The following is a 45127-nucleotide window of genomic DNA, read 5'->3' on the forward strand; positions in this document are numbered from 1 at the left end:
AGGAGCGGGCCAACAGCGCCCGCCTGACCTCCGACCGGGTGTGGATCATCGACCCGCTCGATGGCACCCGCGAGTTCTCCGAGCTGGACCGTGACGACTGGGCCGTGCACGTGGCGCTGTGGGAATCCGGCGAGCTGGTCGCCGGCGCCGTGGCGCTGCCCGCGCAGAACACCACGCTGCACACGCCCGAGGTGGCCGCGCCCCGCGCGGTCGACGGGCCGCCGCGCATCGTGGTGTCCCGCACCCGCCCGCCGGCCATCGCGCTGGCGGTGCGTGACGCCCTCGACGGTGTCCTGGTCGAAATGGGCTCGGCCGGAGCCAAAGTCGCGGCCGTGATCCAGGGCCGGGCCGACGTCTACGTCCACGCCGGTGGTCAGTTCGAGTGGGACTCTGCTGCGCCGGTCGCGGTGGCCCGCGCTGCCGGGCTGCACACCTCGCGGATCGACGGTTCCCCGCTGGTCTACAACCGCGAGGACCCGAAGCTGCCCGACCTGGTGGTGTGCCGGCCGGAATTGGCCGAGCGGGTACTGGCGATCACCGCGACGCAGTAGCTTTCGCGACATCGACGAAAATGGCTGTGGGGACGCATGTTCCCACAGCCATTTTGCGTATCTCGGACGACTGCGTCTACCAGCCATGCAGACTCCGGAGTGGTGAAAAAGTCCCTGAGTGCAGCCGAAGTGCCGATCTGCCGAGGTTATTGAAGCCAGGGACTGTTGACGGCCCGAAAGCGTCCCTGGCTTCAAAACGACAGTCGAAGTGTCTCGTGATTGAAGCTGCGGATTTCTCTTGAGAGGGCCTATCGAGCTACGCCGACGCGGTAACCGGCAACGGCGTCTGGGCTTTTGCCGGTGCGACGGTGCGAACCGCGACGAGGCAACCGATCGCGATGGCAAAGCACAGCACCGTGTACCACAGGCTGCCGATCGGATCCCCGTGCGCGGTAACGCCGTTGACCGCGCCGAAGTACGCGGGCAGCGCGCTGAGCCAGAGCACCGCCATGACCACCAGGTAGGCGACGGCGTAGCCGATCAGCCACGGCGGGCTCACGTAGCGCGGTTCGGTCGGGCTGGCGACGGTGCCGCGCAGCCGGCGCCATTGCGTGACCAGCGCCCAGACCGCCACGGCGCACACCGCCACCAGTTCCGCCGCGTAGGCAATACCGCCCGCGGTGCTGCTGCCGGTCACACCGCCGATCACGGTCGCGGGCAGCGGCAGGATCGCGGTACCCAGTGACGCCAACACCCCGGCAACCACAGTGCGCCAGACGATTTCGAAACCGGTGAAGCGGCGGCCCCGATCAGCGTGCCGGCCCACGAAGAACTGCACACAGAGCGCCAGCGACATCGGCCACAGCGCGGCGAAGACCACCACGCTGGGCAGCGGTACCGAGTCGAACATCGGCTGGTTCATCGGGTTGTGCACCGACCATTCCCACCACCGCAGCTGCGGGCCCAGGTGGTCGAAGATCTCGTAGAACGCATGGTGGACGAACCCCACGCACACGGCGCCGACCAGGGTGCCGTACCGCCGGAAAACCCCGAGACTGCGGACGATTTCGAAGGCGACGGTCGCCATCATCGGGTAGATCGCGACGATGTACAGCGGCAGCCGGCCCCACAGGAAGTCCACCGTGAACACGTTGTGCGCGAACATGGTGTCGACGCGGTCGGCGATGCCGAAGGCCGCCGGGAAGTACAGCGGCGGCTCGATGATCAGCAGGTAGGCGACGGCGCCGAACCACAGTGCGATGTTGGTGGCGTCACCGTGCCGGCGCAGCCGGATGATCGCGTAGACCAGGGTCAGCACCGCGCCGGTGATCACCGTCAACTCGAGGACCGGCAAGGTCCAGTTCTCCAGCTGCAGGGGATTGCGGACCTCGAGCAGCCCGCCGGCCGTGTCGCAGGAAAAGCCGAGGCGCCCGGCGAGATCGGCGAACGTCGGCGAACACAGGTCAGACATGGGCGCTCTGCTTTCCGGCGGTGTACCAGTGGGTGACGTCGTAGCCGGCGTCGTAGCGGTCGAACCATTCGGCCGCGAGCGCCGGCAGCTTCTCGTGTTCCGGGTTGTGGCCCGGGATCTGGCTGCGGACGATGCCCGACAGCGCCACCAGTTGCTCGCGGACCGGTAGGTCGTGGAAGGCGCTCGTGAACGGCCCGAAGTCCGGGATGCGGCCCAGTTTCTTCAGGATCGTGTTCTTGCGGCGCTCGAGCGCGAACGCCGACAGCGCGTCGACCTTGCGGACCTCCAACGGCAGATGCTTGTTGAACCCGTTACACGCCATCCGCACGCAATCCATCACGTGCTTGAAGATCGACGGCGCCACCCGCATGCGGTACCACGGATCGTCGACCAGGCCGTTGTAGATGATGAGTGCCGAGCTCCGGTGCTCGACCTCTTCGACGAAGTGCCACAAGAACAGTGACGCGACGCGGTCGTCGCCCGGCGCGAACAACGTGTCGTCATGGTCGAGCATCAACTTGAAGACCGGCGTGAACGTCGCCTCCAGGTCGGCGGTGTAGGCCAGCCGATATTTGAGCGGCTTGTTGGCGACGAGGTCGTCGAACGCGGCGATCACCTCGTCGAGGGTCTCTTTGAGCTCCGGGTGGGCCTTGATGAGGCCGCGGGCATGGGCGCGGTGGGCCATCGAATGCTGCCCCTCCTGCCGGACGAAGGCGTCGGCCTCCTCGGCGATCACCGGGTCGGTCAGCAGCGGCTTGGCCTCGGCCATGGTGCTGACGATCATCTTCTCGAACGCAATTGCCAAGAAGGACACGGCATTTGCCATTGCGGAGAACGCGGGGTTGGTCTCGTTCCAGAGGAACGGCACGGGGTGGTCCGCGAAAGCGAACCGCATCTTGCGGACCTGGAGATCGGTCACTGGGCACCTCGATCAGTAATCATACAAACTATGTCGCTTGTGTATGGTTACAGTGTTGACGAACATCCGTCAATGCCCGGGGCAGTGCCGGCCGTGTACCGTCCGGCGGATGGCACGCAAACGTCGCGGTTGGGGAGGGGAGCCGCCGGCCGATGACGACGAGGCGACCCGCCGCATCGTCGCCGCGGCAGTCGAGCTGCTCGCGACCACGGGCACCGCGATCACGATCGCCGACGTCGCCGAATCGCTCGGTGTCATCCGGCAGACGGTGTACCGGTATTTCCCGACGGCCGACGAGTTGATGCGCGCGGCCGCCATCGCCTCGGTCGCAGGCTTTTTGGATCAGCTCAGCGAGCACGTGCGGGGGATTCACGATCCCGCCGACGCGATGACCGAAGGCGTGCTCTACACACTCGACGCCGTGGCCCGGACACCGCACCTCGGCATCCTGATGTCGGCGCCGTACGTCAGCGCGCACAGCAGTGACATGGCGTCTGCCGAGGCGCAGGACTTCGGCATGCAGATGATCACCCGGTTCGACGTCGACTGGGCGAGCTATGGATACGACGACGCGGCGCTGCGCGAGCTGGTCGAATTCACGCTGCGCATCATGCTGTCCTACTTCCTCGCGCCGGCAGGGGACGGGCGCACTCCCGACGAGTTGCGGGCGTTCATCCGGCGGTGGCTGGGCGCGGCGATCCTGGGGCAAGAATCTGCCCGCTGACCGATCGGTGGCGATAACAGCCGGTCAGGGCTAGTTTGTGTTCGTATGCGTACTCATCTGTCTACTCGTCGTCTGATGGCCGCGGCCGGCGGCGCCGCACTCCTTGCGATAGGCGTGCTTACCGCGGGTTGTAGCAACAACGGCGGGCAGTCACCGTCGACCACCACCACCACGACGACGACCTCGTCGCAGTCTCCATCGGCGACGCCGACGGAGAAGAGCATCAGCCCCACCGGAGGCAACCTGTTCAGTCCGGCTGTCACTGCGCCGGGCGCGCCGAGCGTCGCACCCGGTCTGCATCCGGGTCTCAACGGCAACAACTAGCCTCGGGCGGGGGACGTCGAAAGCGATTCCCGCCGAAGCTAATTCGTCGGCAGGGCGGGCGGCCCGGCCGACGCCGGATCGTTGCCGACGTTCGGGCACGCGACTTTGAGCTGGTGCACGAGCGTCATCATCGGGTGGTATCCATCCATGAAGGTCTGGTCGGGACGCCAGTCCGGTGGGGCACTCGGCCTGCCCCGGCTGACCATGTCGAGTTTGTCCGCCAGTGCGGTTACCTTGTTGCGCAAGGACATATCGGCGATCGCGGCCGCGTCACTGCGGACCGCGGCCGCCGCGGTGGCGGAGTCACGGACAATGGCGGCGGCATCGGCCGAGCGGGTCAGTCCGAACTGAATGGCGGGCAAAGCCTCCGACCAATGCCGCACTGCTTGGTCGACCTGCCGGCAGTCGGCGCTGGCCTCTTGCTGCGGCGGTGCACTCGAACTGTCCGCTTTGTTGATGGCGATGAGAACCAAGATCGGCACGGTGACAGCCAGCAGCGCCAGCAGGATCTTCGGCCTCGACCAGTCCGGTAGCCCCACCAATTCAGCCTAACCGCCGCCGCACGCCACTAGGCTCACAACATGACTCGCCCGACCCTGCGTGAATTGTCCAGCCTGCCTGTCGAACCGGTCCGCCTCGCGGACTCGGCCCTGGTTCTGATCGACTGCCAGAACACCTACACGCAAGGGGTGATGGAGCTCGAGGGTGTGCAGGACGCGCTCGACGAGACCGCCGCACTGCTCGACCGTGCCCGCACAGCCGGCATTGCCGTCATCCACATCCAGCACGACGACGGGCCGGGCTCGCTGTACGACATCAGTGGCGAGTCCGGTGCGATCGTCGACCGGGTGGCGCCGCGCGGCGACGAGCCGGTGATCGTCAAGCAGTTCCCGAACTCGTTCGTACAGACCGATCTCGATGAGCGGCTCAAGGCGTTGGGCGCGTCGAACCTGGTGCTCGCCGGATTCATGACGCACATGTGCGTGAACTCCACGGCTCGCGGCGCGTTCAGCCTCGGGTATGCGCCGACGGTCGTGGCCGCCGCGACGGCGACGCGCACCCTGGCCGGCCCCGACGGTCAGGCGGTGCCGGCTGCGGCGCTGCAGGCGGCGAGCCTCGCCGGCCTGGCCGATCTGGTGGCGGTGGTGGCGCCCAACGTCGCAGCTATTCCGGACTAATCCGACCCGGAATGGCATGATTGGCTGATGCGGATGTCAGCCAAGGCGGAGTACGCCGTCCGCGCCATGGTCGAACTGGCTGCCGCCGACGCCGGTGCGCTGGTGAAGACCGAGGACCTGGCCAAGGCGCAGGGCATCCCCGCGCAGTTCCTGGTCGACATCCTGACCAACTTGCGCACCGACCGTCTGGTGCGCAGCCACCGCGGCCGCGACGGCGGCTACGAGCTGGCCCGGCCGGCCGCGGACATCAGCATCGCCGACGTCCTGCGTTGCATCGACGGCCCGCTGGCGAGCGTCCGCGACATCGGACTCGGCGATCTGCCGTACTCCGGGCCGACGGCCGCCCTCACCGATGTGTGGCGCGCCCTGCGCGCCAGCATGCGCTCAGTGCTGGAACAGACCAGCCTCGCCGACGTGGCCACGGGCAAGCTCCCGGACCACGTCAGCACGCTGGCAGGCGACTACCGCACCCAGGAAGCCCGCCGCGGCCACAGCTAGCCCCCCGGTTCACAGCTAGCCCTTCATTGCCGCGAGCGGCCGTGTTTTTACGCCGACACACCGTAATTCGCGTGCAATTTCGTCGCGCTCGCGGCGGATGAGCGGCCGCTAACTGCCCGCCGCCGCGATGCCCGCGATCAGCATCCGCAGCCCGCCGTCGAAATCGTCCTCGACCGACACGGTCGCGGCCACCTCGGACAGTGCGGCGATGTGCGGGTACCGGACTCCGGCGGCCGATCCGATCCGGGCCGCGGTCTCGGCGGCGTCGCCCGAGAACGGCCCGGCCAGCTGGGCCTGCGCCGAGCCGGTCACCAATCCCAGCACCGCGTGAAACGCGGACAGCCTGGCAGCGTCGGACAGGCCGGCCCGCTCGAGCGCGGCGACGAGCGCGTCGGCGGCAGCGAACCCGGTGGCCGACGCCATTCGCCGGGTCAGCACGAGGGGGATGGCGGCCGGGTGGGCCCGCACGCCGCGCCACACCGCGGATGCCGTCGCATGGACATCGGCAGCCCAGTCGTCGGTGGGTTCGGGCACCTCGATCCCGGCGGACACCGCGGCGACGACGAGTTCCTCCAGGCCCTCTTTGTCGGCGACGTAGTTGTACATCGTCATCGGCCCCGTGCCGAGTGCCGCGGCCAGGGACCGCATGCTGAGCGCCGCCAAACCGGATTCGTCGACGATTCGCAGTGCAGCGGAAGCGATTTCGTCCGTGGTGAACCGTGCGCGCATGAGCAACCCCTTGACAAGTACGTCGTACGTGTTGAAGTGTAGACGATACGTACAGCGTACTTATGTGAGGAGTTCAGATGACATCAGCGATCCCGGTCGAGCAGTTGCACTTCGTCAGCGGTGGCGACCGCTGCGCCGCGTGGCTCACGTTGCCGTCGACCCCCGCGCCGCATCCCGCCGTCGTCCTGGTGCACGGTCTCGGCGCCACCCGCGACATGATGCTGCCGCAGTACGAACAGCATTTCGCCGCCGCGGGCATTGCCACACTGTCCTTCGACTACCGGTTCACCGGGGCATCCGGAGGTGAACCGCGGCAACATATTTCGATTCCCGAACAATGCCGGGACGTCGACGCCGCGATCGATTTCCTGCGCCGGCACCCGCAAGTCGACGCCGACCGCATCGGCTTGTGGGGCACGAGCCTCGGTGGCATGAACGTGGTGCGGGTGGCCGGCAGCCGCACCGACATCGCCGCCGCGGTGGTGCAATGTCCCATCACCCACGGGCCGGCATCGGCCCGCAGCGTCGGAATCCGGGGTGCGCTGCGGCTGACACCGGCGATCGTCGACGACGCGGTGCGTGCGCTTCTGCGCCGCGGACGTCGCTACGTGCCCATCGTGGGACAGCCCGGGACCGACGCGCTCGTGACGGTGCCCGGAGCCGAGGACGGGTGGCGGTCGACGGTGCCGGCCGGCACCGCCTTCGACAATCGGATCACCGCGGTCGACGCCGCGATGTTGATCACGAGATCGGCGCTGCGCCACGCGGCGACGGTCCAGGCGCCTCTCCTGGTGTGCGTCTGCGATGACGAGACGCTGATGGATCCGCGCTACGCCGAGGCGGTGGCCGAGCGAGCGCCGCGCGGGATCGCGCGGCACTACGCATCCGACCATTTCGCGATCTACCACCCGCCGGTGGTGCGGCGAGTACTCGACGATCAGCTCGCCTTCCTGAAGGAGCACCTCTGATGTCCGCGCGTGATGCGTTGCGCGCCAACGACGAACGATTCGCCGACGTCGTTGCCGGCCTGACGCCGCAGGAATGGGCGGCACCGAGCCTGTGTGCGGAGTGGAGCAACCGCGACGTGCTGGGACATCTGGTGGTCGGATGCAGTCATCCCGTCGGCGCGTTCGTGGGGGAGATGATCCGGCACCGCGATTTCGACCGCGCCAACACCGCCACTGCCACCGAACGCGCACGGGGCCGCAGCGCCGAGCGCCTGCTGGACGATTTCCGAGCCGTCAGCGCCCGTCCCGCCGGCGTCGGCCGATACTTTCCGGCCCGGCTACTGCTGGGTGACCACATCACCCACGAGCTGGACATCCTGTTCGCCGTCGGCCGGGAACCGGACATCCCGGCCCACCTGCTCAACGCGGTCCTGGACACCCAAGTCGCCTTCCCCAACCCGTTCGTCCCCGCATACCGCAACAGCGAGGGTCTTCAGCTCAGCGCCGTCGACACCGGCTGGCGTCACGGCACCACCGGGCCGGCGGTGGAGGGCACGGCCGCCGAGCTGATCTCGGTGCTCGGCAACCGGCCGAAGGTGTTGCCCCGGTTACGCGGCCCGGGCGCCGTGACACTGGCGGACCGGGTGCTCAGCCGCCTGAGCCGTACGGCCGGGTGATGATCTCCAGGTAATGCCCGCTGGGATCCTGGAAGTAGACGCCCCGGCCACCGTCATTGCGATTGATCTCGCCGGGATGCTGGCCGCGCGGATCGGCCCAATGTTGCAGTCCGCGTTCACGAATCCGGCCGTAGATCGCGGTGAACTCATCCTCGGACACCAGGAACGCGTAATGCTGCGGGACGACGTTTGTCCCCTCCGGGACCTGGGCGAAATCCAAGCTGACGCCGTGGTTCAGTTCGACGGCGAGGAATGGCCCGCCTTCTTGGGCGGGAGGCAAACCGAAGAGCTCGGTGAAGAAGGTGGCCGCGGCCGAGCGGTCGGTCGAGTGGACGATGGTGTGGTTGAAGGTGATGGCCATATTCCTCCGTTCTACCCGTTCAGGAGCGTCGCGTCACTGCCGCGGTGTGCGGCCCCTGCCTGTCATGATCTAGGTATGGCGTTCGACCTGCGTGAGCTGGCAGTTCCGGTGATTGTCGCGCCGATGGCCGGCGGGCCATCGACGCCCGAGCTGGCCGCGGCGGGGTCGTCGGCCGGTGGCCTGGGATTCGTGGCAGCCGGTTACCTGACGGCGCAGACGCTGGCCGACCGCATCACCGCCGCACGCGCGCTGACCACCGGCCCGCTGGGCGTGAATCTCTTTGCCTCGCAGCCCAGTACCGCACAGCCCCGCGAGATCGAGCGGTACGCGACCGAACTCGCCGTCGAGGCCACCCGCTACGGGGCGGCTCTCGGCGATCCGACATTCAACGATGACGACTGGGCGGCCAAGCTCGACGTCGTCGCCGACCTGCGGCCCGACGTGGTGTCCTTCACCTTCGGCGGGCCCACCGCCGACGAGTGCGCGCGGTTGCGGCAGGCCGGTATCACCACCGTCGCAACCGTCACCACCGCGAACGAAGCCGCGCGGGCCGCAACCACTGGGGTCGACGCGCTCGCCGTGCAGGGCCCCGGCGCCGGCGGCCACCGCGGCACCTACGATCCGCTGGCCGCGCCCGCCACGCAGCCACTCACCGAACTGCTGGCCGACGTACTGGCCACCACCGAACTGCCCGTCGTCGCCGCGGGCGGCCTGATGACCGCCGACGACGTCGCCGCCGTGATCGCCGCAGGTGCCGTGGCCGCACAACTCGGCACGGCATTTCTGCTCGCCGACGAGTCTGGCTCCAGCCCTGTGCACCGCGCCGCACTCGTCGATCCGCGGTTCACCGAAACCGTTGTCACCAAAGCTTTCTCGGGACGGTACGCCCGCGGGCTGCGCAACCGGTTCATCGACGAACACGACGAGCAGGCGCCGCTGGGCTATCCCGAGGTGCATTACCTCACCAGCCCGCTGCGCAAGGCGGCGGTGGCAGCCGGCGACCCGGACGGGACAAACGTCTGGGCGGGCACCGGATTCCGGGAAATCCGGTCGGGTTCGGTCGCCGACATCATGGCCGGGCTCGCGTGAGCATCGGGAAAGGAGCAGGCATGCGAACCGTCGTCGCGATCCCGTTGGCGGTGGCCTGCGCCTGGCCGATCACGGTCGCTCATGCCGACCCTGTCCAGGTCCCGCGTTGTGCCACTGCGCAACTGACTCCGAGCCTCGGCCCGCCCGACGGTGCCGCCGGGACGACGTTCTATCCGGTGATCCTGAAGAACTCCGGTGACGCCCCGTGCAGCATGTCGGGTTATCCGGCGGTGTCGTTCATCGCGGGCTCCGACAACCATGTGGTCGGCGTGGCCGCCAGTCAGGATGCGGAGACCGTCATCGGTGTCGTGGTGATCGAACCCGGCCAGTCCACCGCGGCGAACCTCGGCATCGTCAACGCGGGCAACTTCCCGGCCGACTGTAATGCCGTGCCGGTCAGCGGATTGCAGGTCAACCTGCCGGGTGACACCGAGCCCATCATCATCGGCCATGCTGATACCGCTTGCGCCAGTACGGCTTACCCGACCTTGCGGGTGGGGCCGTTCACCGGCGCGTAGTGACGGAGATGCTGCCCTCGGGAGCGCGCGCGGTGATCTGGGCCGCGGCGCGAGCCGGATCCTCGGTCTGGGGAACCCGCACCTGCGCGTGATCGCCGGCCTGCGCGCGCACCAGGTACGGACCACCCGTCGGCAGCGCGATGTCGACGTCGGAGCTCTGGCTCGTGACATCGACCGTGCGCGGCGCGGTGTCACGGAAGTCCACCGCGATGTGGCCATCGGTGGAGTCGGCGATGAACGCGTCGGTGACGACGATCGGCTCGCGCGTCTGCACATCGCCGCTCTGGGTGTGGATCTCGATCCGGCGGGCGTTGCCACCGAGGATCACCGCGCCGTCGGTGTTGTGGACGGTCAGCTGATCCAGATCGGTCAGACTCAGCATCACGCCGACCTGCTGCTTGGTGGTGACCGAAAGCCGGTGCGCGACATCGGGAGGCAGCGTCACCATGATCTCCCCGGGCGGCCCGAAGTCGAACAGCGGCGACGGTGTGCCGGTCACCGTCAGGCTCACAGCGCCACCGTTGCGGGTGACCTTCAGGGCCTGGTGATCGTCTTTTGCGGTGTTGAGCAGCCGCATCCGGACCCGTGGCTCATGGGCATTGCGGTCGCTGGCGATCCTGATGGCGGTCGGCAGATCGCCGGTGTCGATCGTCAGGGAGCTGAAATCGGCCGGCAGGGTCTCGGTTTCGGCCGCGACGCGCACCGAGCTGATGCCCCAGGCCAATCCGCCGATCCCGGCGGCCGCCGACAGCGTCACGACGAGTGCGGTCACCACCAGCAGCGAGCGCATCGCCGACCGGCCACCCGGGGTCAGTGCGGGCGGCGTGGCGGTGTCGGCCGGCGGTGCGGTATCCAGATTCGAAGTCATGGGAAAGTCCTTTTCTCTCTTCAGGATTCGAGATAGCGCAAGACGGCGAGGACCCGCCGGTTCTCGCTGTCGTCGGGTGCCAGGTCCAGCTTGGTGAAGATCGATGCGATGTGTTTCTCGGCGGAGCCGATCGAGATGTGCAGCAGCCCTGCGATGGCCGAGTTGGTCTTGCCTTCCGCCATCAGCTGCATGACTTCCTGCTCGCGCGGGGTGAGCACGGCCAGGGTGGAGCGGCGGTGCGTGCGCACCAGGATTTGGGACACCACCTCCGGGTCCAGGACGGTGCCACCCGTCCCCACCGTGGTGACGGCGTCCAGGAATGCCGGGACGTCGGCGACGCGGTCCTTGAGCAGGTAGCCGAAACCCCTGGTATCCGAGGCGATCAGGTCAGCTGCGTACCGTTCTTCGACATAGTGCGACAGCACCAGCACCGGTGACTCGGGATTCTGGCTGCGCAGCAACGCGGCGGCGCGGATGCCTTCGTCGGTGAAGGTCGGCGGCATCCGGACATCGACGATGACGAGGTCGGGGTTGTGCTCGTTGACGGCACGCAGCAGCTCGGTGGCATCGGGCACCCCGGCGAGCACGTCGTGGCCGGCGTCGATCAGGATGCGCTCGATACCCGCGCGCAGCAGGGCCGAGTCCTCGGCGATCACAATGCGCATGGCAGTACCGCCGTCACGGTCGTCGTTCCGGTTTCGGGGCTCGAGACGGCGAAGGTGCCCCGCGCCGCGCGCACCCGCTCACCGAGTCCGCGCAGGCCCGTCGTGTCGTCGCCGGTGGTCTGGGCCCCGCCGATACCGTCGTCGAACACCGAGATGTGCAGCTGGTCGGTGGGCTCGTGGTAGCGCACCGTGACTACGGCGTGGGTGGCCTGGGCGTGTTTGGCGATGTTGGTCAACGACTCGGCGACGACGAAGTATGCGCACGACTCGACCTCGTCGGAAAAACGTTTCGGCAGTTGCAGTTCCAGCGTCACCGGCACACCGGCGGTTTCGGTGCGCTGCACCACTGCCGACAGCGCGGCGTCCAGGCCACGGTCGGCCAGGATGGTCGGCGCGATGCCGCGCACCACATTTCGTAGTTCGAGGAGCGCGGCCTTGGCGTCGTCGTGGGCCTCGGCGATCAGCTTGCGGGCCTCGGGGAGGTCCGAGTCGAGCTTGGTCTGGGCGAGCCCGATCGTCATGGCCAGCGACACCAGCCGGGGCTGCACACTGTCGTGCAGGTCGCGTTCGATGCGGTGCCGTTCGGTGGACGCCGACGACACGGCGCCGCGACGGGCCTGGTGCAGGGCGCTGACCTCATGCTGCAGCGCCGCCGTGGGCGATGCCGGCAGGAGCCACCGGTCGACGGCGGCGTCCACCCGGGGACCGAACACCAGGATGGCTGCGGCGGCGGCCAGCGCGATGATGGCTAGCAGCCAGGACAGCGGCGGGGAGATGAAGCTCAGTCCGGCAGCGGGATCGCTGTTGTGGATCGCGGTCGCCGCGGCAGGACCGAGCAGCGCGAAAGTGAGCAGGGAGAAGGCCAGCCCGACCGCGAAGATGTCGAAGACCATGCGCAGGTAGCTGTGCGCCAACACCTTCCAGAACCGGCCGCTGCTCACGTCCAGCCACAGTTGGTGGGCCCATCCTTGAAAGCCGCTGTAGGGCGTCAGCTTTCGGTAGGGGACGGCGATGCCGAAGCCGAACACCGCCTCGCTGCGCAGCCGCTCGAACCGGTCGGTGGCGCGGACGGCGTAGACGAACACCACTCCGCCGAACACCGTCCCGATCACCGAGGGGATTGAGGTGACGGCGAGGATGAGCAGGGACAGCGGTATCCAGAACCAGATCATGCCGGCGAACGCGCCGACGATCATCGACGACGTCGGGACGACACCGAGGTCTGATGCGCGCGGCACCGGCGGCGTCGTTGTCGGATGTGTCGGCTCGGCCGACGCGGGGTCTGTAGCTGTTGCGACCATGCCTCCAACTTAGGCAGCGGCAGAGCCCGAGGACACGGCGTTTTCCCGCGACATCTCTGGGGGTAAACCCCCACCGGTTCGCCCTGTACCGGGCCTTGCCGGTCCGCTCATGGCCGGGGTCCGGCCGGCCGACCCGAACCCTCGCGCTGGACGCGCATGCCAGAATCGGCTGTGTGCAGATCGGGATGACGATGCCAGTGATGGAGCCCAACCTCGATGCGGCAACGCTGACGGCGTGGGCAAGAGTGATCGACGGCGGGCCCTTCTCGTCCCTGTGCTGGGGTGAGCGCATCGCGTTCGACAATCCCGATTCCCTGACACTGCTCGGCGCCCTGGCGGCCTGGACCGACCGCGTGCGGCTCGTCACCACGGTGATCGTCCCGCAACTGCATGATCCGGTGATGCTGGCGAAAGCGCTTGCCACGGGCGACATGCTCAGCGGTGGACGGCTGACGGTCGGCCTCGGCGTCGGGGGACGGCACGAGGACTACAACGCCGTGGGTGCCGACCCGAAGACTCAGACCATGCGCGGCATGGCCGAGCGGGTCGCGCTGATGAAGCGCGTCTGGGCGGGGGAGAAGCTCACCGAATCCGTGCTGCCCGTCGGACCCGAGGCCGTCCAACCGGGTGGCCCGCGATTGCTGGTCGGCACCATCGGTCCGAAAACCATACGCAGCGCGGCCAATTGGGCGGACGGCGTGGCCGGTACCACGCTGGACCTCAACGTGGACCGAGAGAGCGAACTGTTCGATGTCGCCCGGGAGGCGTGGGCCGAGGCGGGAAAACCCAAGCCGCACTTGGCCACGTCGTTCTGGTTCGCCCTCGGGGAGAAGGACGAAGCGCGCAACCAGGTGCACCGGCACCTGCGCAGGTACATGAACTGGATTCCCGAGGAGTATGTCGACGCGATGGCGCCCACCACGGGCTGGGCCGGCACGGAGGATGAATTGCTCGACGTGCTGCAGAAATTCAATGACATCGGCACCGACGAGGTGCATCTCATCCCCACCAGTTCGGACATCGACCAGCTGCGCCGGGTGGCCGACGTGGTCAAGGACTTCACCGGAGAGGCGGCGCTGTGAGTCGTGCGACGGACGTGCTGGCCGGCTTGCCCGAGGTGCGGGTGTGGCAGGAGAACCTGTACCGGGACCTGCACGAGCACCCGGAGCTGTCACATCAGGAACATCGCACCGCAAAGCTGGTGTCGGACAAGCTGAACGAGCTCGGCTATGAAGTGACAGACGGAATAGGCGGCACCGGCGTGGTGGGCATTCTGCGCAACGGTGACGGTGCGGCGGTCCTCATGCGCGCCGACATGGACGCGCTCCCCGTCGCCGAGGCCACCGGGCTGCCCTACGCCAGCACGGTGCGCAGCACCGACGCCGCCGGCAAGGACGTGCCCGTCATGCACGCGTGCGGCCACGACACCCACGTCACCTGTCTGCTCGGCGCGGCCGCGCTGCTGGCCGACGGGCGAGATCACTGGCAGGGCACCGCGATTGCGTTGTTTCAGCCGGCCGAAGAGGTCGGCGGCGGTGCCGCCGGCATGGTCGCCGACGGGCTGGCAGACGTCGTCGGCACGGTCGACGTGGCGCTGGGTCAGCACGTCGCTCCGGCTCCGGCCGGATACGTCGGCACCCGCAGCGGGCCGGTGATGGCCGCGGCCGACAGCATCCGCGTGACGGTCTACGGCCGCGGCGGCCACGGGTCCATGCCCAACGCCACCATCGATCCCGTTGTGCTGGCCGCGATGATCGTCGTCCGGCTCCAGACCATCGTGTCGCGCGAGGTCGCGCCGATCGAGACCGTCGTGCTCACCGTCGGCAGCATCAATTCGGGCACCAAGAGCAACATCATCGGTGACCACGCCGTGCTGGAACTGAATCTGCGCACCTACGACGAGGCGGTGCGCACCGCCGTCATCGCGGCCGTCAAGCGTATCGTCATCGCCGAGTGCCAGGCGTCGGATTCCCCGAAGGAGCCGGAATTCGAGTTCTACGACCAGTTTCCGGTCACCGACAATGACGAGGCCGCCACCGCCCGAGTTCATGAGGCGTTCGTCGAGCAATTCGGCGACCGTGTGCTGGCCATCCCGCAGGCCTCCGCGAGTGAGGATTTCAGCGACATCCCGCGGGCGCTCGGCGTGCCGTACACCTATTGGATGTTCGGCGGCATCGATGCCGCCGAATTCAGCCGTGCTGCCGAAGCCGGCCGGATCAGTCAGGACATCCCGGTGAACCACTCGCCGACGTTCGGCCCGGTGATTCAGCCGACGCTCGACACCGGCACCGAGGCGCTCGTGGTGGCCGCGCTGTCCTGGTTGTAGTCCTTTGGGCGGTAGGCGATTTCGAAGAGGCATGCCGCCAGGACGCACAGTGCGATGGCTTCGATCATCTGGATGACGAGCATCGTCCATGTGGTGTGGGCGACGGCGACGAAGAACTGCATGTTGGGAATGACGACGAACAGGCCGCCCCAGCTGCCCCACCAGGCGGCCTTGCCCAGCCCGAGGCCCGGGTACAGCCGCAGGAACAGGAAGCACAGCATCGTCAGCTGCAGGACGTACGTGAACCCGAGAAACGGGAACAGGTCCATGATTTCGGCGAGCGGGCGCTGCGGGTAGTCGGCCGCCGGGTAGCTGTTGCCGAAGAGTGCCGGTCCTGCTGTCTTGTGGAAGACGACGTCGAGGATGAACGTCAGAATCGATACCGGCAGCGCGACCACCAAGAAGCGTCCCCACCCGAATTGCTTGCCCATGACATCCTTCCGATCTCGAGATTCGGCTCGTTCCTATCCCGCTCGGGCATGCAGCGGATGCCGGTGTCCCGGCAGCCGGGCACTGAACGTCCGAACGATCTGCGCGAAGTTGCGTTTGACCAGCGGTTCGGCGGGTAACCTCCGCGTTGGACACTGCCTCGGTGTGGGACGGGAGTAACGGTGAAAATCAAACTTGTGGCGCCCGTGGGGATCGCCGCGATCGTGTTCGGTATGGCCGGCATGACGGCGGGTTCTGCTTCGGCGGCCAACAACATCAAGCCGTTCGGACAGCAGGAGACGCTGAACGAGATCGGCTACACGGTCAAGGGTCTGAAGCCGAGTTCGGACCCCGTGCCGCACAATGGCCAGCTCTACTCGGCGACCGTGACCGTCGAAGGGGTGGGCGGCTGGGCCAACCCGATCACCGCGTTCTTCAACGCCCGGGCCGAGAGCGGTGCGAACTACCGCGTGATCGGTGGCGGTCTGCCGTCGGCACCGCCCGGCGGGACGACGACCGGCAAGCTCTACTTCGACGTCGTCGGCGACGTGCCCAACAGCGTCGTCTACAACGACGGTATGCAGGACCTGCTGGTCTGGGTGCCGCGCGGTCCCGTGGGCGACGCATCTGAGGATGTTTCCGACACCCCCGTCGGCACCAGCGAGATCATCAGCACCCCACCCGCGGAGAGCACACCGCCTGCGGAGGGCACCCCGACAGGGGGCAACCTGTTCACCCCTGAAGTCATGGCGCCGCCGCCGTTCGAGCTCTCCGAGTCGGACGTGGCGTCCCCGGGGTACAACTCGGGTAGCGGCCGTCGCTGAGCACTCTGATAGCGGTCGGGGGTGCTTGGGCCGGCAAGACGTGCGGAACCGCACGTGAAAGTTTGATTGGGTGCCCCCGGCAGGATTCGAACCTGCGGCCTTCTGCTCCGGAGGCAGACGCTCTATCCCCTGAGCTACGGGGGCGCTTGATGCTGGCGAGCCAGCGGCGCCGTTGGGCGATCACAGACTAGCGCATCGGTGGCCCGCCTCCCGAATCGGTGCGGACTGCCTACCGACCAGCAGGTGACCGATGACAAGCCTGAGCAGCTCAGCCCATAGGATGGACCCCCGTGACCCCCGCCGATCTGGCTGAACTGCTCAAGAACACCGCCGCCGTGGTCCTGGTCGAACACGACCTGGACATCGCCGCGCTGCCCGAAACAGTGGCCATCGAGCGTCCGCGCAACCCCGAGCACGGTGATTACGCGACCAACCTGGCGCTGCAGCTGGGCAAGAAGGTCGGCGTCAACCCGCGTGACCTGGCCGAATGGCTCGCAGAGCGGCTGAACGACGCCGACGGTATCGCTGACGCCACCGTTGCCGGTCCGGGCTTCGTGAACCTGCGCATCGAGGCGTCCGCGCAGAGCGTCGTCATTCTCAACGTGTTGGGCGCCGGCGACCGCTACGGCACCTCCGAGGAGCTCAAGGGCCGCCACATCAACCTGGAGTTCGTCTCGGCGAACCCGACCGGACCCATCCACATCGGCGGCACCCGCTGGGCCGCCGTCGGTGATGCGTTGGGCCGCCTGCTGGCCACGCAGGACGCCACCGTCGTCCGCGAGTACTACTTCAACGACCACGGCGGGCAGATCGACCGCTTCGCCCGCTCGCTGGTCGCGGCGGCCAAGGGCGAGCCGGCCCCGGAGGACGGCTACGGCGGCGACTACATCAAGGACATCGCCGCTGACGTCGTGGCCAAGCGGCCGGACGCCCTGAGCCTGCCGGCCGACGAGTGTCAGGAAGTCTTCCGCGAACTCGGCGTGGACCTGATGTTCGGCCAGATCAAGCAGTCGCTGCACGACTTCGGCACCGACTTCGACGTCTACACCCACGAAGACTCGATGCACACTTCGGGCCGAGTGCAACAGGCCATCGACAAGCTGCGTGACAACGGCTCGATCTACGAGCAGGACGGCGCAATCTGGTTGCGCACCACCGACTTCGGTGACGACAAGGACCGTGTCGTCATCAAGAGCGACGGCAACCCGGCGTACGTCGCCGGTGACATCGCGTACTACCTGGACAAGCGTCAGCGCGGTTTCGACCTGTGCATCTACATGCTCGGCGCCGACCACCACGGCTACATCGGCCGTCTCAAGGCCGTCGCCGCCGCGCTCGGCGAGGACCCCGCCACCGTCGAGGTGCTGATCGGCCAGATGGTCAACCTGCTCAAGGACGGTCAGCCGATGCGCATGAGCAAGCGCGCCGGCACCGTGATCACCCTCGAGGACCTGGTCGACGCCATCGGCGTGGACGCGGCGCGCTACGTGCTGATCCGGTCGTCGGTGAACAGCCCGATCGACATCGATCTGGGGCTGTGGGCCAGCGCGTCCAACGAAAACCCGGTCTACTACGTGCAATACGCGCACGCGCGGCTCTCGGCCCTGGCGCGCAACGCGGCCGACCTCGGCCTGCAGTCCGACCTCGGTCACCTCGACCTGCTCAGCCACGATCGCGAAGCCACGCTGATGCGCACCATCGGCGAGTTCCCGCGGGTCCTCAAAACCGCTGCGGCCCTCCGGGAACCGCACCGGGTTTGCCGGTACCTGGAGGACCTGGCCGGTGACTATCACCGGTTCTACGACTCCTGCCGCGTGCTCCCGATGGGCGACGAAGAGCACAGCGACCTGCACCGGGCGCGCCTGGCGCTGTGCGCGGCCACCCGCCAGGTCATCGCCAACGGTCTGCAGATCCTCGGCGTGAGCGCCCCGGAGCGGATGTGAGCGGGCAGCCGACCGGCAACGTGGTGCCGGAGAAGCCGCAGACCCCCGACGAGGTCAACCTGTTGGCCCCGAATGTCTGGCCGCGCAACCTGGTTCGGGGTACCGACGGTCAGGTCAGCATCGCCGGTGTGACGGTCGGTGTACTGGCCGAGCAGTTCGGCACGCCGCTGTTCGTCATCGACGAGGACGACTTCCGCTCGCGGTGCCGCGAGATCGCCGAGGCCTTCGGTGGCGGCGAGCACGTGCACTACGCCGGAAAGGCGTTCCTGTGCGCCGAGATTGCGCGCTGGGTCGCGCAGGAGGGCCTGTGCCTCGACGTCGCCACCGGCGGCGAACTGGCCGTGGCCCTGCACGCCGACTTCCCGGCCGAGCGAATCACGGTGCACGGCAACAACAAATCGGTCTCTGAACTGACCGCCGCGGTCGCGGCCGGCGTCGGGCACATCGTGCTGGACTCCGAGATCGAGATCGAACGACTGGAGGCCATCGCCGGCGCGGCCGGTGTGGTGCAGGACGTCCTGGTCCGTGTAACCCCGGGCGTCGAGGCGCACACCCACGAGTTCATCTCCACCGCCCACGAGGACCAGAAGTTCGGCCTCTCGCTGGCGAGTGGCGCGGCCATGGACGCGGTGCGCAAGGTCTTCGCCACCGACAACCTGCGGCTGGTCGGCCTGCACTGCCACGTCGGCTCGCAGATCTTCGACGTCGCCGGGTTCGAGATCGCCGCCCACCGCGTCATCGGCCTGCTGCGCGACGTCGTCGCCGAATTCGGTGTCGAGAAGACGGCGCAGATGTCTGTCATGGATCTCGGTGGGGGACTGGGCATCTCGTACCTGCCCAGCGACGACCCGCCACCGATGAAGGAACTGGCCGACAAGCTCAAGGCCATCGTCAAGGCGGAATCCGAGGCCGTCGGCCTGCCCACGCCCAAGCTCGTCGTGGAACCCGGCCGCGCGATCGCGGGCCCCGGCACCATCACGCTCTACGAGGTCGGCACCGTGAAAGACGTTGCCGTGTCGGCCGACAAGTACCGGCGCTACGTCAGCGTCGACGGCGGCATGAGCGACAACATCCGGCCGTCGCTGTACGACGCCCAGTACGACGCCCGGCTGGTGTCGCGCGCCAGCGACGCCCCCGCGACGCTGGCCCGGATCGTCGGAAAGCACTGCGAGACCGGCGACATCATCGTCCGGGACACCTGGGTGGCCAGTGACGTGGGTCCTGGCGACCTGATCGCGGTCGCCGCCACCGGCGCCTACTGCTATTCGATGTCGAGCCGGTACAACCTGCTGACCCGTCCCGCCGTCGTCGCGGTGAAGGACGGCAACGCGCGCCTGATCTTGCGTCGGGAGACCGTCGAAGACCTGTTGAGCCTGGAGGTGAGTGGTCAATGAGTGAAAAGCCAATCGGCGTAGCAGTTCTCGGACTCGGGAACGTCGGGACCGAGGTGGTCCGGATCATCGAGAACAGCGCTGACGACTTGGCCGCTCGCATCGGTGCGCCACTGGAGCTGCGCGGCGTCGGTGTCCGCAAGGTTGCCAAGGGCCGCGGCGTGCCCGTAGACATGCTCACCGACGACATCGAGGCCCTGGTCTCGCGCGACGACGTCGACATCGTCATCGAGCTCATGGGCCCCGTCGAGCCGGCCCGCAAGGCCATCATGGCCGCGCTGGAGCAGGGCAAGTCGGTGGTCACCGCCAACAAGGCGCTGATGGCGCAGTCCACCGGCGAACTCGCCCAGGCCGCCGAAAAGGCGCGCGTGGACCTGTATTTCGAGGCTGCCGTGGCCGGTGCGATCCCGGTGATCCGTCCGCTGACCCAGTCACTGGCGGGTGACGTCGTGCTGCGGGTCGCGGGCATCGTCAACGGCACCACCAACTACATCCTGTCGGCGATGAGCGAGACCGGCGCCGGCTACGCCGACGCGCTCGCCGAAGCCGGCGTGCTGGGCTATGCCGAGGCCGACCCCACCGCCGACGTCGAGGGCTACGACGCCGCCGCCAAGGCCGCCATCCTGGCGTCCATCGCGTTCCACACCCGGGTCACCGCCGACGACGTCTACCGCGAGGGCATGACGAAGGTCAGTGCCGCCGACTTCGAGTCCGCCAAGGCGCTGGGCTGCACCATCAAGTTGCTCGCCATCTGCGAGCGGCTGACCACCGGTAAAGGCAAGCAACGGGTTTCGGCCCGTGTCTACCCGGCACTGGTGCCGCTGGATCACCCGCTGGCCTCGGTCAACGGCGCGTTCAACGCGGTCTTCGTGGAGGCCGAGGCCGCCGGCGAGCTGATGTTCTACGGCCGCGGCGCCGGTGGGGCGCCGACCGCGTCGGCCGTCATGGGTGACGTCGTCATGGCCGCGCGCAACCGCGTGCAGGGTGGCCGTGGTCCGCGGGAGTCGAAGTACGCCAAGCTGCCGATCGCCTCGATCGGCGCCATCGAGACCCGCTACTACGTCAGCATGAACGTGGCAGACAAGCCCGGTGTATTGTCTTCTGTCGCAGCCGAATTCGGCAAGCGCGAGGTCAGCATCGCCGAGGTCCGACAGGAGGGCATGGAGGACGAGTCCGGCCAGCGCAGCGGCGCCCGCATCGTCGTCGTCACCCACCGGGCCACCGATGAAGCGCTTTCGGAAACCGTTGCGGCCCTTGCCGATCACGAAGCAGTGCAGAGCATCAACAGCGTGCTGCGCATGGAAGGAACCAGTAAGTAATGAGCGTGCACAAGCCGTGGCCCGGCCTGATCGAGGCCTACCGGGACCGTCTGCCCGGCACCGAGAACTGGACGCCCGTCACCCTGCTCGAGGGTGGCACCCCGCTCATCCACGCCAAGCGGCTGAGCGAACAGACCGGCTGCACAGTGCATTTGAAGGTCGAGGGACTGAACCCGACCGGTTCGTTCAAGGACCGTGGCATGACCATGGCCGTGAGTGACGCCGTCGCCCGCGGCCAGAAGGCCGTGCTGTGCGCGTCCACCGGTAACACCTCGGCGTCGGCGGCCGCCTACGCGGCGCGTGCCGGTATCACCTGCGCGGTGCTGATCCCGCAGGGCAAGATCGCGATGGGCAAGCTGGCGCAGGCAGTCATGCACGGCGCCAAGATCATTCAGGTCGACGGCAACTTCGACGACTGTCTGGAGCTGGCCCGCAAGCTGACCGCCGACTACCCGACCATCGCCCTGGTCAACTCCGTCAACCCGGTCCGCATCGAGGGCCAGAAGACCGCCGCGTTCGAGATCGTCGACGCCCTCGGCACCGCCCCTGACGTGCACTCGCTGCCCGTCGGCAACGCCGGCAACATCACCGCCTACTGGCGCGGCTACAGCGAATACCACCGCGACGGCGTGTCCGACCGGCTGCCCCGCATGCTCGGCACACAGGCCGCCGGTGCGGCGCCGCTGGTGCTCGGCGAGCCCGTCAAGAACCCCGAGACCATCGCCACCGCGATCCGGATCGGTTCGCCGGCTTCGTGGGACGGCGCCGTCGCGGCACGGGAGCAGTCGGACGGTCGCTTCCTCGCTGCCACCGACGAAGAGATCCTGGCCGCGTACCACCTCGTCGCCAAGGCCGAAGGCGTGTTCGTCGAGCCGGCCTCGGCCGCCAGCATCGCCGGTCTGCTCAAGTCCATCGAGGACGGCTGGGTCAAGGCCGGCTCGACCGTGGTCTGCACCGTCACCGGCAACGGCCTCAAGGACCCCGACAACGCCCTCAAGGGTATGCCCGAGGTCAAGGCCATCCCGGTCGATCCGACCGCCGTGGTCGAACAGCTCGGACTGGTCTGACGCAGTGACCGAAAACCTGCCCGCCGGCCTGCTCGCCACCGCCGTCGTCCCCGCCTCGAGCGCCAATCTCGGCCCCGGCTTCGACAGCCTGGGACTGGCGTTGAGCCTGTACGACGAAATTCAGGCTGAGACAACCGAATCCGGCCTCGTCATCGAGGTGACGGGGGAGGGGGCCGGGCAGGTTCCGGACGACGAGTCCCATTTGGTCGTGCGGGCGATCCGGCGTGGCCTGGCCGCCGGCGGCGTTTCGGTTTCCGGTCTGAACATCAAGTGCCGCAACGTCATTCCGCATTCACGCGGCCTCGGCTCATCGGCCGCCGCAGTAGTGGGCGGTTTGGCGGTGGCCAATGGCCTTATCGCCCAATCTGGTTCGCAGCCGCTGACGCTCGATCAGCTGGTCCAGCTGTCGTCGGAGTTCGAGGGGCATCCGGACAACGCCTCGGCCGCCGTGCTGGGCGGTGCGGTGGTGTCCTGGACCGAGCCCGGCCCGGTGTACGCGGCCGCGCCGCTGACGCTGCATCCCGACATCCACCTGTTCCCGGCGATTCCGCAGGTGCGGTCGTCGACCGCCGAGACCCGCGCGGTGCTTCCCGAGCAGATCGCGCACAAGGACGCCACGTTCAACGTCAGCCGGGCCGCGCTCCTGGTGGTGGCGCTCACGCAGCGTCCGGATTTGCTGATGGCGGCCACCGAAGACGTGATGCACCAGCCGCAGCGCGCGGCGGCGATGCCGGCCTCGGCGGAATATCTGGCGATGCTCCGGCGTTCTGGGGTGGCAGCAGTGCTTTCTGGTGCTGGACCTGCGGTTATCGCATTCAGCACCGAGCCCGAACTACCGGCCGAAGTCCTCGAATTCGGTGCGGCCAACGGTTTCGCCGTCGAGAAGATGGCGGTGGGCCAAGGGGTTCGCTGGACCGTCGGTGCCGGCGTTTAGCGGAGAGCACACGCCGAGTGGCAATTCTTGCTTCATTGTCGGATGAGAGATATTCTCGCAGCGTCCAGCAATCGCAGGCTCTAGTACCTGCGCCTACGGTAGGACGACCACTCTTCTCTTTGATGTTCAACTCGTGGACTGATGGTTCGCCGCACGGCGACAAATCCTGGTGCCTGGCTGTTGCAGTGCCTCAGCCGACCCGGCATTTGACGAATGCGGTTCGGGGAAGCCGTCCGCCTGCGAACCAAACCCTCGCCTGATCAGCTGCGCGAGGGCACAGAAAGGAAATCCGTGACTGATACGGACCTCTTCACCGCCGACGGCAACACTGATGCCCCGGCAACTGAAGCGCCGGCGGCCGGACGCTCCGGATCGCTGACCAGTCTTCTGCTCCCCGACCTGCGCGCGCTCGCCGCCGAGGCCGGCGTCAAGGGCACCTCCGGCATGCGCAAGAGCGAACTGATCGCCGCCATCCGGGAACACCGTGGCGAGGCCAACGGCGCCAAGAGCGAAGCCAAGGCCGCCAAGGCCGAAGCCAAGAACGAGACCAAGGCCGCCGAGGCCGTGAACGGCACCGACGCCCCCACCGAGGCCAAGGAAGCCCAGGCCCCGGCCGCGAACACCGACAGCGACGCTGCCGCCCCCGCCGCCGAGCAGGCCCCGCGCCGCGAGCGCCGTGGCGCGTCGCGCCGGGCCGGTGCGCCCGCCGACGGTGACGCCGTCGACGCCGGTGACAAGCCCGCCGAAAAGGCCGACAAGGGCGAGAACACGGACAACGCCGAGGCCCCGCGCGAGGAGCGCAACCGCGAGCGGAACGCCGACAACAGCAACCAGGGCGGCAACAAGGCCGAAGGTAACCAGGGCGGCAACCGCGACCGCGGTGGCGACAACCAGGGCGGCGGCAACCGCAACCAGGGTGGCAACCGCGACCAGGGCGGCAACCGCGACCAGAGCGGCAACCGTGACCAGGGCGACAACGCCAACAACAATGACGACGACGACAGCCGCCAGGGCCGTCGTGGCCGCCGGTTCCGGGACCGCGACCGTCGCCGGCGTGGCGAGCGCGGCGACAACCAGGGCGGCAACGCCGAGACCGAACTGCGCGAGGACGACGTCCTGCAGCCGGTCGCCGGCATCCTCGACGTGCTGGACAACTACGCGTTCGTCCGCACCTCGGGCTACCTGGCCGGACCGAACGACGTCTACGTCTCGATGAACATGGTCCGCAAGAACGGCCTGCGCCGCGGCGACGCGGTGACCGGCGCCGTGCGGGTCCCGCGCGAGGGCGAGAACACCGGTGGCGGCAACAACCCGCGCCAGAAGTTCAACCCGCTGGTGCGTCTGGACAGCGTCAACGGTGGTCCGGTCGAAGCCGCGCGCAACCGGCCCGACTTCACCAAGCTGACCCCGCTGTACCCGAACCAGCGGCTGCGCCTGGAGACCACTCCGGAGCGGCTGACCACGCGTGTGATCGACCTGATCATGCCGATTGGTAAGGGCCAGCGTGCGCTGATCGTGTCCCCGCCGAAGGCCGGTAAGACGACGATCATGCAGGACATCGCCAACGCGATCACCAAGAACAACCCGGAATGCCACCTCATGGTGGTGCTCGTCGACGAGCGTCCGGAAGAGGTCACCGACATGCAGCGCTCGGTGAAGGGTGAGGTCATCGCCTCGACCTTCGACCGGCCGCCGTCAGACCACACCCAGGCCGCCGAGCTGGCCATCGAGCGGGCCAAGCGCCTGGTCGAGCAGGGCAAGGACGTCGTCGTGCTGCTGGACTCGATCACCCGCCTCGGCCGCGCGTACAACAACGCGTCGCCGGCGTCGGGCCGCATCCTGTCCGGTGGTGTCGACTCCACCGCGCTGTACCCGCCGAAGCGCTTCCTCGGTGCTGCACGCAACATCGAGAACGGCGGCTCGCTGACCATCATCGCGACCGCGATGGTCGAGACCGGCTCCACCGGTGACACCGTCATCTTCGAGGAGTTCAAGGGCACGGGTAACGCCGAGCTCAAGCTGGACCGCAAGATCGCCGAGCGCCGCGTGTTCCCGGCCGTCGACGTCAACCCGTCCGGTACCCGCAAGGACGAGCTGCTGCTCGGCCCGGACGAGTTCGCGATCGTGCACAAGCTGCGTCGGGTGCTGTCGGGTCTGGACCCGCACCAGGCCATCGACCTGCTGATGAGCCAGCTGCGCAAGACCAAGACCAACTACGAGTTCCTGGTTCAGGTCTCGAAGACGGCCCCGGGCAACATGGACGCCGACTAGGCCCCAGCCCGCGCCGAAGCCCCCAAATCAGCCGATTTGGGGGCTTCGACATTTTGAGTGGAACACGAAACCAACCGGGTGGCGGGAAACTTGGCCGAAAGCCGCCATCTGGTTGGTTTCGCGCTTGGGAAAGCCGAAGTCCGCGCCGACAACCAGTTCGCCGGCTGGTTTACGGCTGGGCCTTCAGTCCCGGCATCACGTAGCGGCGCACGTGCGCGAGCAGTTCGTCGGCGTTGTTGGCGTCCAGCCGCTGCCCGGGCATCGTGGCCAGCGACAGGATGACGCGGGCGATCCACTCGGCGGCGTCGTCGATGTCGGTGTCGGGGTGGATTTCGCCGTTGTCGCGGGCGGCGACGAGGTAGCGGGACCAGAAATCGGCGAGGTCGGGCACCAGGCCCTGCACGCCGGCGCCGGCGCAGGCGGCGAACTCGTCGGGTTCCTCGACGCGCAACTTCATCAGCAGGGCCCCGGGATCGTCATAGGCGGTGCGGCCGTGCTGGATTCCGGTGACGATCTGGTTGTCCAGGCCTTCGATCGACGCCAGCATGGCGTGCGCGTCGCTCCAGTAGGCGTTGTTGAGCCGGACGATCGCGGCGCCCAGCAGCGTCACCTTGTCCGGGAAGTGCCGGTACAGCCAGCCGCGGGAGACGCCGGCGGCCTCGGCGACCTCGGATACCGTCGTGGCGCGAATTCCCTTGGCGCGCATGCACTCTTCGGCGGCGTCGATCAGTCGATCACGCACGCTCTTCGGGGATTCTGGGCTTGCCACCGGGATGTCTCCTCACATGTCAACCGGGCGAACGACGATTCTGCCAGGGCGCTGACGCTAGTGCGCTACCCGTCAAGCATGGTAGACACTTCCAGGAATCTGTTCACTCGGGTGGTTCTCGTGATCGCCCATGCCCCGGGAGCCCACATGGCGGACACCCTTCAGCAGTTGCTTCGCGAACGCGCCGACCAGGACACCGTCGCCGTCAAGTACGGCGAGGCGACCTGGACCTGGCGAGAGTACGTCGCCGGAGCCCGGGCGCAGGCCGCCGCCCTGATCGGCCAGGCCGACCCGATGCGGCCGCTGCATGTGGGCACGCTGCTGGGCAACACCCCGGACATGCTCACGGCGCTGGCTGCCGCGGCCCTGGGCGGCTACGTGCTGTGCGGCATCAACAACACCCGTCGCGGTGCGGCGCTCGCCCGCGACATCGCCCGCGTCGAATGCCAGATCGTCCTCGTCGACGCCCAACACCGCGATCTGCTCGCCGGCCTCAGCCTGCCCGGCGTCACCATCGTCGACGTCACCGCGACCGAGTGGCCGCAGCAGGACCTGACCCCACATCGTGAAGTCGGGCCCGACGACACCTTCATGATGATCTTCACCTCCGGCACCAGCGGTGAGCCCAAGGCCGTCGAGGTGGCGCACTCCATCGTGCTGTTCTCCGCGGCGGCACTCGTGCAGCGCTACGAGCTGACCGAGAAGGACACCTGTTATCTGGCGATGCCGCTGTTCCACTCCAACGGCGTCTACGCGGGCTGGGGCGTCGCACTCGGTGCCGGCGCGGCGATGGCGCCCGCGCAGTTCTCCGCTTCGGGTTTCCTCCCGGATATCCGCCGCTACGGCGCGACCTACATGAACTACGTCGGCAAGCCGCTGGCCTACATCCTGGCCACCGCCGAGCAGCCCGACGACCACGACAATCCGCTGCGGGTGGCGTTCGGCAACGAGGCCGCCGACCGCGACATCGACGAGTTCAGCCGCCGCTTCGGCTGCAGCGTGTGGGATGGCTTCGGTTCGACCGAGCTCGCGATCATCATCACCCGCTCCGAGGGGACGCCGGCCGGCAGCGTCGGCAAGGGTTTCCCGGGTGTCGCCGTCTACGACCCGGAGACCGTCCAGGAGTGCGAGGTGGCCCGCTTCGACGAGACCGGCGCGCTGATCAATGCCGAGGCGGCCACCGGCGAGCTGGTGAACACCAACGGCAGCGGCATGTTCCGCGGCTACCACAACGACCAGGGTGCGACGGACGAACGGCTGCGGCACGGCATGTACTGGTCGGGGGACCTGGCCTACCGCGACGCCGACGGCTGGATCTACCTCGCGGGCCGCACCGCCGACTGGATGCGCGTGGACGGAGAGAACATCACGGCGGCGCCCATCGAACGAATCCTGTTGCGGCACCCGGTGATCAGCCGCGTCGCGGTCTACCCGGTGCCCGACGAGTTCGTCGGCGACCAGGTGATGGCCGCCATGGTGCTGCGCGACGGCCAGGCCCTCGACCCGAAGGCGTTCGCGGAATTCCTGGCCGCGCAGCCGGACCTGTCCCCGAAGTCCTGGCCGCGGTACGTCTGGATCGCCGACGACCTGCCCAGCACCGCGACCAACAAGATTCTCAAGCGGGAACTGGTTGCGTTGGGCACCGATCCGGCCCGCCGGGTGCTGTGGAAACGCGACGGCACGGAGTACGCGCCACTCGCCGAAAACTGATTTCGGCGATCGTGTCCCCACATTGGGTCCCCGTTCGTCTCACTGCTGTTGGACGATCAACCCAGAAGGAGACACCGATGAAATACGCAACGCTGATCTACACCCGTCCCGGTAGCCACGACGCCGAGCTCACCGAAGACGAGCAGGCCGCCCTGAGCGCGGAGTACATGGCCATGCGGTTCGAGCCGCAGTGCGTGGGCGGCGGCCACCTGCAACCCGTCGAGACGGCCACCACCTTGCGGGGTGACGGCCTGATCACCGACGGCCCGTACGCCGACACCAAAGAGGTGTTCGCCGGCTACTTCGTCATCGAAGCCGACAATCTCGACGAGGCCCTGGAATGGGCGAAGCGGATTCCGGCGGTGCGCCTCGGCGGGGCCGTAGAAGTTCGTCCGCTGGTCGAGTTGCCGGGGGAGTTGGCCCACTGATCGAGGCGATCTTCCAGCGCGAGTGGGGCCGGGTCCTGGCCGCGCTCATCGGCATCCTCGGCGATTTCGAACTCGCCGAGGATGCCGCGCAGGAGGCATTCGTCCGCGCTGCCGAGCGGTGGGCCCGCGACGGTGTGCCCGATGCGCCGGTGGCCTGGCTGGTGCGGACCGGCCGCAACGTGGCGATCGACCGGTTGCGCCGCGAGCAGACGCTGCGCGCCAAAACCCGGCTGCTCCATGCCGATCAACAGGCAATCACCATGGATGACATCGACCTCGATGACAGCACCATCGGCGACGACCGGCTGCAGCTGATCTTCATGTGCTGCCATCCGGCCCTGGCGCGCGACGCCCAGGTGGCGCTCACGCTGCGGGCGCTCGGCGGGCTGACCACTGCCGAGATCGGGCGGGCGTTCCTGGTCTCCGAGGACACCATGAAGCGTCGCCTGTCCCGCGCCAAGGCCAAGATCAAGGCGACGAACATCCCGTTCGCCCTGCCGGCCGACCGGTTGCTGCCCGACCGCGTGGCGACGGTGCTGGCGGTGATCTACCTGATCTTCAACCAGGGCTTCACCGAGCGGGATGACCTCGCCGCCGAAGCGATCCGCCTCGGCCGTCTCCTCGCCGACCTCTTGGCCGACGAACCCGAGGCCTACGGGTTGCTGGCCTTGATGCTGCTGCACGATTCGCGGCGCGCGGCCCGTGTGGTCGACGGTCGGGTGGTGCCGCTCGCCGAGCAGGACCGCACGCGGTACGACCAGGCCAAGGTCGACGCCGGGCGGGCCGCACTGGACCGCGCGCTGGCCCTGCGGCTCGTTGACGGGTCGTACGTCCTGCAGGCCGCCATCGCCTCGCTGCAGGCCGACGAGGAGATCGACTGGCCCGAGGTCGTGGTCCTGTACGAGCGGCTCGAAGCGCTCACCGGATCGCCGGTGGTGGCGCTCAATCGTGCGGTGGCTGTCGCCGAGGCCGGCGATCCCGCCCGGGCGCTGGAGCTCATCGATGCCCTTGACCTGGGCGATTATCGCTATCTGCCGTCAACCCGGGCGGAATTGCTGCGTCGCTTGGGCCGCACCGGAGAGGCGCGGACCGCCTTCGAGCGCGCGCTGGCATTGGCGACGACCGAACCGGAGCGACGATTTCTGGAGCGTCGCCTCGCCGAGCTGGGGCAGTGCGGTGCCGCGGAATAGTCGCCGGCCCGAACGCGTTTAGGACCTTGGCGGCTGACCTGGCATAATCGACCGCCGAACCCCCTCGGCTCCGGTTCACGTCCGAATTCTCGGGCGACCCGGCGCCATCGATCACAGAGGACCATGAAATGAAATCGGGTATTCACCCCGCATACGTCGAGACCACCGTGGTCTGCGGTTGCGGCAACAGCTTCCAGACTCGTAGCACCAAGGAAAGCGGCCACATCGTGGTCGAGGTGTGCTCGCAGTGCCACCCGTTCTACACGGGCAAGCAGAAGCTTCTCGACACCGGCGGCCGCGTGGCCCGCTTCGAGAAGCGGTACGGCAAGCGCAACGCCGGCTCGAAGGCCGCGTCCGAGAGCTAGCTTCGTCAACGGCGCCCGATCTGTCGCATTCGCGTCAGGTCCGGGCGCCGTTTTCGTATCCAGCATCCGGCACCCCAGAACAACCGCAGGAGTCCGAAAGTGGCACAGACCGATACCGCGCCCCGCATCGAGGCACTGCTGGCCGAGCACGCCGACCTCGAGCGGCAGCTGGGGGACCCGAACCTGCACGCCGACGCCGGCGCCGCCCGCAAGGTCGGTCGCCGGTTCGCGCAGGTGTCGCCGATCGTCGTGACCTACCGCAAGCTCGAGGCCGCCCGGGGTGACCTCGAGGCGGCCCGCGAGCTGGCCGCCGAGGATGCCGCGTTCGCCGCGGAGGTGCCCGAGTTGGAAGCCCGCGTCGCCGAGCTCGACGCCAAGCTGACCGACCTGCTGGCCCCGCGCGACCCGCACGACGCCGACGACGTCGTCCTCGAGGTGAAGTCCGGTGAGGGCGGCGAGGAATCGGCGCTGTTCGCCGCCGACCTCGCGCGCATGTACATCCGGTACGCCGAGCGCCACGGCTGGACCGTCACCGTGCTCGACGAGACGTGGTCGGACCTCGGCGGCTACAAGGACGCCACCATCACCATCGCCAGCAAGGGCGATTCGGCCGACGGCGTGTGGTCGCGCATGAAGTTCGAGGGCGGTGTGCACCGCGTGCAGCGCGTGCCCGTCACCGAATCGCAGGGCCGCGTGCACACCTCGGCCGCCGGCGTTCTCGTCTACCCGGAGCCCGAAGACGTCGAGCAGGTGCAGATCGACGAATCGGACCTGCGGATCGATGTCTACCGTTCGTCCGGCAAGGGCGGTCAGGGCGTCAACACCACCGACTCGGCGGTGCGCATCACGCACCTGCCCACCGGCATTGTCGTCACCTGCCAGAACGAACGCTCGCAGCTGCAGAACAAGGCCCGCGCCATGGTGGTGCTCGCCGCGCGTCTGCAGGCGCTGGCCGAGGAGCAGGCGTCCGCCGACGCCTCCGCGGACCGCGCCAGCCAGATCCGCACCGTCGACCGCAGCGAGCGCATCCGGACCTACAACTTCCCGGAGAACCGCATCGCCGACCACCGCATCAACTTCAAGGCCCACAACCTCGACCAGGTGCTCGACGGCGACATGGACGCGCTGCTCGACGCCCTCGCGGCCGCCGACAAGCAGGCCCGGCTCGCCGAGGGTGAATAGCATCCGGCAGGCGCTCGACGAGGCCACCGCGACGTTGGCTGCAGCGGGCATCGATTCCGCCCGCGTCGACGCCGAGTACCTGGCGGCGCACATCGCCGGAGTCGATCGGGCCCGGCTGCTGTTCGTCGAGCCGGACCCGACGTTCTTCGCCGGCTATGGCGACCTCATCGCGCGTCGCGCACAACGAATTCCCTTGCAGCACTTGATCGGAACCGCGGCATTCGGTCCGGTGGAAGTGCACGTCGGTCCGGGGGTGTTCATTCCCCGGCCGGAGACCGAGGCCCTGCTGGAGTGGGCCATGAACCAGCCGTTGCCGCCGAGTCCGGTGATCGTGGACCTGTGCACGGGCTCGGGAGCGCTGGCCCTGGCGCTGGCGCACACCTGGCCACAGGCGCAGGTCGTGGCCGTCGAGAAGTCCCCGGAGGCGTTGGTCTATGCCCGGCGCAACTGTGCCGGCAGCGTCGTCGAGGTGCTGGAAGCCGACGTCACCGTTCCCAGCCTGCTGTCAGACAGGACCGGCACAGTGGACCTGCTGGTGTCCAACCCGCCGTACATCCCGGACGGCGCCGACCTCGACCCCGAGGTCATCGACCACGACCCGGCCGGCGCCCTGTTCGGCGGGCCCGACGGCATGTCCGTCATCGTGCCGATCATCGCGCTGGCGGCCCGGTTGCTGCGTCCCGGCGGCAAGTTGGGCATCGAACACGACGACACCACAGCCGATCAGGTGGTGGCCGCCTTGGACCGCGACGGTACGTTCGGTGACATCACCGCGCGGCGCGACCTGACCGGGCGGCCCCGGTTCGTCACCGCGACCCGACGGTAAAACGGGTCATGGCAACCGACGAAACGCTTGCGTGAGGAGTGATGGATGGAGACGTTCGACTGCGGTGATGCGGCCAAGCGCGCCACCGGGATCGCCTCGGCTATCAGTGCGCTCAAGGGCGGCCGCCTGGTCGTGCTGCCCACCGACACCGTCTACGGCCTGGGTGCCGACGCCTTCAACAGCGAGGCCGTCGCGGCGCTGCTGGCCGCGAAGGGGAGGGGCCGCAACATGCCGGTCCCGGTGCTCGTCGGTTCCTGGCGCACCATCGACGGGCTCGTCTACGCCGTGCCCCCGGCGGCCCGGGATCTGATCGAGGCGTTCTGGCCCGGCGCGTTGAGCCTGGTCGTGCGGCAGGCCCCGTCGCTGTCGTGGGACCTCGGTGACACCAACGGCAGCGTCATGCTGCGCATGCCCTTGCACCCGGTGGCGATCGAGCTGCTGCGTGAGGTCGGCCCCATGGCGGTGTCCAGCGCCAACATCTCGGGCCAACCGCCCGCGGTCAACGCCGACGAGGCGCGGGCGCAGCTGGGCGACAAGGTCGAGGTGTACCTGGACGCGGGACCGGCGACCAAGCAGGCCGCGTCCACGATCGTCGACCTGACCGGCGCGACGCCGCGGGTGCTGCGCGAAGGGCCGATCTCGCTCGCGCAGATCGCCGAAGTGCTCGGAGTCGAAGCGGAGTCCCTGACCGGCGAGGTGTCGTGACCGTAGTTGCCGACGCAGGCCGGCTGCTCGCGCAGATCGACCGCGGCACCGGGGTTCCCCTCCGGGAGCTCGTGCTGGTCGGTCTGACCGCGGCGATCATCACCTACTTCGCCACGGGCTGGGTGCGGGCGCTGGCGTTCCGGTTCGGCGCCGTGGCCTATCCGCGCGAACGCGACGTCCACGTCCAGCCGGTCCCGCGGATGGGCGGGCTGGCCATGTACATCGGGGTGGCGGCCGCCGTCCTGCTGGCGTCCCAATTGCCCGCACTGACCCGAGGTTTCGTCTATTCGTCCGGTATGCCCGCGGTGGTGGTGGCGGGCGGCCTGATCATGCTGATCGGCCTGATCGACGATCGCTGGGGCCTGGACGCCCTGACGAAGTTCGCCGGCCAGATCACCGCGGCCAGCGTCCTGGTCACCATGGGCGTCGCGTGGAGTGTGCTGTACATCCCGATCGGCGGCGTCGGCACCATCGTGCTGGACCAGGCGTCGTCGATCCTGCTGACCCTGGCGCTGACGGTGTCGATCGTCAACGCGATGAACTTCGTCGACGGCCTCGACGGTCTGGCCGCCGGGCTGGGACTCATCACCGCGTCGGCCATCTGCATCTTCTCGGTCGGGCTGCTGCGCGACCACGGCGGTGACGTGCTGTTCTACCCGCCCGCCGTCATCTCCGTGGTGCTCGCCGGCGCGTGCCTGGGCTTCCTGCCGCACAACTTCCACCCGGCCCGCATCTTCATGGGCGACTCCGGGTCCATGCTCATCGGCCTGATGCTGGCGGCGGCGTCGACCACCGCGGCGGGCCCGATCTCGCAGAACGCCTACGGCGCGCGCGACGTGTTTGCTTTGCTGTCGCCATTCCTGTTGGTCGTTGCGGTGATGTTCGTACCGGCCCTCGACATGCTGCTGGCCATCGTGCGCCGCACCCGTGCCGGACTCAGCCCGTTCAGTCCCGACAAGATGCATCTGCACCACCGGCTGCTGCAGATCGGTCACTCGCACCGACGCGTCGTGCTGTTGATCTACCTATGGGTGGGCATCGTGGCGCTGGGGGCTGCCAGCACCATTTTCTTCGACCCGCGGTACACCGGTGCGGTGATGCTCGGGGCCATCCTGCTGGCCGCCATCTTCACCCTGATTCCGCTCCTGCGGCGGCGCGATGACCTGCCAGAAGGCGAGTACGACAAAAAGTAGTAGGTGCCCGTTTTCGGGTGCTCACCATGTGGTACGGTTCTGGCAGAACCCGAAAAACCTCGCGGGTTGCCGGCCCGGCCCATCGGTTCACACAAGCCGATCGGCGCCGAATGACGACCGACAAAGGGAGCTTCCCCTTGGGTGATTCCAGTGTGCCCGACGCGCTCGATGTGACCTTCGATACGCTCTGTGGGCACGCACACAGGATTGCCAGGTATATGGGGACGGCACTCGTGACCGCGGGATTGAGGTGAACACCATGACGACACCAGCGCAGGACGCGCCTTTGGTGTTGCCGGCAGTGGCTTTTCAGCCCGTGCGTTTGTTTGCTATCTCGCTCCTCGTGACAGCCATCGCACTCGGTGGCGGCTACGCAGTGAGCGGCAATCTGAAGTTCGGCGCCTTCTTCGGTCTGGGGATGGCGCTCGGTCTGGCCAACGCCATGATGGTCCGTCGCGCGGTTGCCAAGGTCACCGCCAAGGACCACCCCCTGAAGATGCAGATGGCCGCCAACTCCGCCATGCGGTTGGTCGCCATCTCGGTGATCGCCCTGCTGATCACGTGGTTCTTCAAGCCAACCGGTATCGGCGTGCTGTTCGGGGTGGCATTGTTCCAGGCGATTCTTGTCATGAGCACCGCATTGCCGGTGATGAAGAAGGTCCGCGCCGGCCAACGTAACGGTGGCGGCGGCGACCAACCAGAAGCACACGACGGATCAGAAGCAAAGGACTGACGACCCAAGTGATTCAACAATTCACCGCCGAGGCCGCCATCGAGGTCGGCCACCACGAGCAGCACGAGCTGTGGGGCTACACCTTCAACGTCGACACGATCATCGCCACCAGCGTGGCCGCGGTCATCGTCATCGCGCTGGCGTTCTTCGTGAAGGCCAAGGTGACCTCCACCGGTGTGCCGGGCGGTGTGCAGCTGTTCTTCGAGGCCATCACCATCCAGATGCGCCAGCAGATCGAGACCGCGATCGGTATGAAGATCGCGCCGTTCGTGCTCCCGCTGGCCGTCACGATCTTCACCTTCATCCTGATCTCCAACTGGCTGTCGGTCCTGCCGGTGCAGTTCGGTGGGGAAGACGGTGGCGCGAAGGAACTGCTGGCCCCGCCGGCCTCGGACATCAACTACGTGTTGGCGCTCGCGCTGTTCGTGTTCCTCTGCTACCACGCTGCGGGCATCTGGCGCCGGGGCGTCTTCGGCCACTTCAAGAAGCTGCTGAAGGGCCACGTCGCGGTCCTGGCGCCGATCAACATCGTCGAGGAGATCGCCAAGCCGGTCTCGCTGTCTCTCCGACTCTTCGGCAACATGTTCGCCGGCGGCATCCTGGTCGCGCTGATCGCGATGTTCCCGTGGTACGTGCAGTGGGCGCCGAACGCCATCTGGAAGACCTTCGACCTGTTCGTCGGCCTCATCCAGGCGTTCATCTTCGCGCTGCTGACGATCCTGTACTTCAGCCAGTCGATGGAACTCGACGAGCACCACTGAGTACCCGCAAGACCTGTAGGAACCACAAATAAGACCCTGGTAGCGCAGCTACCAGTTACCAAGGAGGAAAAAGAGAATGGCCGACGCAGCAACGAACGCCACTATCATCCAGGGCGCCCTCATCGGCGGTGGCTTGATCATGGCCGGTGGCGCCATCGGTGCCGGTATCGGTGACGGTATCGCCGGTAACGCGCTGATCTCGGGCATCGCCCGTCAGCCGGAGGCCCAGGGCCGCCTGTTCACCCCGTTCTTCATCACCGTCGGTCTGGTGGAAGCCGCGTACTTCATCAACCTGGCCTTCATGGCGCTCTTCGTGTTCGCCACCCCGGGCCTGTCGTAATCCGTCGACATGGGTGAATTGAGCGCAACCATCCTGGCCTCGGGCCAGGCAGCAGCGGAAGGCGGCGGGGGTCAGAACTTCCTGATCCCCAACGCGACCTTCTTCGTCGTGCTGATCATCTTCCTGATCGTGCTCGGCGTGATCGGCAAGTGGGTTGTGCCACCGATCAGCAAGGTCTTGGTCGAACGCGAGGAAATGCTGGCCAAGACCGCTGCTGACAACCGGAAGTCGGCTGAGCAGGTGGCCGCCGCAGAGGCGGACTACAACGCGGCGATGGCGAGCGCTCGCACGGAGGCTTCGGCCATCCGTGACGAGGCCCGCAACGAGGGCCGCAAGGTCGTCGACCAGGCGCGTGCAGCGGCGAGTGGTGAGGTGGCCGAAACCCTCAAGGGTGCCGACCAGGCACTGTCCGCACAGCGGCAGTCCACACAGACCGAACTGCAGTCGTCGGTCGACAACCTGTCCCAGACGCTGGCGAGCCGCATTCTCGGCGTCGAGTTGGCGGCTGACGTGAAATCAGGCGGGAGCCAGTAGATGGAAATCTTCATCGGGCAGCTGATCGGCTTTGCCGTCATCGTGGCCATCATCTGGAAGTACGTGGTACCTCCGGTGAAGGGCATGATGGCCAAGCAGCAGGAGGCCGTTCGCGTCGCGCTGGCCGAAAGTGCCGAAGCCGCACAGAAACTCGCCGACGCCGACAAGATGCACGCCAAGGCTCTTGCCGACGCGAAGGCCGAGTCGGCCAAAGTGACCGACGAGGCCCGGCACGATTCGCAGCGCATCGTGGAGCAGCTCACCGAGCAGGCCGCCATCGACGCCGAGCGGATCAAGGCACAGGGCGGCCAGCACGTCGAGCTGATGCGTCAGGGCGTCATCCGCGAGCTCCGTCAGGAGCTGGGCGCGGAATCCGTCGCCAAGGCCGACGAGCTGGTGCGGCGCTACGTCGCCGAGCCCGGCGCGCAGGCCGGCACCGTCGACCGCTTCCTCGACGATCTCGAGCAGATGGCCCCGTCCTCGGCCGAGGTCGGTACCCACGCCGAGGTGAAGCTGCGGGCCGCGAGCCGGGAATCACTGACCGCGCTGGTCGAGAAGTTCGACGCGACCGCCAACGGCCTGGATGCGGCCGCGCTGACCGCGCTCGCCGATGATCTGGCCGCCGTCGCCCGCCTGCTGCTGACCGAGGTCAACCTCGGCCGGCACCTGGCCGAGCCCGCCGACAACCCGGCCCCCAAGGTCGCTCTGCTGGACGCGGTGCTGTCCGGCAAGATCGGCGCCAACGCACTGGAGCTGCTGCGTTCCGCGGTGTCTTCGCGGTGGTCGGAGCAGTCCGACCTGGTCGACGCCGTCGAGCACGTCGCTCGCCTGGCACTGATCAAGCGGGCCGAGGTCAGCGGTGACGTCGCCGAGGTCGAGGATCAGCTGTTCCGGTTCAGCCGTGTGCTGGACGCGCAGCCGCGCCTCTCGACGCTGCTCGGTGACTACGGCACCCCGGTCGACGGCCGAGTTGCCTTGCTGGACAAGGTCCTCACCGGTGCCAACGGCTCGGTCAACAGCACCGTCAAGGCGCTGCTGACGCAGACCGTGAGCCTGCTGCGCGGTGAGCGTGCCGACCAGGCCGTCCTTGATCTGGCCGAGCTGGCAGTCGCCCGCCGCGGCGAGGTGGTTGCCCACGTCGAAGCGGCCGCAGCCCTGTCGGATGCCCAGCGCACCCGACTGACGTCGGTCCTGACCCGCATCTACGGTCACCCGGTGTCCGTCCAGCTGCATGTCGACCCGAGCCTCCTCGGTGGTCTGACCATCACCGTCGGCGACGAGGTGATCGACGGCTCCATCTCGTCACGACTGGCCGCCGCCTCCAACCGGCTGCCCGACTAACTCCGAAACACCCAAGACTAGGAAGACCAAAAACCATGGCAGAGTTGACAATCTCGGCTGCTGATATCGAAGGTGCCATCGAGAACTACGTAACGACGTTCTCGGCCTCGACCGATCGTGAAGAGATCGGCACTGTCGTCGACGCCGGTGACGGCATCGCACACGTCGAGGGTCTGCCCTCGGTCATGACCCAGGAACTCCTCGAGTTCCCCGGCGGTGTTCTGGGCGTGGCCCTGAACCTCGACGAGCACAGCGTCGGTGCGGTCATCTTGGGTGAGTTCGAGAAGATCGAAGAGGGCCAGCAGGTCAAGCGCACCGGCGAGGTGCTCTCGGTGCCGGTCGGCGACGAGTTCCTGGGCCGCGTCATCAACCCGCTGGGTGAGCCGATCGACGGCCAGGGCGAGATCAAGGCCGAGACCCGTCGTGCCCTCGAGCTGCAGGCCCCGACCGTCGTTCAGCGTCAGAGCGTCAGCGAGCCGCTGCAGACCGGTATCAAGGCCATCGACGCCATGACCCCGATCGGCCGCGGCCAGCGTCAGCTGATCATCGGTGACCGCAAGACCGGCAAGACCGCCGTGTGCGTCGACACCATCCTGAACCAGCGCGAGGCCTGGGAGACCGGCGACCCGAAGCAGCAGGTGCGCTGCGTCTACGTCGCGATCGGCCAGAAGGGCACCACCATCGCCAGCGTGAAGCGCGCGCTGGAAGAGGGCGGCGCCATGGAGTACACGACCATCGTCGCGGCTCCCGCCTCTGACCCCGCCGGCTTCAAGTGGCTGGCCCCGTACACCGGCTCGGCCATCGGTCAGCACTGGATGTACAACGGCAAGCACGTCCTGATCGTGTTCGACGACCTGTCCAAGCAGGCCGACGCCTACCGCGCCATCTCGCTGCTGCTGCGTCGCCCGCCGGGCCGCGAGGCGTTCCCGGGTGACGTCTTCTACCTGCACTCGCGTCTGCTGGAGCGTTGCGCGAAGCTGTCCGACGAGCTCGGTGGCGGTTCGATGACGGGTCTGCCGGTCATCGAGACCAAGGCCAACGACATCTCGGCGTTCATCCCGACCAACGTCATCTCGATCACCGACGGTCAGTGCTTCCTGGAGTCCGACCTGTTCAACCAGGGTGTCCGCCCGGCCGTGAACGTCGGTGTGTCGGTGTCCCGCGTCGGTGGTGCCGCCCAGATCAAGGCGATGAAGGAAGTTGCCGGCTCGCTGCGTCTGGACCTGTCGCAGTACCGCGAGCTGGAGGCCTTCGCGGCCTTCGCCTCGGACCTGGACGCCGCTTCGAAGGCTCAGCTGGACCGCGGTGTGCGCCTGGTCGAGCTGCTGAAGCAGCCGCAGTACAGCCCGCTGGCCGTCGAGGACCAGGTCATCGAGATCTTCCTCGGTACCCAGGGCCACCTGGATTCGGTTCCGGCCGAAGACGTTTCGCGCTTCTCGTCCGAACTGCTGGAGCACGTGAAGGCCAGCCACGCCGACATCCTCACCGGGATCAAGGAGACCAAGAAGCTCTCCGAGGAGAACGAGGAGAAGCTGGTCTCGGTCATCAACGAGTTCAAGAAGGGCTTCGCCGCCTCCGACGGCAGCTCGGTCGTTGTCAAGGAAGCCGAGGCCGAGGCCCTGGATCCTGCTGAGCTCGGCCAGGAGTCGGTCAAGGTCAACAAGCCGGCACCGAAGAAGGCCTAGGTAACCAATGGCAGCCACACTGCGCGAGCTACGCGGACGTATCAAATCCGCCTCGTCGATCAAGAAGATCACGAAGGCGCAGGAGCTGATCGCCACGTCGCGGATCGCCAAGGCGCAGGCCCGGGTTGATGCAGCCCGGCCCTACGCCACCGAGATCACCAACATGCTCACCGAGCTTGCGGGGGCCAGCGCGCTGGACCACCCGCTGCTCGTGGAGCGGGAGAACCCGCGGCGTGCCGGGGTCCTGGTGGTGTCGTCCGACCGCGGCCTGTGCGGCGGTTACAACGCCAACGTGCTGCGTCGGGCCGAGGAACTGTTCACGTTGCTGCGCAACGAGGGCAAGGAGCCGGTGCTGTACGTCGTCGGCCGAAAGGCCTTGGGGTACTACAGCTTCCGTCAGCGCGCCGTCGCCGAGTCCTGGACCGGCTTCTCGGAGCGTCCGGAGTACGCCAACGCCAAGGAGATCGCCGACACCCTGGTGACGGCGTTCATGGCGGGTGCGGACGACGAGGGTGACGAACCGGGTGCCGACGGCGTCCTGGGCGTCGACGAACTGCACATCGTGTCGACCGAGTTCAGGTCGATGCTGTCGCAGACGGCCGAGGCCGTGCGGATCGCCCCGCTGGCCGTCGAGTACACGGGAGAGCCGACCGAGGTCCACACCCTGTACTCGTTCGAGCCGAGTGCGGACGTGCTGTTCGACGCGTTGCTCCCGCGCTACATCGCGACCCGTGTCTACGCGGCACTGCTTGAGGCCGCGGCCTCGGAGTCGGCTTCGCGTCGACGCGCCATGAAGTCGGCAACGGACAACGCCGACGACCTGATCAAGGCCCTGACCCTCGCCGCGAACCGCGAGCGCCAGGCCCAGATCACCCAGGAAATCAGCGAAATCGTCGGTGGCGCCAACGCGCTGGCCGACGCGAAATAGGCCCCGTAGGAAGCGAAGAGAGATATGACTTCTGCCGTAGAGACCAAGACCACTGGTCGCGTGGTTCGCATCACCGGCCCGGTGGTGGACATCGAATTCCCGCGTGGCTCTGTGCCCGAGCTGTTCAACGCTCTGCACGCCGACATCACCTTCGGTGCGCTGGCCAAGACCCTGACCCTCGAGGTCGCCCAGCACCTCGGTGACAACCTGGTGCGCTGCATCTCGATGCAGCCGACCGACGGCCTGGTGCGTGGCACCGACGTCCGCGACACCGGCGCCTCCATCTCGGTGCCCGTCGGCGACGGCGTCAAGGGCCACGTGTTCAACGCCCTGGGTGACTGCCTCGACGAGCCGGGTTACGGCAAGGAGTTCGAGCACTGGTCCATCCACCGCAAGCCGCCGGCCTTCGCCGACCTGGAGCCCCGCACCGAGATGCTGGAGACCGGTCTGAAGGTCGTCGACCTCCTGACCCCGTACGTGCGCGGTGGCAAGATCGCCCTGTTCGGTGGTGCCGGTGTCGGTAAGACGGTTCTGATCCAGGAGATGATCAACCGTATTGCCCGCAACTTCGGTGGTACCTCGGTGTTCGCCGGTGTCGGTGAGCGCACCCGTGAGGGCAACGACCTGTGGGTCGAGCTCGCGGACGCCAACGTGCTCAAGGACACCGCGCTGGTGTTCGGCCAGATGGACGAGCCGCCAGGCACCCGTATGCGCGTCGCCCTGTCGGCCCTGACCATGGCCGAGTACTTCCGCGACGAGCAGAACCAGGACGTGCTGCTCTTCATCGACAACATCTTCCGGTTCACCCAGGCCGGTTCCGAGGTCTCGACCCTGCTGGGTCGTATGCCTTCGGCCGTGGGTTACCAGCCGACGCTGGCCGACGAGATGGGTGAGCTCCAGGAGCGCATCACCTCGACCCGTGGTCGTTCGATCACCTCGATGCAGGCCGTGTACGTGCCCGCCGACGACTACACCGACCCGGCCCCGGCCACCACGTTCGCCCACCTGGATGCCACCACCGAGCTTTCTCGTGCGGTGTTCTCCAAGGGCATCTTCCCGGCCGTGGACCCGCTGGCGTCGTCCTCGACGATCCTGCACCCCAGCATCGTCGGCGACGAGCACTACCGGGTTGCGCAGGAAGTCATCCGAATCCTGCAGCGTTACAAGGACCTTCAGGACATCATCGCCATCCTCGGTATCGATGAACTGTCGGAAGAGGACAAGGTGCTGGTGTACCGCGCCCGTAAGATCGAGCGCTTCCTGAGCCAGAACATGATGGCCGCCGAGCAGTTCACCGGCCAGCCGGGTTCGACGGTGCCGCTGAAGGAGACCATCGAGGCGTTCGACCGTCTCGCCAAGGGCGACTTCGACCACCTGCCCGAGCAGGCGTTCTTCCTCATCGGTGGTCTCGACGACCTGGCGAAGAAGGCCGAAAGCCTCGGCGCCAAGCTGTGATCTCCGTAGTTACCCGAGCACGAAAGGTGGTGTGACATGGCCGAAATGGACGTCGAGATCGTCGCCGTCGAGCGCGCGCTGTGGACAGGTAAGGCCACATTCGTCTTCACTCGCACCACCGCCGGTGAGATCGGCATCCTGCCCCGGCACATCCCGTTGGTCGGCCAGCTGGTCGAGGACGCGATGGTCCGGGTCGAGCGTGAGGGCGAGGATGATCTGCGGATCGCCGTGTCCGGTGGGTTCCTCTCGGTAACCGAGGACACCGTGCGGATTCTGGTTGAAGATGCGGCGCTGGAGTCGGAGATCGATGCGCATGCGGCCAAGGCCGATGCCGCGTCCGACGACGAGGCGACCGCTGCGTGGGGCCGGGCGCGTCTGCGCGCCGTAGGCCAGCTCGACTGATACTCCGATGAGCGCGTCCATGTTGATGATGGTCGCGCTCGTCGGCGTGTTGGTGCTGGCTGTTGCCGCACTGAGTTATCGGCTGTGGAAGTTGCGTCAGGTTGGCGGTACTGCCGCCATCCTGCGCGACTACCCAGCTGCCGGCGGCCACGGGTGGCGGCATGGAGTCATGCGCTACCGCGGTGGTGAGGCCGGCTTTTATCGTTTGTCGAGCCTGCGCTGGTGGCCCGACCGGACGCTGTCCCGTCGTGGCCTGGAAGTTGTTGGGCGCCGCGCCCCACGGGGCGACGAATTCGACATCATGACCATCGAAACGGTCATTCTCGAGCTGCGCGACAACAGTCCCGAACGGCGCAACGGTTACGAAATCGCTTTGGACCGTGGGGCTTTGACGGCTTTCACGTCGTGGCTGGAGGCCCGGCCGTCGCCGCGGTCACGCCGCCGCGCGGTCTGAATTCCCCTACTGAGTTCCGGTGTTGTCGGATTGCGGCGTCCCACCGCCGGGCTGCCACAGCACATCGCCATCCGGGTTCGCGACCCGCGACAGGATGAACAGCAGGTCCGACAGCCGATTCAGATATTTCGCCGGCAGGACGCTGACCGAATCGCCGTGTTCCTCGATCGCCTGCCAGGCCGCTCGCTCCGCGCGCCGGACCACGGTTCGGGCCACGTGCAGGTATGCCGACAGGGGAGTGCCGCCGGGCAGGATGAACGACGTGAGCTTCGACAGCGGCTCGTTGAATTCGTCACACCAGGCTTCCAGCCGGTCGATGTACGGCTGGGTGATCCGCAGCGGCGGGTATTCGGGATTCTCGACAACCGGGGTCGACAGATCTGCGCCGGCGTCGAAGAGATCGTTCTGAATCTGCAGGAGTACCAAGCGGATTCGTTCGTCCGGGGCGCCCGCGGCGACCGCGACGCCGATCGCGGCGTTGGCTTCGTCACAGTCCGCGTAGGCGGCCAGGCGCGCATCGTTCTTCGACACCCGGCTGAAATCGCTGAGCCCGGTCGACCCATCGTCACCGGTCCGGGTATAGATGCGGGTCAGGTGCACGGCCATGGGTGAAACCGTACCCGCGGTGACCTGTTCGTTGTCTGACACCGGCCCTCGCCGCTGTTTACACTTAGCCGCGTGAGCGAGCGTTTCGTGGTGACCGGGGGTAGCCGGTTGTCCGGCGAAGTTGCCGTGGGGGGCGCGAAGAACAGCGTGCTCAAGCTGATGGCCGCGGCGTTGTTGGCCGAGGGCACGACCACGATCACCAACTGTCCGGACATCCTGGATGTGCCATTGATGGCGGAGGTGCTCCGCGGTCTCGGGGCGACCGTCGAGCTCGAAGGCGATGTTGCCCGAATCACGTCGCCCGACGAGCCGAAGTACGACGCGGACTTCGCCGCGGTCCGGCAGTTCCGCGCCTCGGTGTGTGTGCTCGGCCCATTGGTGGGGCGCTGCAAGAAGGCGAAAGTCGCGCTGCCCGGCGGTGACGCGATCGGTTCGCGGCCCCTCGACATGCACCAATCCGGTCTGCGGCAGCTCGGCGCGCGATGCAACATCGAGCACGGCTGCGTGGTCGCCGAGGCGGACCACCTGCGTGGCGCCGAGATTCAGCTCGAGTTCCCGTCGGTGGGTGCGACCGAGAACATCCTGATGGCGGCCGTGCTCGCCGAGGGTGTGACGGTCATCCACAACGCCGCGCGGGAACCGGACATCGTCGATATCTGCGACATGTTGAACCAGATGGGTGCCAAGGTCAGTGGGGGCGGGACCTCGACTCTGACCATCACCGGCGTGGACAAGCTGCATCCGACCGAGCACCGGGTGATCGGTGACCGGATTGTGGCCGCGACCTGGGGAATTGCGGCGGCGATGACGCGCGGTGACGTCGCCGTCACTGGGGTGGACCCGCAACACCTGCAGCTGGTGCTGCACAAACTTCACGATGCCGGCGCGACCGTCACCCAGCACGACAACGGTTTCCGCGTCGTGCAGTACGAACGGCCGAAGGCCGTGAACGTCGCGACGCTGCCGTATCCGGGATTCCCGACCGACCTGCAGCCGATGGCCATCGGCCTGGCATGCATCGCCGAGGGCACCTCGATGATCACCGAGAACGTGTTCGAAGCACGGTTCCGCTTCGTCGAGGAGATGATCCGCCTGGGGGCCGACGCCCGGACCGACGGACATCACGCGGTGGTCCGCGGAATTCCGCAGTTGTCGAGTGCCCCGGTGTGGGCATCGGATATTCGCGCCGGCGCCGGTTTGGTGTTGGCGGGCTTGGTCGCCGATGGCGACACCGAGGTTCACGACGTTTTCCACATCGATCGCGGGTACCCGTTGTTCGTGGAGAACCTCGTGAGTCTGGGCGCGGAGGTCGAACGGGTCAGTTGACGGGGATTGGCGTGTCGCGCTGACGGTCCCGACGGACCCCTGTGCGACGTGTTTTCGCCCAAAAACCGGCCGTATGCAGGCGTTTTGTAAAATCAAGATCGGCCCGCTAATCTATTCAACGTCAAGAACGAGCGGGGCCGAAAAAGCCCAGAGCAAGAGCTTGACAGCCCGACCAAGAGATAGTAGGTTGGTGGGGTTGCCCGAAAAAGGCGTGTTGTTTGAGAACTCAATAGTGTGTTTGGTGGTTTTTGTTTGTTGTTTTTTGACTGCACCTCGTGTTTTCCCGTTTGTGGGGTGTGGTTGTTTTTTTGATGCCAGTTTTTGGTGTCTTTTGTTTAGGTCAGATTGTTCTGAACTGGATTCCGCCCTGTCTGTGGATGGGGAGTTTTTGTTTGGAGAGTTTGATCCTGGCTCAGGACGAACGCTGGCGGCGTGCTTAACACATGCAAGTCGAACGGAAAGGCCCTTCGGGGTACTCGAGTGGCGAACGGGTGAGTAACACGTGGGTGATCTGCCCTGCACTTTGGGATAAGCCTGGGAAACTGGGTCTAATACCGAATAGGACCACGCGCTTCATGGTGTGTGGTGGAAAGCTTTTGCGGTGTGGGATGGGCCCGCGGCCTATCAGCTTGTTGGTGGGGTAATGGCCTACCAAGGCGACGACGGGTAGCCGGCCTGAGAGGGTGACCGGCCACACTGGGACTGAGATACGGCCCAGACTCCTACGGGAGGCAGCAGTGGGGAATATTGCACAATGGGCGCAAGCCTGATGCAGCGACGCCGCGTGAGGGATGACGGCCTTCGGGTTGTAAACCTCTTTCACCAGGGACGAAGCGTAAGTGACGGTACCTGGAGAAGAAGCACCGGCCAACTACGTGCCAGCAGCCGCGGTAATACGTAGGGTGCGAGCGTTGTCCGGAATTACTGGGC

The 45127-nt window shown here is 67.3% G+C and carries 48 protein-coding genes, 1 tRNA gene and 1 rRNA gene (1 of these 50 only partly in view); 38 read left to right on the forward strand and 12 right to left on the reverse strand.

Annotated elements, in window-relative coordinates; genetic code table 11:
- Positions 1-551 carry the 3' portion of a 3'(2'),5'-bisphosphate nucleotidase CysQ gene (locus ACJH6I_RS14520; RefSeq protein WP_318986553.1) on the forward strand. 196 nt of this gene lie to the left of the window's left edge, so only the last 551 of its 747 coding nucleotides appear in the window; its start codon lies off the left edge, out of view; it ends in the stop codon at positions 549-551.
- Positions 552-807: 256 nt separating this feature from the next.
- Here ACJH6I_RS14520 and ACJH6I_RS14525 read toward each other — a convergent pair whose 3' ends face one another.
- Together ACJH6I_RS14525 and ACJH6I_RS14530 are read right to left on the reverse strand one after the other, a co-directional pair.
- Positions 808-1962 (reverse strand): hypothetical protein, encoded by a 1155-nt coding sequence (locus tag ACJH6I_RS14525; RefSeq protein WP_318986552.1) that lies wholly within the window; start codon positions 1960-1962, stop codon positions 808-810.
- On the reverse strand, positions 1955-2881 hold the full coding sequence (locus ACJH6I_RS14530; protein WP_212812548.1) for a metal-dependent hydrolase: 927 nt from the start codon (positions 2879-2881) through the stop codon (positions 1955-1957). Before ACJH6I_RS14530 ends, ACJH6I_RS14525 begins: the two co-directional genes overlap by 8 nt.
- Positions 2882-2990: 109 nt before the next feature.
- On the opposite strand from ACJH6I_RS14530, the gene ACJH6I_RS14535 reads away from it, so the two are divergent.
- Positions 2991-3605 carry a TetR/AcrR family transcriptional regulator gene (locus ACJH6I_RS14535; RefSeq protein WP_318986551.1) on the forward strand — a complete coding sequence of 205 codons (615 nt, stop codon included), beginning with the start codon at positions 2991-2993 and terminating at the stop codon, positions 3603-3605.
- Between the two features lie 45 nt (positions 3606-3650).
- Complete coding sequence (locus ACJH6I_RS14540; RefSeq protein WP_318986550.1) at positions 3651-3929, forward strand: hypothetical protein; 279 nt, start codon at positions 3651-3653, stop codon at positions 3927-3929.
- A 38-nt stretch (positions 3930-3967) separates the two neighbouring features.
- On the opposite strand, the gene ACJH6I_RS14545 is transcribed toward ACJH6I_RS14540, so the two are convergent.
- Positions 3968-4468, reverse strand: a complete 501-nt coding sequence (locus ACJH6I_RS14545) for a hypothetical protein (protein WP_318986549.1) — start codon at positions 4466-4468, stop codon at positions 3968-3970.
- 42 nt (positions 4469-4510) lie between these two features.
- Between ACJH6I_RS14545 and ACJH6I_RS14550 the strand changes: the two genes are divergently transcribed.
- Both ACJH6I_RS14550 and ACJH6I_RS14555 read left to right on the forward strand, forming a co-directional pair.
- Positions 4511-5107 (forward strand): cysteine hydrolase family protein, encoded by a 597-nt coding sequence (locus tag ACJH6I_RS14550; protein ID WP_318986548.1) that lies wholly within the window; start codon positions 4511-4513, stop codon positions 5105-5107.
- 27 nt (positions 5108-5134) lie between these two features.
- Complete coding sequence (locus ACJH6I_RS14555) at positions 5135-5605, forward strand: RrF2 family transcriptional regulator (protein ID WP_212812542.1); 471 nt, start codon at positions 5135-5137, stop codon at positions 5603-5605.
- A 108-nt stretch (positions 5606-5713) separates the two neighbouring features.
- Here the strand turns inward: ACJH6I_RS14555 and ACJH6I_RS14560 are convergent, their stop codons facing one another.
- Positions 5714-6334: a TetR/AcrR family transcriptional regulator C-terminal domain-containing protein gene (locus tag ACJH6I_RS14560; protein ID WP_318986547.1), complete on the reverse strand. Its 621-nt coding sequence runs from the start codon at positions 6332-6334 to the stop codon at positions 5714-5716.
- A gap of 77 nt (positions 6335-6411) precedes the next feature.
- Between ACJH6I_RS14560 and ACJH6I_RS14565 the strand changes: the two genes are divergently transcribed.
- On the forward strand, positions 6412-7302 hold the full coding sequence (locus ACJH6I_RS14565) for an alpha/beta fold hydrolase (RefSeq protein WP_318986546.1): 891 nt from the start codon (positions 6412-6414) through the stop codon (positions 7300-7302).
- A complete protein-coding gene (locus ACJH6I_RS14570) occupies positions 7302-7958 on the forward strand; it encodes a maleylpyruvate isomerase family mycothiol-dependent enzyme (protein ID WP_318986545.1) in 657 nt (218 codons plus the stop codon). The genes ACJH6I_RS14565 and ACJH6I_RS14570 overlap by 1 nt, the downstream gene beginning before the upstream one ends.
- Here the strand turns inward: ACJH6I_RS14570 and ACJH6I_RS14575 are convergent.
- A complete protein-coding gene (locus tag ACJH6I_RS14575) occupies positions 7930-8319 on the reverse strand; it encodes a VOC family protein (RefSeq protein ID WP_318986544.1) in 390 nt (129 codons plus the stop codon). The genes ACJH6I_RS14570 and ACJH6I_RS14575 overlap by 29 nt on opposite strands.
- A 75-nt stretch (positions 8320-8394) precedes the next feature.
- Between ACJH6I_RS14575 and ACJH6I_RS14580 the strand changes: the two genes are divergently transcribed.
- Entirely contained in the window at positions 8395-9408 is a 1014-nt protein-coding gene (locus ACJH6I_RS14580) for a nitronate monooxygenase (protein ID WP_318986543.1), read from the forward strand.
- 20 nt (positions 9409-9428) lie between these two features.
- Positions 9429-9926 (forward strand): DUF4232 domain-containing protein, encoded by a 498-nt coding sequence (locus ACJH6I_RS14585; RefSeq protein WP_212812536.1) that lies wholly within the window; start codon positions 9429-9431, stop codon positions 9924-9926.
- Here the strand turns inward: ACJH6I_RS14585 and ACJH6I_RS14590 are convergent.
- Genes ACJH6I_RS14590 through ACJH6I_RS14600 form a run of 3 tightly spaced genes read right to left on the reverse strand, consistent with a single transcriptional unit; the run spans position 9913 to position 12760 of the window.
- Positions 9913-10794 carry a DUF4097 family beta strand repeat-containing protein gene (locus ACJH6I_RS14590; protein WP_212812535.1) on the reverse strand — a complete coding sequence of 294 codons (882 nt, stop codon included), beginning with the start codon at positions 10792-10794 and terminating at the stop codon, positions 9913-9915. The genes ACJH6I_RS14585 and ACJH6I_RS14590 overlap by 14 nt on opposite strands.
- 20 nt (positions 10795-10814) lie before the next feature.
- Positions 10815-11459 carry a response regulator transcription factor gene (locus tag ACJH6I_RS14595; RefSeq protein WP_318986542.1) on the reverse strand — a complete coding sequence of 215 codons (645 nt, stop codon included), beginning with the start codon at positions 11457-11459 and terminating at the stop codon, positions 10815-10817.
- Entirely contained in the window at positions 11447-12760 is a 1314-nt protein-coding gene (locus ACJH6I_RS14600) for a sensor histidine kinase (protein ID WP_318986541.1), read from the reverse strand. Before ACJH6I_RS14600 ends, ACJH6I_RS14595 begins: the two co-directional genes overlap by 13 nt.
- Before the next feature lie 185 nt (positions 12761-12945).
- On the opposite strand from ACJH6I_RS14600, the gene ACJH6I_RS14605 reads away from it, so the two are divergent.
- Positions 12946-13842 (forward strand): LLM class flavin-dependent oxidoreductase, encoded by an 897-nt coding sequence (locus ACJH6I_RS14605; protein WP_318986540.1) that lies wholly within the window; start codon positions 12946-12948, stop codon positions 13840-13842.
- The gene (locus ACJH6I_RS14610; RefSeq protein WP_318986539.1) at positions 13839-15086 is read left to right on the forward strand and encodes an amidohydrolase; all 1248 of its coding nucleotides are present in this window, start codon (positions 13839-13841) and stop codon (positions 15084-15086) included. Before ACJH6I_RS14605 ends, ACJH6I_RS14610 begins: the two co-directional genes overlap by 4 nt.
- Here the strand turns inward: ACJH6I_RS14610 and ACJH6I_RS14615 are convergent.
- Entirely contained in the window at positions 15026-15517 is a 492-nt protein-coding gene (locus ACJH6I_RS14615; RefSeq protein WP_318986538.1) for a hypothetical protein, read from the reverse strand. The two genes, ACJH6I_RS14610 and ACJH6I_RS14615, sit on opposite strands and share 61 nt — an antisense overlap.
- Positions 15518-15697: 180 nt before the next feature.
- Here ACJH6I_RS14615 and ACJH6I_RS14620 point away from each other — a divergent pair, with 180 nt between their 5' ends.
- Positions 15698-16339 carry a DUF1942 domain-containing protein gene (locus ACJH6I_RS14620; RefSeq protein WP_318986537.1) on the forward strand — a complete coding sequence of 214 codons (642 nt, stop codon included), beginning with the start codon at positions 15698-15700 and terminating at the stop codon, positions 16337-16339.
- A gap of 71 nt (positions 16340-16410) precedes the next feature.
- On the opposite strand, the gene ACJH6I_RS14625 is transcribed toward ACJH6I_RS14620, so the two are convergent.
- Positions 16411-16483: transfer RNA gene (locus ACJH6I_RS14625), tRNA-Arg, on the reverse strand.
- A 146-nt stretch (positions 16484-16629) separates the two neighbouring features.
- Between ACJH6I_RS14625 and argS the strand changes: the two genes are divergently transcribed.
- From argS to rho, 6 genes are all read left to right on the forward strand, one after another.
- Positions 16630-18282 carry an arginine--tRNA ligase gene (gene argS, locus ACJH6I_RS14630; protein WP_212812511.1) on the forward strand — a complete coding sequence of 551 codons (1653 nt, stop codon included), beginning with the start codon at positions 16630-16632 and terminating at the stop codon, positions 18280-18282.
- Positions 18283-18305: 23 nt separating this feature from the next.
- A complete protein-coding gene (gene lysA / locus ACJH6I_RS14635) occupies positions 18306-19676 on the forward strand; it encodes a diaminopimelate decarboxylase (RefSeq protein WP_406784240.1) in 1371 nt (456 codons plus the stop codon).
- On the forward strand, positions 19673-20992 hold the full coding sequence (locus ACJH6I_RS14640) for a homoserine dehydrogenase (RefSeq protein ID WP_318986535.1): 1320 nt from the start codon (positions 19673-19675) through the stop codon (positions 20990-20992). The genes lysA and ACJH6I_RS14640 overlap by 4 nt, the downstream gene beginning before the upstream one ends.
- On the forward strand, positions 20992-22059 hold the full coding sequence (thrC, locus tag ACJH6I_RS14645) for a threonine synthase (protein ID WP_318986534.1): 1068 nt from the start codon (positions 20992-20994) through the stop codon (positions 22057-22059). Before ACJH6I_RS14640 ends, thrC begins: the two co-directional genes overlap by 1 nt.
- A gap of 4 nt (positions 22060-22063) precedes the next feature.
- Complete coding sequence (gene thrB / locus ACJH6I_RS14650; RefSeq protein WP_318986533.1) at positions 22064-22993, forward strand: homoserine kinase; 930 nt, start codon at positions 22064-22066, stop codon at positions 22991-22993.
- Between the two features lie 291 nt (positions 22994-23284).
- A complete protein-coding gene (rho, locus tag ACJH6I_RS14655; RefSeq protein WP_318986532.1) occupies positions 23285-25264 on the forward strand; it encodes a transcription termination factor Rho in 1980 nt (659 codons plus the stop codon).
- Positions 25265-25433: 169 nt separating this feature from the next.
- Here rho and ACJH6I_RS14660 read toward each other — a convergent pair whose 3' ends face one another.
- Positions 25434-26033 carry a TetR/AcrR family transcriptional regulator gene (locus tag ACJH6I_RS14660; protein WP_212812505.1) on the reverse strand — a complete coding sequence of 200 codons (600 nt, stop codon included), beginning with the start codon at positions 26031-26033 and terminating at the stop codon, positions 25434-25436.
- A 147-nt stretch (positions 26034-26180) separates the two neighbouring features.
- Between ACJH6I_RS14660 and fadD1 the strand changes: the two genes are divergently transcribed.
- The 18 genes from fadD1 to ACJH6I_RS14750 all read left to right on the forward strand — a co-directional run bounded on the left by fadD1 (position 26181) and on the right by ACJH6I_RS14750 (position 42265).
- Positions 26181-27743: a fatty-acid--CoA ligase FadD1 gene (fadD1, locus tag ACJH6I_RS14665; protein WP_318986531.1), complete on the forward strand. Its 1563-nt coding sequence runs from the start codon at positions 26181-26183 to the stop codon at positions 27741-27743.
- Positions 27744-27820: 77 nt separating this feature from the next.
- Positions 27821-28171, forward strand: a complete 351-nt coding sequence (locus tag ACJH6I_RS14670; RefSeq protein WP_318986530.1) for a YciI family protein — start codon at positions 27821-27823, stop codon at positions 28169-28171.
- Complete coding sequence (locus ACJH6I_RS14675) at positions 28084-29361, forward strand: sigma-70 family RNA polymerase sigma factor (RefSeq protein ID WP_318986529.1); 1278 nt, start codon at positions 28084-28086, stop codon at positions 29359-29361. The genes ACJH6I_RS14670 and ACJH6I_RS14675 overlap by 88 nt, the downstream gene beginning before the upstream one ends.
- Before the next feature lie 128 nt (positions 29362-29489).
- Complete coding sequence (gene rpmE / locus ACJH6I_RS14680) at positions 29490-29726, forward strand: 50S ribosomal protein L31 (RefSeq protein ID WP_212812502.1); 237 nt, start codon at positions 29490-29492, stop codon at positions 29724-29726.
- Positions 29727-29825: 99 nt separating this feature from the next.
- Complete coding sequence (gene prfA / locus ACJH6I_RS14685) at positions 29826-30908, forward strand: peptide chain release factor 1 (protein ID WP_318986528.1); 1083 nt, start codon at positions 29826-29828, stop codon at positions 30906-30908.
- Positions 30901-31734: a peptide chain release factor N(5)-glutamine methyltransferase gene (gene prmC, locus ACJH6I_RS14690; RefSeq protein ID WP_318986527.1), complete on the forward strand. Its 834-nt coding sequence runs from the start codon at positions 30901-30903 to the stop codon at positions 31732-31734. Before prfA ends, prmC begins: the two co-directional genes overlap by 8 nt.
- A gap of 45 nt (positions 31735-31779) precedes the next feature.
- Positions 31780-32439, forward strand: a complete 660-nt coding sequence (locus tag ACJH6I_RS14695; RefSeq protein ID WP_318986526.1) for an L-threonylcarbamoyladenylate synthase — start codon at positions 31780-31782, stop codon at positions 32437-32439.
- Positions 32436-33632: a glycosyltransferase family 4 protein gene (locus tag ACJH6I_RS14700; RefSeq protein ID WP_043397025.1), complete on the forward strand. Its 1197-nt coding sequence runs from the start codon at positions 32436-32438 to the stop codon at positions 33630-33632. The genes ACJH6I_RS14695 and ACJH6I_RS14700 overlap by 4 nt, the downstream gene beginning before the upstream one ends.
- 259 nt (positions 33633-33891) lie before the next feature.
- Positions 33892-34365 (forward strand): hypothetical protein, encoded by a 474-nt coding sequence (locus tag ACJH6I_RS14705; RefSeq protein ID WP_029105839.1) that lies wholly within the window; start codon positions 33892-33894, stop codon positions 34363-34365.
- An 8-nt stretch (positions 34366-34373) separates the two neighbouring features.
- Positions 34374-35126, forward strand: coding sequence for a F0F1 ATP synthase subunit A (gene atpB, locus ACJH6I_RS14710; RefSeq protein WP_174814043.1), 753 nt, complete (start codon positions 34374-34376; stop codon positions 35124-35126).
- A gap of 76 nt (positions 35127-35202) precedes the next feature.
- Entirely contained in the window at positions 35203-35466 is a 264-nt protein-coding gene (locus tag ACJH6I_RS14715; protein ID WP_020104130.1) for a F0F1 ATP synthase subunit C, read from the forward strand.
- A gap of 9 nt (positions 35467-35475) precedes the next feature.
- On the forward strand, positions 35476-36000 hold the full coding sequence (locus ACJH6I_RS14720) for a F0F1 ATP synthase subunit B (RefSeq protein ID WP_212812499.1): 525 nt from the start codon (positions 35476-35478) through the stop codon (positions 35998-36000).
- The gene (locus ACJH6I_RS14725; protein WP_212812498.1) at positions 36001-37341 is read left to right on the forward strand and encodes a F0F1 ATP synthase subunit B/delta; all 1341 of its coding nucleotides are present in this window, start codon (positions 36001-36003) and stop codon (positions 37339-37341) included. It begins immediately after the preceding gene.
- Between the two features lie 35 nt (positions 37342-37376).
- On the forward strand, positions 37377-39026 hold the full coding sequence (atpA, locus tag ACJH6I_RS14730) for a F0F1 ATP synthase subunit alpha (protein WP_212812497.1): 1650 nt from the start codon (positions 37377-37379) through the stop codon (positions 39024-39026).
- A 7-nt stretch (positions 39027-39033) separates the two neighbouring features.
- Entirely contained in the window at positions 39034-39954 is a 921-nt protein-coding gene (locus ACJH6I_RS14735) for a F0F1 ATP synthase subunit gamma (protein WP_318986524.1), read from the forward strand.
- A 24-nt stretch (positions 39955-39978) separates the two neighbouring features.
- The gene (gene atpD, locus ACJH6I_RS14740) at positions 39979-41409 is read left to right on the forward strand and encodes a F0F1 ATP synthase subunit beta (protein WP_029105840.1); all 1431 of its coding nucleotides are present in this window, start codon (positions 39979-39981) and stop codon (positions 41407-41409) included.
- Positions 41410-41445: 36 nt separating this feature from the next.
- Positions 41446-41811 (forward strand): F0F1 ATP synthase subunit epsilon, encoded by a 366-nt coding sequence (locus ACJH6I_RS14745; RefSeq protein ID WP_020104136.1) that lies wholly within the window; start codon positions 41446-41448, stop codon positions 41809-41811.
- A gap of 7 nt (positions 41812-41818) precedes the next feature.
- On the forward strand, positions 41819-42265 hold the full coding sequence (locus ACJH6I_RS14750) for a DUF2550 domain-containing protein (protein WP_212812495.1): 447 nt from the start codon (positions 41819-41821) through the stop codon (positions 42263-42265).
- Between the two features lie 6 nt (positions 42266-42271).
- On the opposite strand, the gene ACJH6I_RS14755 is transcribed toward ACJH6I_RS14750, so the two are convergent.
- A complete protein-coding gene (locus tag ACJH6I_RS14755; protein ID WP_318986523.1) occupies positions 42272-42871 on the reverse strand; it encodes a cob(I)yrinic acid a,c-diamide adenosyltransferase in 600 nt (199 codons plus the stop codon).
- 72 nt (positions 42872-42943) lie between these two features.
- Here ACJH6I_RS14755 and murA point away from each other — a divergent pair, with 72 nt between their 5' ends.
- Together murA and ACJH6I_RS14765 are read left to right on the forward strand one after the other, a co-directional pair.
- Entirely contained in the window at positions 42944-44197 is a 1254-nt protein-coding gene (gene murA / locus ACJH6I_RS14760; RefSeq protein ID WP_060998843.1) for a UDP-N-acetylglucosamine 1-carboxyvinyltransferase, read from the forward strand.
- Between the two features lie 389 nt (positions 44198-44586).
- Positions 44587-45127 (forward strand): 16S ribosomal RNA (locus tag ACJH6I_RS14765); the annotation flags it as partial.

Origin of the sequence: Mycobacterium sp. SMC-13 (genome assembly GCF_045311035.1) — a bacterium.
Classification (GTDB): Bacteria; Actinomycetota; Actinomycetes; order Mycobacteriales; family Mycobacteriaceae; genus Mycobacterium.

Excerpts from the sequence above, each read along its gene's own strand:
- ACJH6I_RS14525 (WP_318986552.1), bottom strand. The coding sequence starts at position 1,962 with ATGTCTGACCTGTGTTCGCCGACGTTCGCCGATCTCGCCGGGCGCCTC.
- ACJH6I_RS14535 (WP_318986551.1), top strand. The coding sequence starts at position 2,991 with ATGGCACGCAAACGTCGCGGTTGGGGAGGGGAGCCGCCGGCCGATGAC.
- ACJH6I_RS14540 (WP_318986550.1), top strand. The coding sequence starts at position 3,651 with ATGCGTACTCATCTGTCTACTCGTCGTCTGATGGCCGCGGCCGGCGGC.
- ACJH6I_RS14550 (WP_318986548.1), top strand. The coding sequence starts at position 4,511 with ATGACTCGCCCGACCCTGCGTGAATTGTCCAGCCTGCCTGTCGAACCG.
- ACJH6I_RS14555 (WP_212812542.1), top strand. The coding sequence starts at position 5,135 with ATGCGGATGTCAGCCAAGGCGGAGTACGCCGTCCGCGCCATGGTCGAA.
- ACJH6I_RS14560 (WP_318986547.1), bottom strand. The coding sequence starts at position 6,334 with ATGCGCGCACGGTTCACCACGGACGAAATCGCTTCCGCTGCACTGCGA.
- ACJH6I_RS14565 (WP_318986546.1), top strand. The coding sequence starts at position 6,412 with ATGACATCAGCGATCCCGGTCGAGCAGTTGCACTTCGTCAGCGGTGGC.
- ACJH6I_RS14570 (WP_318986545.1), top strand. The coding sequence starts at position 7,302 with ATGTCCGCGCGTGATGCGTTGCGCGCCAACGACGAACGATTCGCCGAC.
- ACJH6I_RS14575 (WP_318986544.1), bottom strand. The coding sequence starts at position 8,319 with ATGGCCATCACCTTCAACCACACCATCGTCCACTCGACCGACCGCTCG.
- ACJH6I_RS14580 (WP_318986543.1), top strand. The coding sequence starts at position 8,395 with ATGGCGTTCGACCTGCGTGAGCTGGCAGTTCCGGTGATTGTCGCGCCG.
- ACJH6I_RS14585 (WP_212812536.1), top strand. The coding sequence starts at position 9,429 with ATGCGAACCGTCGTCGCGATCCCGTTGGCGGTGGCCTGCGCCTGGCCG.
- ACJH6I_RS14590 (WP_212812535.1), bottom strand. The coding sequence starts at position 10,794 with ATGACTTCGAATCTGGATACCGCACCGCCGGCCGACACCGCCACGCCG.
- ACJH6I_RS14595 (WP_318986542.1), bottom strand. The coding sequence starts at position 11,459 with ATGCGCATTGTGATCGCCGAGGACTCGGCCCTGCTGCGCGCGGGTATC.
- ACJH6I_RS14600 (WP_318986541.1), bottom strand. The coding sequence starts at position 12,760 with ATGGTCGCAACAGCTACAGACCCCGCGTCGGCCGAGCCGACACATCCG.
- ACJH6I_RS14605 (WP_318986540.1), top strand. The coding sequence starts at position 12,946 with ATGACGATGCCAGTGATGGAGCCCAACCTCGATGCGGCAACGCTGACG.
- ACJH6I_RS14615 (WP_318986538.1), bottom strand. The coding sequence starts at position 15,517 with ATGGGCAAGCAATTCGGGTGGGGACGCTTCTTGGTGGTCGCGCTGCCG.
- ACJH6I_RS14640 (WP_318986535.1), top strand. The coding sequence starts at position 19,673 with ATGAGTGAAAAGCCAATCGGCGTAGCAGTTCTCGGACTCGGGAACGTC.
- thrC (WP_318986534.1), top strand. The coding sequence starts at position 20,992 with ATGAGCGTGCACAAGCCGTGGCCCGGCCTGATCGAGGCCTACCGGGAC.
- fadD1 (WP_318986531.1), top strand. The coding sequence starts at position 26,181 with ATGGCGGACACCCTTCAGCAGTTGCTTCGCGAACGCGCCGACCAGGAC.
- ACJH6I_RS14670 (WP_318986530.1), top strand. The coding sequence starts at position 27,821 with ATGAAATACGCAACGCTGATCTACACCCGTCCCGGTAGCCACGACGCC.
- ACJH6I_RS14675 (WP_318986529.1), top strand. The coding sequence starts at position 28,084 with ATGGGCGAAGCGGATTCCGGCGGTGCGCCTCGGCGGGGCCGTAGAAGT.
- rpmE (WP_212812502.1), top strand. The coding sequence starts at position 29,490 with ATGAAATCGGGTATTCACCCCGCATACGTCGAGACCACCGTGGTCTGC.
- ACJH6I_RS14695 (WP_318986526.1), top strand. The coding sequence starts at position 31,780 with ATGGAGACGTTCGACTGCGGTGATGCGGCCAAGCGCGCCACCGGGATC.
- ACJH6I_RS14705 (WP_029105839.1), top strand. The coding sequence starts at position 33,892 with ATGACGACACCAGCGCAGGACGCGCCTTTGGTGTTGCCGGCAGTGGCT.
- ACJH6I_RS14715 (WP_020104130.1), top strand. The coding sequence starts at position 35,203 with ATGGCCGACGCAGCAACGAACGCCACTATCATCCAGGGCGCCCTCATC.
- ACJH6I_RS14720 (WP_212812499.1), top strand. The coding sequence starts at position 35,476 with ATGGGTGAATTGAGCGCAACCATCCTGGCCTCGGGCCAGGCAGCAGCG.
- ACJH6I_RS14725 (WP_212812498.1), top strand. The coding sequence starts at position 36,001 with ATGGAAATCTTCATCGGGCAGCTGATCGGCTTTGCCGTCATCGTGGCC.
- atpA (WP_212812497.1), top strand. The coding sequence starts at position 37,377 with ATGGCAGAGTTGACAATCTCGGCTGCTGATATCGAAGGTGCCATCGAG.
- ACJH6I_RS14735 (WP_318986524.1), top strand. The coding sequence starts at position 39,034 with ATGGCAGCCACACTGCGCGAGCTACGCGGACGTATCAAATCCGCCTCG.
- atpD (WP_029105840.1), top strand. The coding sequence starts at position 39,979 with ATGACTTCTGCCGTAGAGACCAAGACCACTGGTCGCGTGGTTCGCATC.
- ACJH6I_RS14745 (WP_020104136.1), top strand. The coding sequence starts at position 41,446 with ATGGCCGAAATGGACGTCGAGATCGTCGCCGTCGAGCGCGCGCTGTGG.
- ACJH6I_RS14750 (WP_212812495.1), top strand. The coding sequence starts at position 41,819 with ATGAGCGCGTCCATGTTGATGATGGTCGCGCTCGTCGGCGTGTTGGTG.
- ACJH6I_RS14755 (WP_318986523.1), bottom strand. The coding sequence starts at position 42,871 with ATGGCCGTGCACCTGACCCGCATCTATACCCGGACCGGTGACGATGGG.